The 52,493-nt window shown below is 49.8% G+C and carries 43 protein-coding genes and 2 rRNA genes (1 of these 45 only partly in view); 19 read left to right on the forward strand and 26 right to left on the reverse strand.

Annotated elements, in window-relative coordinates; all coding sequences use genetic code 11:
* The 6 genes in view from BLP64_RS03040 to BLP64_RS03065 are tightly spaced (at most 60 nt apart) and all read right to left on the reverse strand, a layout consistent with a single transcriptional unit that may run on beyond the window.
* A protein-coding gene (locus BLP64_RS03040; protein WP_092591613.1) for a 1-acylglycerol-3-phosphate O-acyltransferase crosses the window boundary here: on the reverse strand, nucleotides 1–343 show its 5' portion. The gene continues 392 nt to the left of window position 1, outside the view; only the first 343 of its 735 coding nucleotides appear in the window; the start codon lies at nucleotides 341–343; its stop codon lies off the left edge, out of view.
* Between the two features lie 60 nt (nucleotides 344–403).
* Nucleotides 404–2,644, reverse strand: coding sequence for a DNA topoisomerase IV subunit A (gene parC, locus BLP64_RS03045; protein ID WP_092591615.1), 2,241 nt, complete (start codon nucleotides 2,642–2,644; stop codon nucleotides 404–406).
* A 14-nt stretch (nucleotides 2,645–2,658) separates the two neighbouring features.
* A complete protein-coding gene (gene parE, locus BLP64_RS03050) occupies nucleotides 2,659–4,551 on the reverse strand; it encodes a DNA topoisomerase IV subunit B (RefSeq protein WP_092591617.1) in 1,893 nt (630 codons plus the stop codon).
* Nucleotides 4,552–4,607: 56 nt separating this feature from the next.
* Nucleotides 4,608–5,189 carry a YqiA/YcfP family alpha/beta fold hydrolase gene (locus tag BLP64_RS03055; RefSeq protein WP_092591619.1) on the reverse strand — a complete coding sequence of 194 codons (582 nt, stop codon included), beginning with the start codon at nucleotides 5,187–5,189 and terminating at the stop codon, nucleotides 4,608–4,610.
* Nucleotides 5,190–5,627, reverse strand: a complete 438-nt coding sequence (locus BLP64_RS03060) for a DUF1249 domain-containing protein (protein WP_092591621.1) — start codon at nucleotides 5,625–5,627, stop codon at nucleotides 5,190–5,192.
* Nucleotides 5,624–6,229, reverse strand: coding sequence for an NUDIX domain-containing protein (locus BLP64_RS03065; protein ID WP_092591623.1), 606 nt, complete (start codon nucleotides 6,227–6,229; stop codon nucleotides 5,624–5,626). The genes BLP64_RS03060 and BLP64_RS03065 overlap by 4 nt, the downstream gene beginning before the upstream one ends.
* Nucleotides 6,230–6,473: 244 nt before the next feature.
* Here BLP64_RS03065 and tolC point away from each other — a divergent pair, with 244 nt between their 5' ends.
* Nucleotides 6,474–7,835: an outer membrane channel protein TolC gene (tolC, locus tag BLP64_RS03070; RefSeq protein WP_092591625.1), complete on the forward strand. Its 1,362-nt coding sequence runs from the start codon at nucleotides 6,474–6,476 to the stop codon at nucleotides 7,833–7,835.
* Entirely contained in the window at nucleotides 7,828–8,760 is a 933-nt protein-coding gene (gene lpxL, locus BLP64_RS03075; RefSeq protein WP_092591722.1) for an LpxL/LpxP family Kdo(2)-lipid IV(A) lauroyl/palmitoleoyl acyltransferase, read from the forward strand. Before tolC ends, lpxL begins: the two co-directional genes overlap by 8 nt.
* Here lpxL and glnE read toward each other — a convergent pair.
* Nucleotides 8,748–12,479 (reverse strand): bifunctional [glutamate--ammonia ligase]-adenylyl-L-tyrosine phosphorylase/[glutamate--ammonia-ligase] adenylyltransferase, encoded by a 3,732-nt coding sequence (gene glnE, locus BLP64_RS03080; protein WP_092591627.1) that lies wholly within the window; start codon nucleotides 12,477–12,479, stop codon nucleotides 8,748–8,750. The genes lpxL and glnE overlap by 13 nt on opposite strands.
* Nucleotides 12,480–12,708: 229 nt before the next feature.
* Here glnE and putA point away from each other — a divergent pair, with 229 nt between their 5' ends.
* Nucleotides 12,709–15,876: a bifunctional proline dehydrogenase/L-glutamate gamma-semialdehyde dehydrogenase PutA gene (putA, locus tag BLP64_RS03085; protein WP_092591629.1), complete on the forward strand. Its 3,168-nt coding sequence runs from the start codon at nucleotides 12,709–12,711 to the stop codon at nucleotides 15,874–15,876.
* A 39-nt stretch (nucleotides 15,877–15,915) separates the two neighbouring features.
* Here the strand turns inward: putA and BLP64_RS03090 are convergent, their stop codons facing one another.
* The 3 genes from BLP64_RS03090 to BLP64_RS03100 form a co-directional block, all read right to left on the reverse strand.
* Nucleotides 15,916–17,691 (reverse strand): acyl-CoA dehydrogenase C-terminal domain-containing protein, encoded by a 1,776-nt coding sequence (locus tag BLP64_RS03090; RefSeq protein ID WP_092591631.1) that lies wholly within the window; start codon nucleotides 17,689–17,691, stop codon nucleotides 15,916–15,918.
* 80 nt (nucleotides 17,692–17,771) lie between these two features.
* Entirely contained in the window at nucleotides 17,772–18,467 is a 696-nt protein-coding gene (locus tag BLP64_RS03095; RefSeq protein WP_092591633.1) for a general secretion pathway protein GspB, read from the reverse strand.
* A complete protein-coding gene (locus tag BLP64_RS03100) occupies nucleotides 18,467–19,924 on the reverse strand; it encodes an ExeA family protein (RefSeq protein WP_092591634.1) in 1,458 nt (485 codons plus the stop codon). Before BLP64_RS03100 ends, BLP64_RS03095 begins: the two co-directional genes overlap by 1 nt.
* Nucleotides 19,925–20,026: 102 nt before the next feature.
* Here BLP64_RS03100 and BLP64_RS10970 point away from each other — a divergent pair, with 102 nt between their 5' ends.
* Nucleotides 20,027–21,166 carry a tRNA nucleotidyltransferase/poly(A) polymerase-related protein gene (locus tag BLP64_RS10970; protein ID WP_092591636.1) on the forward strand — a complete coding sequence of 380 codons (1,140 nt, stop codon included), beginning with the start codon at nucleotides 20,027–20,029 and terminating at the stop codon, nucleotides 21,164–21,166.
* Here the strand turns inward: BLP64_RS10970 and BLP64_RS03110 are convergent.
* The 3 genes from BLP64_RS03110 to folB are packed head-to-tail and all read right to left on the reverse strand — an operon-like array spanning nucleotide 21,128 to nucleotide 22,817.
* Nucleotides 21,128–21,922: an undecaprenyl-diphosphate phosphatase gene (locus BLP64_RS03110; RefSeq protein WP_092591638.1), complete on the reverse strand. Its 795-nt coding sequence runs from the start codon at nucleotides 21,920–21,922 to the stop codon at nucleotides 21,128–21,130. The genes BLP64_RS10970 and BLP64_RS03110 overlap by 39 nt on opposite strands.
* A gap of 14 nt (nucleotides 21,923–21,936) precedes the next feature.
* Complete coding sequence (gene folK, locus BLP64_RS03115; RefSeq protein ID WP_092591640.1) at nucleotides 21,937–22,467, reverse strand: 2-amino-4-hydroxy-6-hydroxymethyldihydropteridine diphosphokinase; 531 nt, start codon at nucleotides 22,465–22,467, stop codon at nucleotides 21,937–21,939.
* On the reverse strand, nucleotides 22,464–22,817 hold the full coding sequence (folB, locus tag BLP64_RS03120; protein WP_092591642.1) for a dihydroneopterin aldolase: 354 nt from the start codon (nucleotides 22,815–22,817) through the stop codon (nucleotides 22,464–22,466). The genes folK and folB overlap by 4 nt, the downstream gene beginning before the upstream one ends.
* A gap of 151 nt (nucleotides 22,818–22,968) precedes the next feature.
* On the opposite strand from folB, the gene plsY reads away from it, so the two are divergent.
* Nucleotides 22,969–23,580, forward strand: coding sequence for a glycerol-3-phosphate 1-O-acyltransferase PlsY (plsY, locus tag BLP64_RS03125; RefSeq protein WP_092591644.1), 612 nt, complete (start codon nucleotides 22,969–22,971; stop codon nucleotides 23,578–23,580).
* Here the strand turns inward: plsY and tsaD are convergent.
* Both tsaD and BLP64_RS03135 read right to left on the reverse strand, forming a co-directional pair.
* Nucleotides 23,561–24,592 (reverse strand): tRNA (adenosine(37)-N6)-threonylcarbamoyltransferase complex transferase subunit TsaD, encoded by a 1,032-nt coding sequence (tsaD, locus tag BLP64_RS03130; RefSeq protein ID WP_092591646.1) that lies wholly within the window; start codon nucleotides 24,590–24,592, stop codon nucleotides 23,561–23,563. The genes plsY and tsaD overlap by 20 nt on opposite strands.
* Before the next feature lie 79 nt (nucleotides 24,593–24,671).
* Nucleotides 24,672–25,712, reverse strand: a complete 1,041-nt coding sequence (locus BLP64_RS03135; RefSeq protein WP_092591648.1) for a type IV pilus twitching motility protein PilT — start codon at nucleotides 25,710–25,712, stop codon at nucleotides 24,672–24,674.
* Between the two features lie 44 nt (nucleotides 25,713–25,756).
* Here BLP64_RS03135 and BLP64_RS03140 point away from each other — a divergent pair, with 44 nt between their 5' ends.
* From BLP64_RS03140 to BLP64_RS03155, 4 genes are read left to right on the forward strand one after another with little or no spacing between them, the layout of a single operon-like run.
* A complete protein-coding gene (locus BLP64_RS03140) occupies nucleotides 25,757–26,470 on the forward strand; it encodes a YggS family pyridoxal phosphate-dependent enzyme (protein ID WP_092591650.1) in 714 nt (237 codons plus the stop codon).
* Nucleotides 26,467–27,294: a pyrroline-5-carboxylate reductase gene (gene proC / locus BLP64_RS03145; RefSeq protein ID WP_092591652.1), complete on the forward strand. Its 828-nt coding sequence runs from the start codon at nucleotides 26,467–26,469 to the stop codon at nucleotides 27,292–27,294. Before BLP64_RS03140 ends, proC begins: the two co-directional genes overlap by 4 nt.
* A gap of 25 nt (nucleotides 27,295–27,319) precedes the next feature.
* Nucleotides 27,320–27,865 carry a YggT family protein gene (locus BLP64_RS03150; RefSeq protein WP_092591654.1) on the forward strand — a complete coding sequence of 182 codons (546 nt, stop codon included), beginning with the start codon at nucleotides 27,320–27,322 and terminating at the stop codon, nucleotides 27,863–27,865.
* A 2-nt stretch (nucleotides 27,866–27,867) separates the two neighbouring features.
* Nucleotides 27,868–28,311 (forward strand): DUF4426 domain-containing protein, encoded by a 444-nt coding sequence (locus BLP64_RS03155; RefSeq protein ID WP_092591656.1) that lies wholly within the window; start codon nucleotides 27,868–27,870, stop codon nucleotides 28,309–28,311.
* Here the strand turns inward: BLP64_RS03155 and BLP64_RS03160 are convergent, their stop codons facing one another.
* Nucleotides 28,312–30,051, reverse strand: a complete 1,740-nt coding sequence (locus BLP64_RS03160) for a potassium/proton antiporter (protein ID WP_092591658.1) — start codon at nucleotides 30,049–30,051, stop codon at nucleotides 28,312–28,314.
* A 73-nt stretch (nucleotides 30,052–30,124) separates the two neighbouring features.
* On the opposite strand from BLP64_RS03160, the gene rdgB reads away from it, so the two are divergent.
* Nucleotides 30,125–30,715 carry an RdgB/HAM1 family non-canonical purine NTP pyrophosphatase gene (gene rdgB / locus BLP64_RS03165; protein ID WP_092591660.1) on the forward strand — a complete coding sequence of 197 codons (591 nt, stop codon included), beginning with the start codon at nucleotides 30,125–30,127 and terminating at the stop codon, nucleotides 30,713–30,715.
* A gap of 3 nt (nucleotides 30,716–30,718) precedes the next feature.
* A complete protein-coding gene (gene hemW, locus BLP64_RS03170) occupies nucleotides 30,719–31,870 on the forward strand; it encodes a radical SAM family heme chaperone HemW (RefSeq protein ID WP_092591662.1) in 1,152 nt (383 codons plus the stop codon).
* A 6-nt stretch (nucleotides 31,871–31,876) separates the two neighbouring features.
* On the opposite strand, the gene trmB is transcribed toward hemW, so the two are convergent.
* Complete coding sequence (gene trmB / locus BLP64_RS03175) at nucleotides 31,877–32,593, reverse strand: tRNA (guanosine(46)-N7)-methyltransferase TrmB (RefSeq protein WP_092591664.1); 717 nt, start codon at nucleotides 32,591–32,593, stop codon at nucleotides 31,877–31,879.
* 106 nt (nucleotides 32,594–32,699) lie between these two features.
* Complete coding sequence (locus tag BLP64_RS03180) at nucleotides 32,700–33,782, reverse strand: OmpA family protein (protein WP_092591666.1); 1,083 nt, start codon at nucleotides 33,780–33,782, stop codon at nucleotides 32,700–32,702.
* 152 nt (nucleotides 33,783–33,934) lie between these two features.
* Here BLP64_RS03180 and mutY point away from each other — a divergent pair, with 152 nt between their 5' ends.
* Together mutY and BLP64_RS03190 are read left to right on the forward strand one after the other, a co-directional pair.
* Nucleotides 33,935–34,942 (forward strand): A/G-specific adenine glycosylase, encoded by a 1,008-nt coding sequence (mutY, locus tag BLP64_RS03185; RefSeq protein WP_092591668.1) that lies wholly within the window; start codon nucleotides 33,935–33,937, stop codon nucleotides 34,940–34,942.
* Between the two features lie 95 nt (nucleotides 34,943–35,037).
* Entirely contained in the window at nucleotides 35,038–35,310 is a 273-nt protein-coding gene (locus BLP64_RS03190) for an oxidative damage protection protein (protein WP_092591670.1), read from the forward strand.
* Here BLP64_RS03190 and waaA read toward each other — a convergent pair whose 3' ends face one another.
* The 3 genes from waaA to BLP64_RS03205 form a co-directional block, all read right to left on the reverse strand.
* Nucleotides 35,311–37,332 (reverse strand): lipid IV(A) 3-deoxy-D-manno-octulosonic acid transferase, encoded by a 2,022-nt coding sequence (gene waaA, locus BLP64_RS03195; protein WP_092591672.1) that lies wholly within the window; start codon nucleotides 37,330–37,332, stop codon nucleotides 35,311–35,313.
* A gap of 6 nt (nucleotides 37,333–37,338) precedes the next feature.
* Complete coding sequence (locus tag BLP64_RS03200) at nucleotides 37,339–38,079, reverse strand: glycosyltransferase (protein ID WP_092591674.1); 741 nt, start codon at nucleotides 38,077–38,079, stop codon at nucleotides 37,339–37,341.
* Between the two features lie 189 nt (nucleotides 38,080–38,268).
* Nucleotides 38,269–40,074 (reverse strand): DEAD/DEAH box helicase, encoded by a 1,806-nt coding sequence (locus tag BLP64_RS03205; protein WP_092591676.1) that lies wholly within the window; start codon nucleotides 40,072–40,074, stop codon nucleotides 38,269–38,271.
* Between the two features lie 275 nt (nucleotides 40,075–40,349).
* On the opposite strand from BLP64_RS03205, the gene BLP64_RS03210 reads away from it, so the two are divergent.
* From BLP64_RS03210 to nspC, 6 genes are all read left to right on the forward strand, one after another.
* Nucleotides 40,350–41,807 carry an NAD-dependent succinate-semialdehyde dehydrogenase gene (locus BLP64_RS03210; RefSeq protein WP_233340087.1) on the forward strand — a complete coding sequence of 486 codons (1,458 nt, stop codon included), beginning with the start codon at nucleotides 40,350–40,352 and terminating at the stop codon, nucleotides 41,805–41,807.
* Nucleotides 41,804–43,174 carry an aldehyde dehydrogenase family protein gene (locus tag BLP64_RS03215; protein WP_092591678.1) on the forward strand — a complete coding sequence of 457 codons (1,371 nt, stop codon included), beginning with the start codon at nucleotides 41,804–41,806 and terminating at the stop codon, nucleotides 43,172–43,174. Before BLP64_RS03210 ends, BLP64_RS03215 begins: the two co-directional genes overlap by 4 nt.
* A 121-nt stretch (nucleotides 43,175–43,295) precedes the next feature.
* Nucleotides 43,296–44,714 carry a sodium-dependent transporter gene (locus tag BLP64_RS03220; RefSeq protein ID WP_092591680.1) on the forward strand — a complete coding sequence of 473 codons (1,419 nt, stop codon included), beginning with the start codon at nucleotides 43,296–43,298 and terminating at the stop codon, nucleotides 44,712–44,714.
* The gene (locus BLP64_RS03225) at nucleotides 44,715–46,637 is read left to right on the forward strand and encodes a tRNA(Met) cytidine acetyltransferase TmcA domain-containing protein (RefSeq protein ID WP_092591682.1); all 1,923 of its coding nucleotides are present in this window, start codon (nucleotides 44,715–44,717) and stop codon (nucleotides 46,635–46,637) included.
* A 93-nt stretch (nucleotides 46,638–46,730) separates the two neighbouring features.
* Entirely contained in the window at nucleotides 46,731–47,930 is a 1,200-nt protein-coding gene (locus BLP64_RS03230) for a saccharopine dehydrogenase family protein (protein WP_092591684.1), read from the forward strand.
* A gap of 4 nt (nucleotides 47,931–47,934) precedes the next feature.
* Nucleotides 47,935–49,071, forward strand: a complete 1,137-nt coding sequence (gene nspC / locus BLP64_RS03235; RefSeq protein WP_092591686.1) for a carboxynorspermidine decarboxylase — start codon at nucleotides 47,935–47,937, stop codon at nucleotides 49,069–49,071.
* A 59-nt stretch (nucleotides 49,072–49,130) separates the two neighbouring features.
* Here the strand turns inward: nspC and BLP64_RS03240 are convergent, their stop codons facing one another.
* From BLP64_RS03240 to BLP64_RS03260, 5 genes are all read right to left on the reverse strand, one after another.
* The gene (locus BLP64_RS03240) at nucleotides 49,131–49,877 is read right to left on the reverse strand and encodes a type III pantothenate kinase (RefSeq protein ID WP_092591688.1); all 747 of its coding nucleotides are present in this window, start codon (nucleotides 49,875–49,877) and stop codon (nucleotides 49,131–49,133) included.
* The gene (gene birA, locus BLP64_RS03245; protein WP_092591690.1) at nucleotides 49,867–50,856 is read right to left on the reverse strand and encodes a bifunctional biotin--[acetyl-CoA-carboxylase] ligase/biotin operon repressor BirA; all 990 of its coding nucleotides are present in this window, start codon (nucleotides 50,854–50,856) and stop codon (nucleotides 49,867–49,869) included. Before birA ends, BLP64_RS03240 begins: the two co-directional genes overlap by 11 nt.
* On the reverse strand, nucleotides 50,853–51,854 hold the full coding sequence (gene murB, locus BLP64_RS03250; RefSeq protein ID WP_092591692.1) for a UDP-N-acetylmuramate dehydrogenase: 1,002 nt from the start codon (nucleotides 51,852–51,854) through the stop codon (nucleotides 50,853–50,855). The genes birA and murB overlap by 4 nt, the downstream gene beginning before the upstream one ends.
* Before the next feature lie 99 nt (nucleotides 51,855–51,953).
* Nucleotides 51,954–52,068, reverse strand: a 5S ribosomal RNA gene (gene rrf, locus BLP64_RS03255).
* 118 nt (nucleotides 52,069–52,186) lie between these two features.
* Nucleotides 52,187–52,493: ribosomal RNA gene (locus BLP64_RS03260) — 23S ribosomal RNA — on the reverse strand; the annotation flags it as partial.

Here is a 52,493-nt window from a genome sequence, read left to right on the forward strand (position 1 = left end):
ATAAATTACCAGCTAACCAGTACAGTTGACCAAAAAATGGAATCCATTTGAGACTTTTTTTCCCAATACTCACCGCATTCTGCGGCATCGCGCGTGCCAAGGTAAACAAATCATAACTGTTTTGATGATTGGCAATGTACACATATGGGCCTTCTGCTTTCACTTCTGGGGCGATGCGAATGTCTAATTTCACCCCTAATAAGCGATGCATGCGTCCATACCAATGGGCGGCAAACGGCGTGTTATTTGGATGAAAAGGACGGAATAAACAGAACAGCAACAACAACGTACTGCCAACTACAATAAACAACCCAAGCAGTACGATTCGAATGACAGCGAGCATAGTCTCTCCTTCTAAACAATGCTCGCTATTATAACCCGATCGCTCCGAGAAAACGTCCGATTAGTTTTGATTTTCGACAATGATTGCGTCAACCCGCTGTAATCCTCGCGGTAACTTATTACCACGCCGTCCTCGCTCTCCACGATAATGCTCTAAATCCGTCGGTTTCAGCGTTAATTTCCGTTTGCCGGCCAGTAAGGTGACACTGGTTTCCGCAGGAATCACCGCCATGGCAACCACGTATTCCTCGCGACTGCGGGCGCGCAATGCAGGAATACTCATCATTTTGTTCCCTTTCCCTTTGGCTAGCTCTGGTAAGTCACTGACTGGGAATACCAGCATGCGTCCTTCGTTCGAAACCACCACAACCAAATCGGAACTCACCTCTTGCACCGGGCTTGGCGAAAGTATTTTGGCGCCCACCGGTAAATTCAGAATTGCTTTACCGTTTTTATTACGGCTCACAAGCTCGCCGAAGCGACAAATAAATCCGTAACCAGCATCCGAGGCCAACACATAGCGTTGCTCATCTTTTGCCATTAACACATGATCAATGCTTTCCCCTGCAACCACGTTAAAGCGGCCGGTCAGCGGTTCGCCATGGGTACGTGCAGAAGGCAAGCTATGAGCTTCACAGGCGTAACTGCGCCCCGAGCTATCCATAAACACCACTTGCTGATTACTGCGGCCAGCAGCTTGTGCTAAGAAGCTATCCCCCGACTTGTACGCCAAGGTTGCCCCATCAATATCGTGGCCTTTCGCTGCCCGCACCCAGCCTTTACTGGATAACACCACGGTGACCGGTTCGGCCGGTGTTAAGTCACGTTCGGTGAGCGCTCGTGCTTCTTCGCGTTGCACCAGAGGTGACCGACGGTCATCCCCATACTTTTCAGCATCCGCTAAGATTTCTTTGCGTAATAAGGTTTTCATGCGGCGGTCAGAGCTCAGTAATAGCTCCAATTGCTGCCGTTCTTTTTCGAGCTCGTCTTGCTCGCCTTTGAGCTTAAACTCTTCCAGCTTCGCTAAATGCCGTAACTTCAATTCTAGAATGGCTTCAGCTTGCGTATCGGTGAGGCCAAACCGCGCCATTAATACGGGCTTGGGCTCGTCCTCATGACGAATAATGGCAATGACTTCGTCGATATTCAAATAGGCAATCAAAAGACCTTCAAGAATATGCAAGCGCGCCAAAATTTTATCCAACCGATACTGAATCCGCCGGGTCACGGTATCTTGGCGGAAGGTTAACCATTCCTTCAAGATATCCAGCATGGGCTTCACTTGCGGACGACCATCGAGGCCCAACATATTCATGTTGACCCGATAGTTCTTTTCCAGATCCGTGGTGGCGAACAAATGTTGCATCATTTGCTCAATATCGACCCGGTTTGAGCGGGGGATAATAATGAGGCGCGTTGGGTTTTCGTGATCAGATTCATCGCGTAAATCGCTCACCATCGGAAGCTTCTTCGCCTGCATTTGCGCAGCAATTTGCTCCAACACTTTCGCGCCTGAGGCTTGGTGAGGTAAGGCGGTAATCACCACTTCGCCATCTTCGAGGTGGTACTTTGCCCGCATCCGAATACTGCCGCGGCCACTTTCATAGATTTTTACAATCTCTTCGTGGGGCGTAATAATTTCTGCATCGGTGGGGAAGTCAGGGCCGCGCAAATGCGCCATTACGTCAGCTAAGGTGGCTTGCGGCTGATCAAGTAGCAAAGCACAAGCTTGGGCCACTTCACGCGCATTATGCGGCGGAATATCAGTCGCCATCCCCACGGCAATGCCGGTTACGCCATTCAACAAAATGTGCGGTAAACGAGCCGGTAAAATACGAGGTTCTTTTAAGGTGCCATCAAAGTTCGGCGTCCAATCAACGGTCCCCTGCCCTAATTCACTCAGCAGCACCTCACTGAAACGCGATAACCGTGCTTCGGTATAACGCATGGCAGCGAAGGACTTAGGATCATCCGCCGAGCCCCAGTTCCCCTGCCCATCAACCAATGGATAGCGATAAGAAAATGGCTGGGCCATCAATACCATGGCTTCGTAACAGGCGATATCACCATGAGGGTGGAATTTACCGAGTACATCCCCCACGGTACGTGCAGATTTTTTATATTTTGCCAGCGCCGATAAACCAAGCTCCGACATGGCATAAATAATACGTCGTTGAACAGGCTTTAAGCCGTCGCCGATATGCGGTAACGCGCGGTCCATAATGACGTACATGGAGTAGTTCAGGTACGCCTCTTCGGTAAACTTACGTAACGGGAGTTGCTCTAGCGCATCCATTGTCATAAATCGGGTTCTCCTTACAGCTCAGCCAAATCGACGAGATTACCTTTACTTTCCAGCCAGTCACGACGATCGCTCGCTCGTTTCTTCGCTAGTAGCATATCCATCAGTTCTTCGGTTGCCACCACATCATCCACGGTTAATTGCACCAAACGGCGAGTGTTGGGGTCCATGGTCGTCTCGCGCAGTTGCAACGGGTTCATTTCACCTAACCCTTTGAAACGCTGTACGTTAATCTTGCCTTTTTTCTTTTCAGCTTCGATCCGATCGAGAATGCCTTGTTTCTCTTCTTCATCCAGGGCGTAATAAACTTCTTTACCCACATCAATGCGATACAAAGGTGGCATGGCAACAAACACATGCCCTTGTTCAACCAAAGCGCGGAAGTGACGAAGGAAAAGGGCACACAACAAAGTAGCGATATGCAACCCATCCGAGTCGGCGTCGGCCAAGATACAAACTTTGCCATAACGCAGTTGCTCAAGGTCCGTCGAATTCGGATCCACTCCAATGGCCACGGAAATGTCGTGAATTTCTTGTGATGCGAGAATCTGATCAGATTCCACTTCCCAGGTATTAAGGATTTTGCCTCGCAACGGCATCACCGCTTGGAAATCTCGATCACGTGCTTGTTTCGCCGAGCCTCCTGCAGAGTCCCCTTCCACCAAAAACAGTTCACTGCGGGCGGGGTCTTGGGTCGCGCAGTCGGTCAGCTTACCCGGTAGTGCTGGCCCCTGGGTCACTTTCTTACGAACGACTTTCTTGCTTGCTCGCATCCGCCGTTGCGCATGACTGATACATAGCTCTGCTAATTGTTCTGCTTGATCCGTGTGCTCGTTCAACCAAAGACTGAACGAATCTTTGACCACCCCAGCCACAAATGCTGCGCACTGCCGCGACGATAATCGTTCTTTGGTTTGGCCTGCAAACTGCGGATCCTGCATTTTTACCGACAGAATATAAACACAGCGTTCCCAAATATCTTCCGGGGTTAATCGCACGCCACGTGGTAACAAATTGCGGAATTCACAAAACTCGCGCATGGCATCGAGCAGCCCTTGCCGTAAGCCATTAACGTGCGTTCCACCTTGTGGGGTGGGAATTAAGTTCACATAACTTTCGGTGATCCCCTCGCCCCCTTCTGGAAGCCAAGTGACCGCCCATTCAGCCGCCTCGTTATGGCCACTGAATTTGCCGATAAAGGGTTCTTCAGGCAAGGTTGGATAGTCGGCAACGGCTTCTACCAAGTAGTCCCGTAAGCCGTCTTCATAGAACCACGTTTGCTCCTCACCATCCACTAAGTTGCGGAAAACAATTTTCAGCCCCGGGCATAAGACGGCTTTAGCGCGTAATAAATGGGTCAGTCTCAGCACCGAAAATTTGGCTGAATCAAAGTATTGAGCATCGGGCCAAAATCTTAAAATGGTTCCCGTATTACGTTTCCCGACGGTGCCTGTCACGGTTAAATCGGAGACTTTATCACCGTGTTCGAAGGCCATTTGATACACTTGGCCATCCCGTTTAACGGTCACCTCAACACGCTTGGATAAAGCATTAACAACGGATATCCCCACGCCATGTAAACCGCCAGAGAACTGGTAGTTTTTGGCGGAGAACTTCCCCCCTGCGTGCAATTTGGTCATGATTAATTCGACCCCAGGAATGCCTTCTTCGGGGTGAATATCAACCGGCATCCCCCGGCCGTCATCTTCCACTTCGAGGGATTGATCAGGGTGTAAGGTCACGATGAGTTGACGAGCGTGACCTGCAATGGCTTCATCGACACTGTTATCGATGACTTCTTGACCTAAGTGGTTGGGACGGGTGGTATCGGTGTACATTCCCGGTCTGCGACGGACCGGCTCAAGGCCATTCAAGACCTCTATCGCATCTGCTTTATATTCTGACATGCGTGTTATGATCTCGTGTTGCACGGAATTGTTATCATTCGAATACTCTTATACTCTTACAGGATATTTAGAAACTCAAGCGCCGCAGGTAGATAGCGCGGTAAATCAACAAAACTATGATCGCCGCCTTGTTCAATAATCATGCGTTGCTGGCGGTAATAATCACGCGCCTCGCGGTAATCCAGCTGCTCATCCCCAGCTTGTAATAACACCAGGAGTTCAACCTCGTTCGACAACTGTGCTTCCGCCTGTTGGAGTGCTTCCCGATCCTGCTGATTCAGCTGGTATGCTGCTTGAGTATGAGGATGAATGCGCGCGACTTCGCCCTGCTCTGGCATCAACCGCTGGGGCACTACGGCGGGATTAATCAACACTCCGCGCACCGGACGCTGTTGCGCCGCCAATTGACTCACCACATAGTGCGTCCAAAAGCCGCCCAATGAACTCCCCATCACCGCCGTGATAGGCTGCGTTGCAATGAGATCATCCAATAATTTTTTATTCGCGACCATTCGAGGAGGCTGCTGTGGCGCAAGGAGCAGCTCGGAAGCACCGGTTTGATGACTCAAGTAGTCGCGCAGTTGACTGATTTTCGGGCTTGCGGGTGAACTTTCAAATCCATGTAAATAAAGTAGCACCTATACCTCCTGGAGACCATGGGTACGAATTAATTGAATCCAATCTCGCAAAAACAGATTCACTTGATGCTTTTCATTGACATGAAACATCTGTGGATTCGGAATTTCGTAGCGCGCTTGCAATTGCGAGACGCCCTGACAAGCAACCACTTCAGCCAAACGAGCATCATGATACAAACGAACATCTAACTGCGCTTCTTTTAAGCCTGGCAATTGCTGAGAAAATCGATGTTGTTGAATTCGAATGGCCGTTGTAAATGGGGCTTGTTGCATGAGCCGCACAGTAAAACGCAGCTGCGGGCCTAAGCTCAGCTCCCAGGGTTGGTCCGCATCAAGCTCTTCCAACCATGGTTGCAAGGCAGCATAGTTCAGCGCCGCAATCCGTTGCATTGCGGCAAGGTCAAATTGATAACGTTTACGAACGACGTCGGTTGTCATGCTTGTTTAAATCGATGTTTATGCAGTTGCAGCCATTGTAACCCAATGACACTCGCTGCATTATTAATTTTTCCACGCTCAAGTAACTGGACTGCTTCTGTAAAGGGTACCACATGCACACGAATATCTTCATGTTCACTGGCTAACCCACCGTGGGTTGCAGCACTATCGCTGTCTACCAACGCAACAAAAATAGTCATGCGCTCGGTACATCCACCGGGCGTGGATAGATAATTCAAGGCATAATGGAGCTGTGTCGTGGTCAGGCCGGCTTCTTCAGCTAACTCGCGGTGGGCAACTTGTTCGGCTGATTCGTGCACACTATCGTACATCCCTGCCACGAACTCAAGCAACCAAGGGGATTCCTCCCCCTTCATCGCACCTATCCGAAACTGTTCCAGCACCACCAAGGTATCTTTCACAGGATCATAAGGCACCACCACCACCGCGTTGCCACGTTCCATGACTTCGCGTTGAAATACGGGCGACCACCCACCGGCAAATAGTCGGTGTTGTAGGGTTACCTGATGAATGGATAAAAAACCATCACGGACTGATTTTTCCGTAAGAATCCTGACATCTTTTTGACAATATTTTTGCACAGTAAACCTTTACTCGTTATTTAACGACTGAGGTATTCGTTTGAACGCGAATGCGGCCCAGAATGATTGTAATTCTACGTCGATTTAGCACATAATTAGTTACACTTGAAGCGATTCTGTTGCAACTATCCCCATGCATTTGGCGCAATAACAAAGTAAACTAGTAAACATTCACGAGTGTATGTAAAATAGCAGCCAATTTTTTGGCAAGATGATGCTTTCAAATAATTAGGACACCCAATCCATGAAAAAGCACGTACTATCCGTATTAGTAGGCCTGACTCTTAGCGCATCTGCAAGCGTGGCCTATGCCGATGATTTAGCGCAAGTGTTCCAACTTGCATTGCAGAATGACCCAACCTTACAACAAGTCGATGCACAACGCCGTGCAGCGCAAAAAGGCGTCGATATTTCCAAAGCAGCGTTTTGGCCTCAATTAAACTTATCTGCCGGGTATTCTCGCAGTGAATCTGAAAGTGCAACCTATGATTCTGTTGCCCAAAGCTTTATTGTCATTGATAGCGAAAACCGTGGCTGGAACGCCGGCGTCAACCTAAGCCAAACTATTTTTGATATGAACGTTTGGGACCGTGCTGAGCTGAGCGAAAAACAAGCGTATCAGGCTGAAGTTAACTATTTAAGCACCCGCCAACAACTCATGCTGCGCGTGGTAAACGCTTACTTCACCGTGTTAGAGCGGCAAGATGACTTAGCCTTTGCAACGGCTGAGAAAAATGCCATTGAGCGCCAGCTTGAGCAAACCAAACAACGTTTCTCCGTCGGGCTAACGGCCATCACTGACGTGCATGAAGCGCAAGCTCAGTACGACACCTCAGTCGCAGCTGAAATTCAAGCGCGTAACGCCGTAGAAATCGCCCAGGAATCACTGCGCGAAATTACCGGTCGCTACCATGAGAGTTTGGCGAGCTTGAACACCGACTCATTCTCACCAGAAGCTCCAACGCCAGCAGATGCCACTCAGTGGGTTAAAGTTGCCGAAGATAAAAACCTGCAATTGATTGTGCAGCGGGTTGCTGTTGAAATTGCCGAGCATCAAATCGATCTCGCTCGTAATGGTCACTTACCGACCGTTTCGTTATCAGGTTCTTACTCAACGCGTGATACCACAACCACAGCGCGCGGCAATAAAATTGATATGCCACGAATGGATTCAAACTCTATTGGGTTGAACTTGAACGTGCCAATTTTCTCTGGGTTCCGTACCTCAGCAGAAGTTGATCAAGCACGTGAATTCTACGTTGCATCAAGTCAAGAGCTGGAAGGTGTGCGTCGTAGCGTCGAGCGCCAAGTGCGTAACGCGTACTATGATGTGGTGGCGTCACAAGCCAGTATCCGTGCCTTTGAGCAAGCCGTTGTTTCTGCAGAAAGTGCGCTGAAAGCAACACAAACAGGTTTCGAAGTTGGTACCCGGACCATCGTTGACGTATTAGACAGCACCCGTAACCTTTACAACGCGCGTCGTAACTTATCGAAAGCTCGTTACGGTTACATCCGTCAGTACCTCACGCTGAAACAAGCTTCAGGTCAAATCAGTGAACAAGATCTTATTGCAATTAATGCCAGCTTAATTCATGAAAATAGTTGAAAAACCGCGCTTTGAGCCACGTTTCTTATTGCCGAAATACTGGCTGACGTGGCTTAGTGTCGGTGTTCTGTATACCATTTCTTGGTTGCCACATCGTTGGCAACTAGGAATGGGACGCGCCTTAGGTCGATTGTTTTACCGTTTCGTTCCCCGCCGCGCGCACATTGCTCGGCGCAATCTCGAATTGTGCTTTCCAGAGAAAGACGCCAATGAAATTGAATCATTGGTCAAAAAGAACCTTGAAAATACCGGCATCGCCTTCTTTGAAACAGGCATGGCCTGGTGGTGGCCTGATTGGCGTATCCGCCGCAAGCTTCATGTGCACGGAACTGAACATTTAGTTGCCGCGCAACGTGATGGCAAAGGGGTGCTGTTGCTGCTGTTTCACTTTTTAAGTCTCGAAGTGCATGCGCGGATGAATGGGTTTGTACAGCCAGCTGTAGGGCTTTATCGCCCTCACAACAATGCTGTCATGGAGTTTTTACAAACTCGTGGCCGTGGCCGCTCCAATAAATATCTGATTCCTCGTACCGACGTGCGCAGCATGTTAGAAGCACTGAATCGAGGTGACATCGCGGGCTATTTGCCTGACCAAGACTACGGCCGTAAACGGACGGTGTTCGCACCGTTGTTTGCTGTTGAGCAAGCCAGTACCACCACCGGTACTTTGCTGTTTGCGAACAATGCCAACTGTTCAGTCGTACCGGTCACTTGTTTCCGCCGTGACGATGGCCGTGGTTATGACATGACGTTTTACCCGGCTTTTGACAACTTCCCCACCGGGGATGATGTGGCCGATGTCACGCGGGTGAATCGCATGATCGAATTTGCAATTTTGCAAAAACCCGAACAATACATGTGGATTCACCGCCGCTTCAAAACCCGTCCGAATAAAGACGATCCTGATTTATATCAGGCAGAATGATCGCCCAACCAGACCCGCCAAGCTTGTTGCACGGCTTGGCGGTGCATCGCCAGATGGTCGTCCCCCACCTTGCCGGCATTTTCGAGCGCCAGCTGATGAGCGACTTCTCGCTCGGCTAAATACGCATCGATCAGTTGCTGAGCTTGAGCCTCGCTGAATAAACCATTGCCCGCACATTGCTCCAAAATCCGCACATTATCACTGTACTGGGTGAGACTTGGATACTCCTTGGCAAATCGCAACACCAAATACTGCACGAGAAACTCCAAATCCGTCATGCCCCCTTTCGCTTGCTTCACATGCTCGTCACTGGAAGGGTCATGGGAAGCTTGGTGGCTTCTCATTTTATCGCGCATCGTAATCACTTCTTGTTGCAATGTTTCCTCATCACGCCGCTGACATAACTGGTCAACCCGTAATGCTGCCAAGGCATTCACTAAATCGGGGTGGCCAAAAATAGCACGGGCCCGCACCAAGGCTTGCAACTCCCAAGTCCAAGCATCTTCTGTTAAGTAGCTGGCAAAGGTGGTTAGTCGCGTGACCAGCAGCCCGGCATTCCCCGAGGGGCGTAACCGCATATCCACATCATACAAACTGCCAATCATGGTACGCGCCGTAAATAAATGAAGAATGCGCTGGGCGAGACGTAAGTAAAACTGCTGAACTTCGATAGGTTTCACCCCATCGGTTTCACCTTGGTAGTCGGAATCTGTAATAAACACCAAATCGAGATCGGAGCTATAGCTCAGCTCTAATCCCCCTAACTTCCCGTAAGCGAATACCGCAAACCCCATATTATTTGCATCTCGGCCAGGTGGCTGGCCGTGCCGTTCGGTCAATTGATGCCAAGCTAAATGAACCACTTTGGCGATCATCGCCTCCGCCAGATAACTTAAATGATCACTGACTTTCATCAGCGGTAAGCCACCACTGATATCGGCGGCAGCGATTTTCAATTGCAGCACTTGGCGAGCTTGACGCAAGGCATCCATCTGCAGCTCCAACTCTTGTTCTGGCAATCGCATTAAATATTCATCAAGCTGTGCGGGGTAGTCGGTCAGTTGAGGTAAATCATACAGATGCTGAGGATCGATTAACTCATCCAATAACAGCGGATATTGAGCCAGTTGCTTGGTGAGCCACGCACTGGCCTGACATAATTTGATGAGCTGCTGCCGTGCTCCCTGATTTTCTACCAAAAGTTCCACATAAGCAGTCCGCGTCATAATTTTTTGCAACACATGCACCACTCGCATCACCACTTGCTCGGGTTGTTCCAATTGCATTAACTCTTCCAACAACAAAGGAACTAACCGAGCCATGGCCTGCCGCCCGCGTGGCCCCGAGCTACGCCGGCGTACTTCTGCCCGCAATTGCCGAATGGTTTGCCAAATTTGCTCCGCCTCAGGGGCAGCCACGTTACTTTCCATAAGCACCGCTAGCGCTGTTTCATCCTCCACCATATCCTGCCATAGCAGCTGATAAGCCCCCGCTTCTTCATCGCGTTCGTCGGGCTGACCAATCACTTGCATAAAATGTTGATGCACGGTGGCCATGGTTGCTTTGACCAAACGTTCCACTGCCGGCCAGGGCTGGTGAAGCGCCAAACTCACACGGCGCTGTAATTGAGGGTCCGTAGGCAGTTGCTGGGTTTGTTCATCGTTCAGTTGCTGTAACACATGTTCGATTTTTCGTAGTACCTGATAACAATCGAGTAGCTCCTGAACCGCCTCGGGTGCGAGCAGCCCCTGTTCCGCGAGTGCTTGGTACGCCTGATACAGGGAGTGGGTTTGCAACTGACGCTGCTGGCCACCGCGAATAAGCTGAAAGGCTTGCGCAATGAATTCAATTTCTCGGATGCCACCGGGGCCTAATTTGATATTCCATTCATACCCTTGGCGCCGAGTTTCTTGGGTGATTAAACTCTTCATTTTTCGCAAGGCATCAATGGCCGAAAAATCAATATAACGGCGGTATACAAAGGGGCGTAGCAACTGCTGTAAGGGTTGTTGCATGGCTCGGTCGGCCCCAATTAACCGGGCTTTCACCATGGCATAGCGCTCCCAGTCACGGCCCTGCTCTTGGTAATAGGATTCCAATGCCGATAAGCTCGCGACCAAGGGACCGGATTGCCCAAAAGGCCGCAGCCGTAAGTCGACTCGAAACACCCGGCCATCAGCGGTGATGGTGTCCAGTAGCCCAACCAACCCTTGCGCTAATCGTGTGAAAAAGACGGAATTCTCCAACGGGCGCCGTTCATGATCTGAAACCCCTTGCTCGGGATAGCAAAAGATCACATCAATATCCGACGAAAAGTTGAGCTCACGTCCCCCCAACTTCCCCATGCCAATCACCCATAACGGCATGGCCGAGCCACATTCTGTGCGGGGGGTGCCATACCGCTCACAATAACGAGGGTAAAGCCACGCCAGTGCTTCTTCAATCAAGGCGTCGGCTGTGGCCGTTAAGTGTTCCAGCATGTCGGTAAGCGATAATTGCTGTAATAAATCAGCAGCGGCTAAGGTGGCGTACCAACGCTGCCGCACGTGACGCAATAGCAGTTGCGCCTGCTGTTCATTCTGACACTGAGCCAATTGCTGTCGCAGTTCATTGCCATAGGTGGTGGACGCAGGGAGTTGCACGTTGCCATCACACCATTGCACCCCTGTGGTTTGTTGGGTCAGCACTCGCTCAACAAATTCACTAATTTGTACCACATAAGCCCGTTGCAGCCTTTCATCGGGTGGTTGCTGAAGCAGTGCGGCAACATCCAACAGAATCAGTTGATAATCAAGTGCGCCCCGTAGCTGTACCGCGCCGGCCACATCTTGCCTTGCCGCCAACTGTGCAAACTGGTGTTGATAATGAGCTAATCTTTGTCCCAACGGCAGGAGCTGAGTATCCAAGGAGCCCAATAACTGTACGCTATGAGCACACCACTCCAGCCCAGTCGCAACTCCTTGCAGTGCAACCTCACTGGGTGCTTCACGTAAACAGGTATCATGGTGCTGCCAATGGTTCAGCGCAGTCGCCACACCCTGATAAATTCCACTGGGTGGATGCCGTTGCATAAAATGCGTGGAGCAGCGCAACGGCGCGAGCGGTTGCAACTGTGATAATCCTGCCAATAGATAGCCGCGCGCCGCTTTACTCAAACTACCCAGCTGCGCTCCTACGGCTGTCATAAACACCCGTGCGGTACGCAACGCATCGGTTAATTCGCCGCCTTGCACCTCTAATTCGATTTCGCAAATTTGTTGCTGTCGAGCCCCAGCAATCACCCAACCTTCGTCAAACACTAACTCAATACAGCCTTGCCCACTTGGAAGTTGCCAGCGGTGACGCGTAAAGTTTGTTTGAAACAAACATTGTAACTGTGCTTGAATCGTCGCCAGCGGAAACTGTGTCGGCCAAATACTGTCATCGAACAAGGTTAAGTCGGGCGTATCTGCCGTGATATCGCAGTTGTATTCGGGGCGTGAATGAATTCCTGCGGTCACTTCGCCCGCCAGCTTCACGGTTTGTTCGCGCTGCTGTTCCCGTTGGCGAATCCGTAAACCGATATCAAAGTGGCGTAATTGTAGGTCGGGAGTGTCAAAATAACTGTTCGCTAACACCATCACCGTTGGGGCGTTTCCCGCCAGTTGTTGACACAGCGCTAAAACAGCCTCTTTTTGTGCCGGTTCCACCAGCAACTTCAGTTCAATTTCTCGACTCACAAATCACACTCTACTTATTGATTTTACTTGTTTCATACGGTACTCGCAGGAACCATGCTGGTCAACTGAAATGGCTTGACAGTTTCCCCTAAAAAATGCACCTTGGCGGCAATAAATTTTCTAGCAAAAAAACTGCTCTAGTATGCTTTACGCGCGGTTAAAATGGCATATACTTGCGCGCGAAAAGATTGTCACCCCCAGCCTTGGGCTGAGTCCAACAGGAGATGCTATGTTTAAAGCGAGTGAAGTACTTGCGGCTCAGTATACCGGCGCCGACCTTGGTCGACTCCAACAAGCAATTACTGCCAACTATTTAGTTGACGAAGACGCTTATTTACGCGAGCTTTTACCATTAGTTCCACAACTAAAGACGACCATTAATTCAGTCACTGACGCAACTGCTAAATTAGTGCAGAAAGTGCGCGATCGTGCTGATAACAGTGGGATTGATGCATTTTTACAAGAATATAGTTTGGATACCAAGGAAGGGATCATCTTAATGTGCTTGGCTGAAGCACTGCTGCGAATCCCTGATAAGGAAACAGCAGATGCCCTCATTCAAGACCGCTTGTCCGGTGGTGAATGGCAGAAGCACATGGGTCAAAGTAGCTCATGGCTGGTCAACAGTGGTACATGGAGCCTGGCTTTAACCAACTCGATTATTAACCCTCACGGCAAGCCGATGGAGACCCCACGCGGGACCTTCAAACGGTTAATTCGTCGTCTCAGTTTGCCAGTGGTTCGTAAAGCGACCTACGTTGCAATGCGCATCATGGGCACCCAGTTCGTCCTGGGGCGTACCATTGAAGAAGCACTTAAAAATAGTGTTGCAAACCGCGACAAAGGCTATACCCACTCTTATGACATGTTGGGTGAAGCCGCGTTAACCATGGCTGACGCGCGTCGCTATCATGCCGACTACGTCAATTCGATCAAGAAAATCAGTGCCACCACGTTCAATAACCCGGACGTTCCGCGGCCCACAATTTCGATCAAACTGTCCGCCATTCACCCTCGTTATGAAGTGGCTAACCGTGAGCGGGTTCTGACGGAACTTGCAGACAGCCTCACGGAATTGGTGAAGCTCGCAAAAGAAGCGGATGTCGGTGTCAGTATTGACGCGGAAGAAATGGATCGGTTGGAACTGTCCCTCGAGCTTTTCGAAAAAGTCTATCGCAGTGGTGTCTGCCAAGGCTGGCCACGCTTTGGTTTAGTGGTCCAAGCCTACTCCAAGCGTGCACTTCCAGTCCTTTGCTGGATTACCGCATTGGCCCGTGAGTGCGGCGACGAAATTCCAGTGCGATTAGTGAAAGGTGCCTATTGGGATAGCGAAATCAAATGGTGTCAGGTGAACGGTTTAGCAGGCTACCCAGTGTATACTCGGAAGGCCAATACGGACGTTTCCTACTTGGCTTGTGCGCATTACCTGATGAGCCCAGCGACTGATGGTGCTATTTATCCTCAGTTTGCAACGCACAACGCGCAAACCGTGGTCGCGATTCGTGACCTCAACCAAAAATACCAACGTCGGATCGAGTTCCAACGTCTCCATGGCATGGGCGAAGACCTCTACGATACCTTGCTGGAACAAGCACCGAACACCACGGTTCGTATTTATGCGCCGGTAGGAGCACACAAAGATCTGCTCCCGTACCTGGTTCGTCGTTTACTTGAGAATGGTGCCAACTCCTCGTTCGTGCATAAGCTGGTGGACCCTGAAACGCCCATCGCTGAGCTGACGGAGCATCCAATCACCACCATGCTGAAGCATGATAATTTTGCGAACCATAAAATTCCTTTACCGACCCAAATTTTTACCGATCGGAAGAACTCGTTAGGACTGAATATGAACATTCACTCACAAGCTGATGACTTTATTACTGCCGTTCAACAATACCGCCACAAGCAGTGGCAAGGCGGCCCAATTATTAATGGCGAAGTGATCGATGCCCATCATCAAGTGGCCATTCACAGTCCACAAAATAACACGCACCAAGTCGGTTCTATCGCCTGGGGTGATAAAGCCTTAGCAGAAAAAGCCTTAGGCATTGCCAATGCGGCTTTCCCTAAATGGCGTGATACCCCGGTTGAAGAGCGCGCTGTCGCACTTGAGAAGCTAGCTGATTTGTTACAAGAAAACCGTGAAGAACTGATTGCTTTATGTTCTCTTGAAGCCGGTAAGAGCTTGCAAGACGGTATTGATGAGCTGCGTGAAGCCATTGACTTCTGTCGTTATTACGCTCAGCAAGCGCGTCAGCTGATGGGAGCAGCAGTCCCGTTACCTGGCCCTACCGGTGAAACCAACGATCTGTTTACCGAAGGCCGCGGTACGTTCGTGTGCATTAGCCCATGGAACTTCCCTCTGGCCATTTTCTTAGGCCAAGTGGTTGCAGCATTGGTGGCTGGAAACTGTGTGATTGCCAAGCCAGCGGAGCAAACCGGTTTAATTGCTTTCCGTGCGGTGCAATTAGCACACGAAGCAGGCATTCCTGCAGATGTCTTGCACTTTATTCCTGGCAGTGGTGCTGAAGTTGGTAACTTCCTAGTTTCGCAAGAAGACATCGGTGGCGTTTGCTTTACCGGCTCTACTTATACTGCTAAAGCAATCAACCGCGCACTGGCTGCTCGGTCAGGGGCGATTGTCCCATTAGTGGCAGAAACCGGTGGCCAAAACGCGATGTTAGTCGATTCAACCGCCTTGCCTGAGCAAGCCGTGACTGACATTGTTGCGAGTGCTTTCAAGAGTGCAGGTCAACGTTGTTCAGCGTTACGGGTTCTTTTTGTACAAGAAGACATCGCCGAGCGTGTCATCGATTTGCTTAAAGGCGCCATGGCAGAGCTGAAAGTGGGTGACCCTATTTTGCACGAAACTGATGTGGGCCCTGTGATTGATGGTGCTGCGAAGAGTAACCTTGAGCAACATATCAATGATATCTTGCAAGTTGGTACCTTGATTGCACAAGCTCCCATGCCTGAATACACCAACAATGGGACGTTTGTACCACCAACAGCCATTGAAATTGACAATATTGCACAGTTGGTGAAAGAAAACTTTGGCCCGATTCTGCATATCATTCGCTACAAAACGAGCGAGCTGGATCAGATTATCGACAGCATCAACAGCACTGGCTTTGGCTTAACCTTCGGTATTCACAGCCGGAACGAAAGCTTTGCTGAAGATATTGCGCGTCGCGTTGAAGTTGGGAACGTGTACATTAACCGTAACCAAGTAGGCGCAGTGGTTGGCGTTCAACCATTCGGTGGCCGCGGGTTATCAGGAACCGGTCCAAAAGCGGGTGGTCCATTGTACCTCACACGCTTTGTGACGGAAAAGACACGAACCAATAACGTCACCGCTGTGGGCGGTAACGCAACCTTGTTATCGCTAGGCGACTAGGGATAACAAGGCACTGCCATCATGACATTGGGTGGGCGACTAAAAGTCGCCCACTTCATGTAAATACAGACTGGAACTGCCGTCTTTGATTACTGCCGCTAGGCTGTGAATCCGAGGCAAAATCCGCGCCATATAAAACTTCGCAGTCTTCGCTTTACTTGCCAAATACGGCTTCTCAGCCACCAACGGAGCTGCTGCTTTCGCCATCCGCAACCACAGATAACCAAAGGTCACATAGCCCACCAAGTGGAGATATTCCACCGCCACACTGCTGATGATATTTTCATCCTCTGCAACCCGAGTGAGTACTGATTTTGTCACCTCACCAACCAATTGTGTTGCTTCAGCAAGTTGTTGATATTCCTTTTCAAAGCCAGCCAATGGTTCAGCCAGTAAGGTTTGAATATCTTCCAATAATGGTTTTAATAACTCCCCACGAGAGCCGGCCACTTTACGCCCCAGTAAATCCAGTGCTTGGATACCATTGGTGCCTTCATAGATTTGCGCAATGCGCGTATCCCGCACCAGTTGCTCTTGGCCCCACTCGCGGATGAAACCATGCCCGCCGAATACTTGTTGCCCCAATACCGTCGCTTCAAACCCGGTATCGGTTAAAAAGGCTTTTGCAACCGGCGTCAGTAATTGTACTAACGCTGTGCCCCGCTCTCGCATGGCTGGGTCATTGGCAAACTTAGCGCGGTCAAGCTGTTGGCCAACATACGTTGAAAATGCTCTGCCCCCTTCAACAAAGGCTTTCATCGTCAGTAGCATCCGGCGCACGTCGCCATGAACAATAATAGGGTCCGCTTCTTTGCTCGTATCGCGAGTGGCTTTCGCGCCACGGCCTTGAATCCGTTCTTGAGCATATTCCAACGCATTTTGATACGACCGGGTTGCTGCTCCTAACCCTTGAATCCCCACTCCAAGCCGCTCATAGTTCATCATGGTAAACATGGCCGCTAACCCTTGGTTGGGTTCGCCGACCATCCAGCCTTTGGCAGCATCAAAGTTCATCACACAAGTGGCGGAGGCGTGAATGCCCATCTTGTGCTCGATGGAACCGCACACAACCCCATTGTGCTCTCCCAGTGAACCATCTTCATTGACTAAGAATTTGGGCACTAAAAACAGGCTAATCCCTCTACTTCCGGTAGGTGCATCGGGGAGCTTCGCAAGCACTAAATGGATAATATTCTCTGCCAAATCATGCTCACCCGCGGTAATAAATATTTTGGTGCCTGAAATGGCAAAACTGCCGTCATCCTGAGGGATTGCTTTGGTACGAATCATGCCCAGATCGGTTCCCGCATGGGGCTCGGTTAAGCACATTGACCCCGTCCATTGGCCGGTGATCATGTTTTCTAAATAGGTCGATTTCAGTGTGCTATCCGCATGCTCGTCAAGCGCCATGATGGCCCCTGCTGTTAAGCCCGGATAAAGAGAAAAGGAAATATCGGCAGCACAAAGCATTTCTTCGTATTGTGCAGAAACACTCTTGGGTAACCCCATGCCACCAAATTCAGGATTGGCGGTCACACCGACCCAACCGCCCGCAGCTAACTGTTGGAAGTTTTCTTTATAGCCTTTCGGGGTGGTTACTTGGCCATCGGTATACGAAACCCCTTCTTCGTCAGCAGCGCGCGCTAAAGGAGCAATCAAGGTTTCTGCTAACTTGGCACCTTCATCAATAATGGCAAACGCTGTTTCCAAATCAAGCTCGGCAAGCTCATCACTTTGTGACCAATCTTGATCCACTTGAAACACATCTTGCAGAACAAATTGCATATCTTCACGAGGGACACGATACTCTGCCATAACAACACCTCTTGTGCTTGGATTGATTTCACCATGAAATCAAACAAAAGATTTAAACAGGTGTTTTAATAACAGATTTGTTAGGGCCTTGTCCAGTCATCTAGGGCAGATTGCTGGAAGGCTTGAGCATCTTTTGCCAGCACGACATGGCTTGGCCCAATGGCTAACACCCGCAGCCCTTGCAGGGTTTCCCCTTCGTGCAACCGAATCCCATTCAGCACCACCCAACGGGCCTCTTCCCGCGAAGAATACTGGTGTCCATCATAACTAAAACTGGGAATAGTCCGTTGAAAGCTCAGGCTTAATTCAGCCAATTTGGGAATCACGCTTTGGCCACTTTGCTCACTCAATGCGGCGTCGAACGCATTTAATAATTCCGGTGATATTTGATTCAGATCAATCGCCTGATTGTCGCTCACGATGGATTCTGAGGCTTGCGTACGGGCTTGGCTCACAATCTCCACGCCTTCAACGGCCGGTGTTTCAGCAACGGGGTTCGGCCACATGGGTTGCCGAATGGGAACAATCGTACCTAATGAATAGTGGGCCGCCTGCGTTGCTGCAACCGGCTGCACAACCTCAGGCATCCTTTGCTGGGGTTCGCTTTGGCTTATCAACCGCCCTCCCAGCACCCCAATTATCAACGCACCGATCAGCACCAGCAACCACCAACGCCCACTGCCCCCTCGTGCTGGCGCCGATTCGAGTGCGACGGGATGAGGTGTTTGCAATAAGGGGGATGACTGTTTTTTTAATGCATTTAAGACCGATGACATTAGTTCATCTCCCCTTGCTGGGTAGTAAGCAACCGTGGGCCACCACTCTCTTCAGTGGCGGTTAACCAAGCGAGTGTGAGCCCATCTAACTGACCGGTTACAGGGAGCTTTGCCTGCTGCTGCACTCGGCGTAATTGCTCGGCGAGAGTCGACAAGTTGGGTGCCCCCTGTGGTTGTAATTGTTCCGCCAACCACCTTTGATAGACAGACCCTGCTTGCTCAGCCTCGGTGGCACTATACCCAGGCGGGAATGGAATCAACATGACAAACTCTCCGGTCCAAGCAGCATGAGGTTGCTGGTGAAGATGCGTTAGCAGTTGCAGCTCGTCATTCGCCAAGCGGAGCAATACCGGACGTTGGGGGCTGAGAATCTGATCCAGCCGTGCACGACCTTCAACACAGAGCAATTCAAACTGCGCTACCCACTCACAAAACCCTTCGTTGGTTGGTGGAGCAGGCAATCGCCAACTCGCCGCAAGGGCCTCAATAGGATGTGGCGTCGGCGCTGCCACCACTGCGGGGGGAGGCGCAACTGCTGCTGCCCGATAATGGGCCCAGCCCCATTGTCCCAAGCCCCCCAATAAAGCGACACTGAGTGCAACCAACACATACTGTGGCCAAGATTTGGATGAGGCCGCACGTTGCACTTCGCCCCCATCTAATTCCAACACAGCAATTTTCACATGACGCACCGCCACCACGGGTTGCTGCTCATTGAAAGCTGCCAACAATGCCCGATCGCACAACAAGTTCAACCGCCGTGGAATGCCTTCACTGGCACGATGCAACGCTCGAATTGCCGCGGTTTCAAATAACCCCCGCTGTGCTCCGGCCACTTGTAAGCGATAATTGATATAGCGTTCAGTATCCGCTAGCTGCAACGGCAAAAGGTGATATCGAGCGGTGATTCGTTGCGCGAGCTGGCGTAACTCACGCCGCCGTAATAAATCTTGTAACTCAGGCTGGCCAATCAAAATAACCCGTAGGAGTTTATGCTGATTGGTTTCTAGATTGGTTAATAAACGGAGCTGTTCCAGCACTTGCGGCTGCAAATGCTGCGCTTCATCAATCAGCACCACACATTGTTGCCCCTCGGCATGGGCGGCTAATAAAAACTGACTGAGTTTATCCGTCAATTGCTTGGCACTGGCTTGGCGACGGTTATAACGAATGCCAAATTCGTCACATAAGGTCGCTAATAGCTCATCTGAATTGAGCATGGGATTCAAAATAAATGCGGTGCGTGTTTGCTCAGACAATTGCTCCAAGAGCGCACGGGACACCGTGGTCTTCCCCGTTCCCACCTCACCGGTGAGCAAAATAAACCCGCCACTGCCTTGCAGTCCATAGCTCAAGTGGGCAAGGGCCTCTTGATGGCGCTCGCTTAAATACAAGAATTGTGGATCTGGCGCAATTGAAAACGGCTCAGTATGTAGTCCAAAATAGTTAAGATACATAGCAACGTGACTGCTTTAGTAGTGATAGTATGAGACAGTGTATCGAGTCACTGGCATTGCTGCTAGTCATTCGGCGTATCCCATAAAATAATAGGAGTGAGCATGAAAGTCTATCTGGTCGGTGGTGCCGTGCGTGATCAACTGCTGCATAAAGCAGTGCACGAACGTGACTATGTGGTCGTTGGTGCCACTCCCGAGCAGATGTTAGCCCTTGGGTATCGCCAAGTTGGGAAAGACTTTCCGGTATTTCTCCACCCACAAACCAATGAAGAGTATGCGTTGGCTCGGACCGAGCGCAAGTCAGGTGCAGGCTATACCGGGTTTACTGTGTTTGCAGACCCAAGTGTCACACTGGAAGAAGATTTGTTTCGACGCGATTTAACCGTCAATGCCATTGCCCAAGATGAATCGGGCGAACTGATTGACCCTTATGGCGGGCTTCATGATCTTCAGGAGCGGTGGTTACGACATATTTCCCCCGCTTTTACTGAAGACCCTTTGCGGATTTTGCGCGTGGCTCGATTTGCTGCACGCTTTGCCGGTGATGGCTTTAAAGTAGCTCCCGAAACCCTTGCGCTGATGCAACAGATAAGTCAAAACGGGGAACTGGCTCACCTTTCAGCAGAACGCGTTTGGCAAGAAACTGAAAAGGCCTTGGCCACGACCTCCCCCCAAGTCTACTGGAGTTTGCTCCATCAGGTTCAAGCCATGCAGCCGTGGTTTAGTGAACTCGAGCACAACATTGATGAACAAGGCTTGGAGCACATCGCTGAGGTCTGCGCTGAGGATCGTAGTCTCTATGCCTGGGCACTGAGTTGTTCCCGCATCACTGAAGAACAATTACACGCCTTGCACCAACGTTTGCGGGTGCCCAAACGCTATCAAGTGATCGCCCTAGATGCCCTGCAAGTGAGTTGGTCCCCCGCCCAGGTAATCGATGCCCAGTGGGTGTTTGACCTAATCAGCAAACTCGATGGCTGGCGCCAGCCAGAGCGCGTTTCACAACTCTTAAAATTATGGCGACTACTCGGTATGACAAGGGTTCTAACCCAGCAGATTGAGGCGGCCTATGATGCCGCTAAGGCGATTCAGGCTCGTGAGGTGATGCAGCGGGCGGCCCAAGCAGGCACCCCATTACAGGGTGCCGAAATCAATCAGGCCGTGCTGGCTGAGCGGCTGCAGTGCATTCAACAACACTGGTCCTTAGATAAACCAGATCAGCAGAACAATACCAAGCAATAAACGATAAAGAACAAATGGCAACATGCCCATGCGGCTAATGATTTTTAAGAACGCATGGATACATAGATAGGCCGCAATAAACGAAGCAAGCACGCCAACTCCAACCGGAAGCCAGGCAATGGGTTCCACCTGTTGAGTTGTTTTGAGCGACAAGTAGCCGCCGGCCATCAGAATAATCGGGATGGATAATAAAAAACTAAAGCGTGCTGCATCCGTTTTGGTCAACCCTAACATCATCCCTGCCGTCATGGTAATTCCTGAGCGTGAGGTTCCAGGAATCAGCGCCAATGCCTGCGCCACACCAATAATCAGGACCTGTCGTAAAGTTAACTTTTCAATGGTTTGTTGTTGCGTGGCACGGGCATCGGCGTACCACAATAACAAACCGAAAATAATGGTGGTGATTGCAATTACCAAGGCGGAACGAGCGTAATCCTCGATCAACCCACTGAGCAACAATCCAGCTAAAGCAGCAGGAAAGGTTCCCCAAATAATCAACCACGCCAAACGGCTATGGGCATTGTGTTGCCCTTTAAAACTGCCGAGCCAGCCCACTATCAACTGGCCAATTTCTTGTCGAAAATACAGCATCACCGCCAGCAATGTTCCCACATGAACCGCAACATCAAAAGCAAGCCCTTGATCGGTCCAACCCAGCAGTTGAGACGGTAAAATAAGATGCGCAGAGCTCGAAATGGGAAGAAATTCTGTCAATCCTTGAATTAATGCGAGAATAATTGCTTCAAAAATACTCACAAATTGGTTTCCTTCTAAACGTTCGATGGGAAGACTAAATAAGGTAACGACTCAAATTCTAAGGCAATCGGAGCTAACTGTTGCTGTCCGGTATAGCTCTGCCATAGTTCTGCAAAGGTTTTCTTCAATACCGGATGACATTGCTCCGCACTTAATTCAGCCAAAGGCCATAACACAAATGCATTGGTCAAAATCTCAGCGCGCGGTAACTGAATTGGCGTTGAACACACCTCATCATCATACAGCAAGATATCAATATCGAGGGTTCGTGGGCTAAAGCGAGGTGCCCGACTGTCATGTCCGTGCTGCCGCTCAATGGCTTTGCAACGAGCCAACACGTCCAAGAGCGGAACAGTTGTTTCAACCCAGGCAACAAGATTATAAAAGGAGTGGCCGACAAAGCCGACCGCTTCACTTTCAAAAACACGAGAAATATGGAGTGGGGTCTGTGGGCCTGCAAACGCGTCGTGTAAAGCTTTCACCCCGGCACGAACATTGTGCGCACGATCACGATTACTACCAATCCCAAACCAAACTTTGCTCACACCGCCGTCCTTACAATTTCGACAGCAGCTTGGCGTGCTGCGGTAATGGCTTGGGGTTTGGCCACTTTCACCCGAATTTGCTGGACGGCAAATTGTTGAATCGCTAGCTGAGCGACCTCTTCGGCAATGGTTTCAATCAGTGCGCGCGGTGTTGCTTGAATCAACGCAATCACGGCTTGACTCAACGCATCATAATCAAGCGCATACTCTAATTGATCGGAGGCTGCGGCGGGCCGGTTGTCCCATGCCATTTCAAGATCAAGAATTAACGGCTGCGTTCCTTGCTGCTCCCAGTCGTAAACCCCGATCACCGCATCGACCGTCAAACCTTCAATGAAAACTTTATCCATTCGTGGTCCGTATTAATAGAAATTCTAGGCCAAAGCACTTATGCTATGGGTTTGCATAGTAACGGAAAGCGAACCAGATGCAAATGTAAAACACGCAGTTTTACCCAATTTGCATGAGCCTATTTTATCTGCCATTGAGTAACCAACACCCATGGGCGCATTGATATTATTAGCAATCATTTCAGCGTATTTATTTGGCTCTATCAGCAGCGCCGTTTTGATCTGTCGGCTTTTTAAATTACCCGACCCTCGTACCACCGGTTCCAATAACCCCGGCGCCACCAACGTCTATCGAATAGGCGGTGCTGTGCCGGCGATTCTAACCTTATGGTGTGATGTGCTGAAAGGTATGATTCCCGTCTGGGGCAGTTACTTTCTTGGCATTGAGCCATTTTTCTTAGGGCTCATTGCGGTGGCGGCCTGTTTAGGTCACATTTTCCCACTATATTTTCATTTCCGGGGTGGCAAAGCAGTGGCAACAGCGCTGGGGGCGATGTTTCCGGTTGCTTGGGAAATGGCATTGTTACTGATTGCCACTTGGCTGGTGGTGTTTCGTATCAGCCGAGTATCGTCGATGGCAGCACTCATTACCGTTAGTTTAGCGCCGTTTTATGCATTTTGGATCAAGCCGCAATACACCGTATCGGTTATCATGATCTCGGTGCTGATTATTTGGCGCCATCAAGCGAATATTGCCCGACTCCGCACCGGGCAAGAACAACGAACCCGCTTTCAGCGGCGGTCTAACCCTCCTGAGGATTAGCCGGTGGTTGCAATTGATTCAACGGCCAGCGCGGAAAGGTTTTAATGGCAATATCAGTCGATTCCCCTGCCGCCAAACGCTGGGCGCCTGCGTAGGCAATCATTGCGCCATTATCCGTACAAAACTCCGGCCGTGGGAAAAACACTTCCCCACCAATATGCTGCATCAACCGCTGTAACTCTTCTCTGAGATGTTGGTTGGCACTCACTCCGCCGGCCACCACCAACCGCTTCAAACCGGTTTGCTGTAGCGCCCGACGGCATTTAATCAAGAGTGTATCGACCACCGCATCTTGAAACGCACGAGCGACGTTTGCTAACTGTTGAGGTGAACCATCAGTGGCCGCCAGCGTATTGGCAGCAAAGGTTTTTAATCCACTAAACGAAAAGTCGAGGCCCGGCCGATCAGTCATCGGCCGCGGGAATTTATAGTGGCCCGGTTCACCTGATTCGGCCATCCGCGCCAATCGTGGTCCACCAGGATAATCCAAGCCCATCAGCTTGGCGGTTTTATCAAAGGCCTCACCAGCGGCGTCATCAACGGATTCCCCCAGCAATTGATACTGCCCGATACCATCCACTTGCACGAGTTGCGTGTGTCCGCCTGACACTAGGAGTGCCACAAACGGAAATGCCGGTGGATTCTCTTCCAGCATGGGCGCCAGCAAATGACCTTCCATATGATGCACAGCAACGGCGGGGACTCCCCACCCAAATGCGAGGCTACGCCCGATGCAAGCGCCCACTAATAAGGCTCCAATCAAACCAGGCCCTGCGGTGTAGGCCACCCCATCAATCTCCTGCGCAGTCAATTGTGCTTCTTGCAAGGCTTGTTCGATTAACGGAAGGGTTTTACGCACGTGGTCACGTGAGGCAAGCTCGGGCACCACCCCACCGTAATCTGCATGTAATTTTACTTGCGAATAAAGCTGATGAGCCAACAACCCACGTTGGGTGTCGTAAATAGCAATGCCAGTTTCATCACAAGAAGTTTCAATGCCTAATACACGCATGCGCCGCCTCAAATTTCGGTGGAATTAAACGGCGCACAGTGTACCTGAGATCCCCGTAAAAGTCAGGATTCCGTGGCAATTAAACCACGAATGAATCCTTGTCTGCTGCTTTGAGCATGGCTTCACCGGGAGCAACAATTCCGGCTTGCACTAAGGCCGCCAAGCTTTGATCTAAGGTTTGCATCCCATGGATAGCGCCCGTTTGAATGGTGGAATACATCTGCGCCACTTTGTCCTCTCGAATCAGGTTCCGAATGGCCGGCGTTGCCACCATGATTTCATGAGCTGCGACTCGCCCACCGCCAATTTTTTTCAGCAATACCTGTGAAATCACTGCACGCAAGGATTCTGATAGCATGGAGCGAATCATTGATTTTTCATCGCCCGGAAACACATCAATGATTCGGTCAATGGTTTTTGGTGCTGAAGTGGTGTGCAAAGTTCCGAATACCAAGTGCCCTGTTTCTGCCGCTGTCATAGCCAAGCGTATGGTTTCTAAATCACGCATTTCGCCAACCAGAATCACATCAGGGTCTTCCCGCAATGCCGAACGCAATGCATTTTTAAAACTATGCGTATCACGATGAACTTCACGTTGGTTCACTAAACTCAGCTTATTTTCATGCACAAACTCAATCGGGTCTTCGATGGTTAAAATATGTTGATGCTTGGTTTCATTCAAATAATCCACCATGGCTGCCAAGGTGGTGGATTTCCCTGACCCTGTTGGCCCCGTTACAATCACAAGGCCCCGAGGGCTATCCGCAATGGTTTGAAATATTTCTGGAGCCGCCAACTGCGCAAGCGTCAAAACCTCACTTGGAATGGTACGGAACGCCGCACTCGCACCGCGTTTTTGATTAAACGCGTTAACCCGAAACCGAGCGAGCCCGGGAACTTCATAGGAAAAGTCACATTCCAGGTTTTCCTCATATTCCTTGCGTTGCTTTTCATTCATAATACTGTGCAGCATGTGTTGCACCTGCTCATGGCTCAGTGCCGGCTTATTCATTTTATGAATGTCACCATCAATTCGTATCATAGGTGGTGATTCTGCTGATAAATGCAAGTCAGATGACTTAGAATGCACTGCATGACTGAGTAATTCAGTAATATCCATAACGCTATCCGCACCCTTACTGTTGAGGAGGTTTTCTTTCACTGATGACTAGCATAGCTGAACGTTTGACAGAAGTCCGCATGCAAATTGTTGAGCAATGTCAACAACATAAGCGACTCCCAGATTCCGTACAACTGATCGCCGTCAGCAAGAGTAAGCCTATTTCGGCCATTGTTGAAGCATTCAATCACGGCCAACGGCAATTTGGCGAGAATTATGTGCAAGAAGCGGTTGCGAAAGTTCAGCAACTGCAGGAGCTGCCCATTGAATGGCACTTTCTAGGACCGATTCAATCAAATAAAACACGAGATATTGCCAACCACTTTCACTGGGTTCATAGCGTTGATCGCCTTAAAATCGCCCAGCGTCTTTCGGCCCAGCGGAGCGACTCACAAGCGGCGCTAAACCTACTGATTCAGGTCAACATTGATGATGATGCAGCGAAAGCAGGAATTGCTCCAGCGCAACTCCTAGACTTTGCCGCACAGATTGCCGCGTTACCGCGGGTTCAACTACGGGGGCTGATGACCATCCCTGCTGTAACAACGGACCCAAGCCAGACTGCAACAAGCTTTGCAGCCATGAACCGCTTGTTTTTACAGTTAAAATCCCAATATCCTCAGGTGGATACATTATCCATAGGAATGTCTGCCGACTGGCCGATCGCCATTGCACAAGGTGCAACCATGATTCGTATCGGCTCCGCATTGTTCGGCGCCCGTGAACATTCCCCTCAATCAACAGGAGATTCTCAATGACTCAGGCACCGCGCAAGATCGCATTCATTGGTGCAGGTAATATGACCCAAAGCATCGTTGGCGGCATGGTCAGCAACGGCTACCCCGGCCACGCCATTCATGTGAGTAACCCCTCCGCCGCTAAGTTAGAACAACTCCAAGCACGGTGGCAGGTACAAACCAGCCACGATAACGCTGAGGTAGCGAATGTGGCGGAGGTCATTGTGTTGGCGGTTAAACCACAACTGATGGCAGAGGTTTGCCAAGACTTACAAGCGCGCGTCCCTCACTTACAGGATAAAACCATTGTGACCATCGCTGCCGGAATTCGTCTCGAAAAATACGCGGACTATTTGGGGGACAGCGCTCGAGTTGTCCGTGTCATGCCCAATACCCCTTCTTTAGTAGGACAGGGCATGTCAGGGCTGCTTGCGAATGCCCATGTTTCATCTGCGGACCGAGATTTTATCACCAGCATCTTTCAGCAAGTTGGTGATACCATGTGGCTAACAGATGAAGACCAACTTGATATTTTTACTGCCATTGCCGGTAGCGGACCTGCTTATTTCTTTGAGTTTATGGCAGGATTACAGCAAGCTGCAGTGACATTAGGTTTTGATGCGGCCGAAGCGCGTCGCATGGTCGAACAAACGGCTCTGGGGGCCGCAACGATGGCCATTGATAGTGAACTCGAATTGTCTGAATTACGCCAACAAGTGACCAGCAAAGGCGGCTCCACGGCAAAAGCAATCGAAGTTTATCAACAGTCTCAACTTGAACAAATATCTGCAGAAGCAGTCTTAGCAGCAGTGCGCCGTAACCAAGAAATGGCTAAACTGTTTTAAGTGAAAAACCTATAAGAGAGCCACTATGAACGCGATTCACTTTTTAATTGACGTAGTCTTTGACTTGTTTCTTATCGTCGTCATTCTGCGTCTATGGATGCAAGCGGCACGCGTCGATTACTACAATCCAATGAGTCAATTTGTTGTTAAAGTTACCAACCCGTTGGTGGTACCGTTGCGAACTATTTTGCCCAGCAAAGGCAAATGGGATTTAGCCTGTCTCGCCCTCACGTTTCTCGTGGCAATAGCCAAAATATTGCTGCTGACGAAAGGACTCCTGGGGCTGGTTCCACCGGTTTCCGACCTTCTACTTATGTCGGTGGCACTGGTGATTTCACAGTTTTTATCGGTACTCTTCTGGCTCGTCCTGATCATGGCGCTAATGAGCTGGTTTACGCAAGGCTACCACCCCATCATGGCGATGTTGCAACAACTCACCCAGCCATTCTTAGCCCCCATTCGTCGCATTATCCCACCGATTGGAGGGCTCGATTTGTCCGTGCTCGTATTGGTGATTGCTATCCAGTTTGTCCGAATTTTATTGGGGAACCTGTTAGGAATAGGAATTTAATCATGAAGAAGTTACTCCCACTCCGTTGGATTTCAGCACTGGTGTTGCTCATGACATTCAGTGGCCCAGCAGCGGCGGAACAAAGCCGCCAACTGGGGCCATGGGAAGTCCATTACAACGCCTTTAACTCAACCCTACTGCGCCCTGAAATGGCACAGCAATATAGCCTTCAGCGCAGTGAAACCTTAGCAACGTTGAATCTTGCGGTACTTGATACCACCAAGCCCGGTAAGCCAGCGCAGCAAGTGACGGTGACCGGGTATGTCATGAACCCGTTAAGTCAGCAGCAACAGCTGACCTTCCAAGAGGTTCGGGAAGGGGATGCTATTTACTATTTAACGCAAACACGTTTTTCTCATCGAGAAACTTTGCGCTTTTTCATTACCATTAAACAAGGCGCGCAATCCCATGAATTACGCTTCCATCAAGAGTTTTGGGCCAACTAATTAGTTGGCCTTTTCCTCTAAAATTTTCACTCCGACTTGACGAATCACGCCTGAATCGTTGACGTCTCTCACGGTGAGCACAATATTTCCTAATCGAAGGTGATCGCCGATTACCGCTCGGCGATGGAATTTCATCCCAAAGTAATCGGTTAACGTTGTTTGAGCGGTGCTTTCATCCATCTCACCGATAGGATAAAACCCAGCAATATCTTGCAGCGCCAGGTCGCCATTGAGGGTAAAGTCCCCAAAAAACTCACTGCTCTGTAAATCTTTCGGTTGCCCATCTGTTGCTAGAACTTTACTGACTGCGTCGATATCTTCTAATTTCGCAATCACCACAAGAAGGTCTTTCTCTTGGATCACGGGGTCATTATTAGGATGGATCCATTCTCCTTGGCGAATAATCCCAATGAATTCGATATTCACATCCCATTTGAGCTCTTTCCACTTTTTATCACAGGCAACGCAACGGTCACTAATCTGAAAACCCCAGGCTTCCATTGGATCCTTGGCACCTAATTGATCCAAGGGCATTCGTCGATCCGGTTCCGCGGGTGGCGGAATTTCTAAGCCCAACCAGCGCGCCATAGGAGCAATGGTCCATCCTTGAACAATCAAGGACACCATCACCACCACAAAGGCCACGTCAAAATAGAGTTCTGGATTCGGCACGCCGGTGAGCCATGGATACAAAGCTAGGATAATCGGCACGGCACCGCGCAACCCAACCCAGCTAATAAAGACTTGCTCTCGCCATGGAAAGTTAAAGGGTAGCAACCCGACAATCACGGAAATGGGGCGTGAAATAAAAATCATTAATACCGCGACACCCAGCGACAAATGCCAATGTTCAATTAAGTGGGATGGAGTGACCAACAACCCTAAAATCAAGAACATCATAATTTGGCTTAGCCAAGCCATTCCATCTTGCACCTGCAAAATATGAGGCAGTTGAGGTAATCGCGAGTTCCCAATTTTATAGCCCATTAAATAAACGGCTAAATAGCCGCTGCCACCAACGCCTGCGGTTACTGCATACATGACGACTGCGGTTGCCAGCGCCAGCAACGGGAAAAATGAAAACTGTACGGTGATTTTTTGGGTCAGCCAAATAAACAAGCGGCCACCCAACCAGCCCCCAATGAAGCCAAGAATCACTTGCTTAATAATATCTAAGGAAATGGTGACCAATGAGAATGTTTCACTCGATGCAATAATCCCCGTAATGGCCATTGTTAGAATAATGGCCATTGGGTCGTTGGTCCCTGATTCAATTTCTAAGGTGGAGGCAACGCGTTGTTTAATTTTTAGGTTTTTCGATTGAAAGATACCGAACACTGCCGCGGCATCGGTGGAGCTCAAAATTGCGCCAATCAGAAATGCCGTCGGCCAAGGCAGATCGAAAAGTAATACAACGCCAACCGCTGTCAGGGCACAGGTCATGGCGACACCCAGTGTTGCAAGGGTGAGAGCGGGGCCTAACGCCACCCTAAACCGCTCTCGATTGGTTCTCATCCCGCCGTCAAAAATAATCACGATTAACGCCAGCGAGCCAATCACGAAGGCTAACTCAGGATTATCAAACGCAATACCGAGAACGCCTTCTTCTCCAGCCAGCATTCCAATAACGAGGAAGGTGAGTAGTAACGGTGCACCGAGTCGATTCGATACCGCGACAGCTAAGATACTAACCAACAGTAAGGTGCCCATGATGAGCATGAGCCCATTAACACTTATCAAAATAGTTCTCCTTGGTCACACTTAGAATGCCCCGTATAATACCAAGCAACCCTAAACAACTGGTGCATATTAAATGGAAAAAATTGTTTTAGCGAGCGGCAACCGTGGAAAAGTCCAAGAAATCCAACAATTGCTGAAGCCCTTGGGCTGGGATGTTGTCCCGCAAACAGATTGGGGATTTGTTGAGGCGGAAGAAACCGGTTTGACGTTTATTGAAAATGCCATTATCAAAGCTCGCCATGCCGCCCACCACACCGGCTTGCCAGCATTGGCCGATGATTCAGGATTGGCAGTGGCTGCTTTAAATGGTGCGCCAGGGATTTATTCTGCCCGTTATGCTGGAAGCCCATGCACAGACCAAGAGAATATTGATAAGTTATTGTTCCAGCTACGCGACGTTCCAACACATGAACGCCGAGCAAGTTTCCACTGTGTTTTAGCATTACTAAGACATTCTGACGATCCAACCCCGATTATTTGTCATGGGCGTTGGGATGGTTATATTACCACATCCCCTCAGGGAGATCAGGGTTTTGGTTATGATCCAGTGTTCTGGATTCCTGAATTAGAATGCACGGCAGCACAGCTCACACTGGCACAAAAACACCAGTATAGTCACCGTGGTGAGGCATTACGCTCCCTGTTAAATCAATTGCAGGCATAAGTCATGAATTTGCTCCGGCTCCCTCCCCTCTCCTTATACATTCATATTCCTTGGTGTGTCCAAAAGTGCCCCTACTGTGATTTTAACTCTCACAGTTTAAAGCATGACATTCCAGAGGCTGAATATATTGCACGGTTGCTCGATGATCTCAGAGCTGACCTTGACTGGGTGCAAGGGCGTCCATTACAAAGCATTTTTATTGGTGGCGGTACTCCCAGCCTGATCAGTGCAGCGGGAATTGCTCGTCTACTGCAAGGAGTCCAAGCCCTTATTCCATTCACGGAAGATTGTGAAATCACTCTAGAAGCAAATCCTGGAACCTTCGAAACCGAACGCTTTGCTGGGTTTGTGCAGGCAGGTGTGACGCGCCTATCGATTGGTGTGCAAAGCCTGAACCCGCATCATTTACAGACCTTGGGGCGCATTCATGATCCGCACCAAGCGCAAGCGGCCGCCCAGCATGCAAGACAGTTACCGCTGCACAGTTTCAATTTGGATTTGATGCATGGTCTGCCCCAACAAACGCTGGCTGAAGCCATGGCGGATGTACAATGCATTCTCGCACTCGCACCCCCGCATATCTCATGGTATCAACTCACCATTGAACCCAATACCGCCTTTGCGAGTCGTCCCCCCAAGCTGCCCGAAGACGACACCTTGTGGGATATTCAAGAACAAGGGCATGCGCAATTATTAGCGGCAGGGTACGAGCATTACGAGATTAGTGCGTATGCAAAACCTGGCCATCGCAGTCGTCATAATCTAAATTATTGGCGGTTTGGGGATTACCTTGGCATTGGTTGCGGTGCCCACAGCAAAATCACACTGCCAGACCAAAATGAGGTGATTCGCTGCGAAAAAATCAAACACCCCCAAGGCTATCTTGATTTAACGCGCCCATTACGCTACCGACAATGGTCGGTGACTCCAGATGAGCGGCCGTTTGAATTCTTTATGAATTATTTTCGCTTGCTCGAGCCTGTTCCGAAAGCTGACTTTGAGGCGTTTACTGGAATACCGGCGGAGGTTGCCGACCAACTGTTACAACGCGGGCAACAGCAAGGTCTCGTGGAGTCCTCCGCAGATGCCTGGTTAACCACTGAACGTGGGCGGCGCTATTTGAATACGCTGCTGGATTTATTATTGGAAGAATGAGCGGGGTTACTCAACCCGCTCAAATTTCAGATCCCAAACCCCGTGCCCTAACCGCTCACCGCGTTTTTCAAACTTGGTATAGGGCCGCTCTTCGGGACGTGGAATATAGGTATTGTCAGCAGACAAATTCCGCCAATGGGGCGCAGCCGACATCACTTCGAGCATATGCTCAGCGTAGTTTTCCCAATCGGTTGCCAAATGCAGCACACCGCCTACAGCCAATTTTTGCCGCAGCAACTCAACAAATTCGGGTTGAATTAAACGTCGTTTGTGGTGTCGTTTTTTATGCCAGGGGTCGGGGAAGAAAATTTGTACCCCCGCTAAACTCGCGTCGGCAATACAATCTTGAAGGATTTCGACAGCATCATGCTCATACACCCGCAAATTGGTGATTTGTGCCTGTTCCGCATCCATGAGACAAGCGCCAACGCCCGGCCGATGCACTTCAATGCCGATAAAGTTTTTTTCGGGTGCGGCCGCAGCCATTTGCACCAGTGACGCGCCCATCCCAAAGCCAATTTCTAAAACTGTCGGTGCTTGGCGCCCAAATACTTGCTCCAACGCCAACGGCCCTTGTGCATGGGTTAGTCCTAATTGAGGCCAAACCCGTTCAAGGGCTGCCGCCTGGCCTTTAGTAAGCCGCCCTTCGCGCTTCACGAAACTACGAATTTTCCGACGAAACGTGGTGTCACTGGACGCTTGCTCGATATGCTCTGAACTCATGGTGCCTCAATTTAATTTAAGATAAAAATGCGGGCAGTTATTATGCAAAAAGGCACACTAAACGCAAGTTTAGTGTGCCTTGGATTACAACCGAATCAGGTGACTATTATTCTTTAACAGGCACTTGTTTCGTTACTGACATGGCCGCTTCAATACGACGGTTTTTCTCGCGATTTTCACGGGTTTCATTCGAGTACTTCGGACGAGTTTCACCGTAACCTTTTGTGGTTACACGTGACGCTGCAATGCCATATTCGTTGACTAACAAGTCACCTACAGCCTTCGCACGACGCTCAGACAACAATTGGTTGTAGCTGGCTGGTCCGGTGTTATCGGTGTGACCTTCAATCACTACGTCCAGTTGTGGGTACTCTTTCAAGAACTCCGCAGTGTTGCGTACATCTTCACGTTGATCTGCTGATACTTCGGCAGACTCCAGTGCGAAAGTCACCACTAACTCACGGGTAATAGTTTCATTTTCATAAACCACACAACCGTCTGCATCGACTTTGTAGCCGGCACGAGTGTTCGGGCACTTGTCACGGTTATCTGGTACACCATCACCATCTGAATCGACCACCACTGGCGCTACTGTTGTTGGCGTTGGCGCTGGTGCTGGCTCTTGCTCAGGCTTGGTGTAGGTTGATGCCGTGGTGCCACCGAAGTAATAACGTAATGACGTCATCACCATAAATTCGGTCAAGTTTTTCTCACTTTGCTGAACTGCACCTTCAACGGTGAATGCCCAGTCATTGTTAATGAATTCACGGTAACCGGCACCGACACGTAAAAACGATGTTTTGATGTCGCTGAATTCCGTCGCGTTAATACCGACTGAGCCATAAAATTTTGGCGTGAAGTTATAAAGCACGTCCACACCGTAAGCTGAACCGGTTGAGGTGTCATTGGTGAACTCTAGCTTACTGCGCAGGTAATCGTAGTAAATCCGATATCCCCACTCAGGTGTGAACTGATAACCTGCTTCAATCCCTGCAAATGGCGTATCAAACCCACCATCGAAAGATTGCAACTGATTTTTTTCGATCACGCGGCGATCGGAATCCGTGCCAAATAAACCAATACGTGGACCGACATAGATACTGCCTGGTTCCGTTGCTTTATTTGCAAGTGCTGGTGCAGCAAGCACTGCGGCAGCGACCGCTACGGATACTAAAGTTAATCGTTTCATGAGATGCTCCTTGTGTTTTCTCATCGGTCGATGGATTGTAATAGGTAAATTATAATACAAATTGGCCCAAAAAACCTGTACATTCGTGGCTTTACTTAATATTTTCATCAAGGTTTACACCGCTTTAACATGAGCCCCTCAAAAAAACAGCCATGAATGACCCGATAATTCCCCCTTTAGCACCCGTTGCACTCCATCATGCGTTGATCACGTGGCAACAGCAAAACGGCCGTCATGACCTCCCATGGCAGCAACAACCAACGCCCTATTCGGTGTTAGTCAGCGAAATCATGTTGCAGCAAACCCAAGTCGCAACCGTCATTCCTTACTATCAACGTTGGCTGGAAAAATTCCCAAATTTTGAATCACTTGCAGCCGCATCTGAAGACGATGTGTTAGCCTTATGGCAAGGGCTTGGGTATTACTCACGAGCACGCAATTTACATCGCGCAGCGCAATTTGTGGTAGCCGAACGGGGCGGCATATTGCCGCCCTGCTCTGAGCAATTACGAGAAGTCCCTGGGGTAGGCCCTTACACCGCCGGCGCGATCTGTGCATTTGCCTTCGACCATCCGGCCCCCTTGGTGGATGGGAATGTCACCCGGTTTTTTAGTCGTTATTTCGGCATTACGGGGGACGTCACCTCTAGTCGTGTCAGTAAACACATTTGGCAACTGGCAGATGACTATACCCCGCCGCAGAACAATCGCGTGTATGCACAAGCTTTATTAGATATGGGGGCGACCGTTTGTACACCAAGCCAACCGCAGTGCCATGGATGCCCGGTGCAATCCAGCTGTAACGCCTGGCAAACCGACCGTGTTCTGCAACTTCCTGAAAAAAAGAAAAAAGCCCCCATTCCCACTCGTGCTGGCTGGTTTGGCCTCGATGTTGATCCGACTGGCGTGGTGTTGGTGCAACGTGATGCCGCCGCAGTATGGCCCCGCTTGTGGTGCCTTCCGGAATTCACCGAGCAACCCACCAAGCTCGAACTTCATGGCGAATTTCGGCATACCTTTTCTCACTACAAACTCAACGCCCAAGTGTTTACGTATCAGGCAGCAGCGGACAGTCGTCGTGTGCCATGGCAGGAGCTTACCGACTATGCGCTGCCGACCCCCATTCGGCGTTACCTCATGGCCTTGAAGAAAAAATTATAAGCGCGTCAATGGCGCTCGTGGTTTGCATTCGCTGTTTGCATTCACTGATGGCTCCAGCCTAAAATAGCACTACATTCCGCAAGACTGAGGTGATTATGAGTCGTATTGTCTACTGTGAGTTCTTGAAGAAAGAAGCTGAAGGGCTCGACTTTCAGCTTTATCCAGGTGAGTTAGGAGCTCGAATCTTCAACTCCATTTCAAAAGAAGCGTGGGGGCTCTGGCAAAAAAAGCAAACCATGCTCATCAATGAAAACCGCCTCAATATGATGGATGCGAATGCTCGCGCTTTTCTCGAAGAGCAAATGCAGGCATTTCTATTCGAAGGCAAAGAGATTACCGTGGAAGGTTATACCCCCCCGCAAGATTAATTAGCGCTGATAAGCAGCAATGAGTAGCGGCCAATCGCGGGCTTCATTAAAATGAAACTCCGACTCGCTATTGGTCGCTTTCGTCAGCTCTTTGTTAAAGGAGCGCAACAGCCGTTGCAAGTTTGCTTCTTTCCAACTGCCTGACTCTCGGATATCACACTTATCAAAGTCCACGATCCAACACTTCCCAGCACTGTCTAACATAATATTCCGACAGTTTAGATCGGAGTGATAAACATTGGCATTATGCAACTCTCGAATGGCCTGACCAATGGTGTCCCATTCAGCTGGCGTGAGTTCACGTTGTTGGAGCAACTTAAATAAATCTTGGGTGTGTGGAATCACTTCCACTAAAATATCAGCTCGGTAGCCCCAGCCAGGCGCTTGTGCGTAATAGGCCGCCACCGGACGTGGTACCGGTAACCCTAATTCGCGTAACTTCAGCAATAACGAAAACTCAGCCATGGCTCGGCTTTCGGCGATGGGCTCTCGTTTAAAACGATCGCGGTTGAATTTGCCGACCAGACCCCCACGATAATAATGGCGTAGCAACAGGTCATGGTCCCCTTGGTCAATGAAAAAAGCCGTACTCCGCCCTGTGGCTGAGCCTTTCACTTTGCCCTGTGCTTGCCAATAACTGGGCGAAAAGTACTCAACTGGACACTCTTTGAGAAGCTCTGGATCATACCAAATCATGGATTTTTTATGCGGTTGTACGGTTGTCATCATGGCCATGGTCCTGTGTTGTTCGGTCATCTCCACCGAAGGTAAAAAACGCTGAATATCAGCCAAGATCGCCTTGGTTGCACCTCGATCATCGGCAAATTCATGCTGCGCTCGCAGCGCCATTGCGCGTGCCGTATCGGGCTCTGTTAGCCATTGTGACCAAGTGGTTGCTAACGCCTCGGCTGAGTTCACCAACGCCACCCCATCAACGTGTTTAAGGCGGGTAAATAATTGTTCGAAATTAAAGACATGGGGCCCTGTGGCAATGGGGGTTTCAGTTGCAATCGGTTCCAACGGATTATGCCCACCACGTTCAATCAAGCTGCCACCAATGAAAGCACCATCAGCAATGGCATACCAAAGCATCAGTTCGCCCATGGTATCTGCTAAAAATACTTGATGGGTGGTGGTCACTGGCTTGTTATCGCTCCGTCGAATATAGCTTAGCTGTGCATTTTCAATGAGTTGGGCAACCGCTGTGAATCGTTCAGGGTGGCGCGGCACCAAAATCAGCAAGGCCTGGGGATGCACTTTTAGCACCGTCTGAAACGCGCTGAGTACCTGTTCATCTTCACCATCATGGGTACTGGCGGCCACGAGAACCGGGCGTTGCAGCGCTTGGCGCCAGTCATTGGCTTGCTGCGGCAAGGTCGCGGCAAGCTGAATGTCGTGCTTTAAATTACCGCGCACTGCGAGCTGTTGAGGAGCGACTCCTAACTGGCGAAAACGTTGTTCACTCTCCGCCGTTTGCGCGGCAACAAAACTGAGTTGCTGCCACACGGGTCCTAGCAGCCACGCATAGCGTTGATAGCCGTGCTGGGAGCGCTCCGACATCCGCGCGTTGACCACCAACAGAGGAATCCCCCGACGATTGGCCTCCGCCACAAAGCAAGGCCAAACCTCGGTTTCTAAGACCACCACCATACGTGGCGCCAACTTACGAAAAAACCGCTTCATGGCCCCCGGCGTATCAATGGGTAAATAACTATGGAAAACGCGTTCGCCAAAAAAGCGTTGGGCAATGGCAGCTGCCGTTGGGGTCATGGAAGTGAGGGTAACCGGTAACTTGGGATAAGCCGCCAGCACCGCTTCAATCAGAGCACGGCCCGCAATGGTTTCTCCCACGGACACGCAGTGAATCACAATGCCATCACGCGCTTGTGCCGGCAGCGCATGAAGTGCCAATCGTTCGCGCCAGCGCTGCCGATATTCAGCTGCTTTCGCACCGCGCAGCCACAGGTAAATGAATACCAGTGGCGTTGCGAGCCGAATCAAGAGTCGATAGCTAAACGTCATTAGCAATTATCGCCAGTATTCACTAATCCATGTGGTAGGAAGTACTTTTCTAAACCACTTTCCACTGCGTCCGGCAACCGCATCATCCGGGTGTGGGCGGCCATGGAAAATAATCACTTTAGCGCCTTCTGGGATGCGAGGTTCTTGGAAGAAACTCAACGGGAATGGACGCAAACAATGGCGTTTAAAACTGCGGCACCACTCGGCCGGCCAGTACTTTAAACGTCCTTGACGGGCCACAAACTGGGTAATAAATTCTTGCTCGTTGCGTACATCTTTGCGTGAGCCGACGGGATCTGCTTTTAGGTGCTCCAACGCATCGGCATGGGCACCAATGTTAAAGCGGAATACCGAAGTATTCCCTGTTGCATCGGATTTATCCCATTCTTTAATCACCAGGAAATCACCTTCAGGCTCAAAAAACTCATCCAAGCTGCCGACAATGACAATATCTAAGTCAAGGAATAGCGTTGGCCCTTGCAGGTCATAGAGGGTTTCCGCAAAACAGGTCAGCTTCAGCCAGCCATGCGCGAACGTCCATGGTTTGCGTTGGTCAAAATCCTCAAACCCGATGGCAGGAATTGGCTTTACTTCAACCTCATCACGAATCCCTTCAGCGTCATCGGTTAAACACACGAAACGATATGGAATTGAAATATTCCGACTCACCATTGAGTACAGTTTATTGACATAATCGGCGCCGTATTTCGTGCCCCATTTAATACAAATAATATTGACTGGCTGCATGGTATTCCTGCCTGCTGTTTACTAATGTGATAGGGCAACATAATGCCACTTTTTGACGGCGCTCGCCACGCTGACGCATGGCTTTCCGCCTAAATCCACTTAACTTAGCGTAGATTTAACAGAACACAAACAAAAACAGCTTGATAACACCGCAGTATCATCAAGCTGTTGAACATTACTTAGCGGGGTTTAGGCGCGGCGGCGACGCTCACCTTGTTGGCCTCGAGCTCCGCGCTCGTTACGACGAGGTGCGCCTTTAAACCCTGGGCGATCCCCCATCGGTGGCCGCGGACGACGCGTAATTTGTTCGTCGGCCAGTTCCAGCCCCATTTGTTGCTGACGGACACGAGCGCGTTGGAGCACACGTACCACTGCTGTTGGAATCCCTTTCGGTAACTCCACCAAGCTATGACCATCAAACAACTGAATTTGACCGATATAACGGCTATCAATGTCTGCTTCATTCGCAATCGCACCAACAATATCTTGTGGTCGAGCGCCATGATCGCGGCCGACTTGAATGCGGTAGGTATCAAATTCAATATTCGCTTCACGACGGTCACGGCCTGGACGTTTCTCACGCGTATCGCGGGCATCGCGCTTGCCACGACGGTCATTACGGTCGTTCCGATCATCAAACTTACGTGGGGCCGGATCATCCGCCAGAATTAATGGACGACGACTATGGTATTGAGCCAACAGTGCCGTTGCTAATTGTTCCGCCGATAGACCAGTTTCTGCTTGCATTTTTTCAATGATTTTAGCCATTTCATGCAACTGCGGCTGCGCCATCATTGCCACTAATTGCTGTTGCAATGCTTGCTGACGGAATGCACTCAATTCTTGCGCCGTTGGTACTTCAAAGTACTCAATCGTGCCGTTGGTTAAACGCTCATAGGTCCGTAATAAATGACGTTCTTTGCTGCGGTAAAACAAGATGGCTTCACCGCTACGGCCTGCACGACCGGTACGACCAATTCGGTGCACATAAGATTCGCTATCACTAGGCAAGTCGTAGTTAATCACGTGGGTGATTTCTGGAACGTCCAAGCCTCGTGCAACCACGTCGGTGGCGACTAGAATTTCAATATGACCACTGCGTAACTGAGCAACCGTTTGCTCCCGTTGCGCTTGGTTCAAGTCACCGCTTAATGGGGACGCTTTGAATCCAGACGCTTGCAGTTGCTCACTAACTTCTAAAGTATCCGTACGCGTCCGCACAAAAATTAGCACTCGCTGGTAATCCAAGGTTTCTAATAGGCGCGTCAATGCCTGCATTTTGGTCAACCCACGCACCATCCATGCGCGTTGACGAATTGTGGCTTTCGCTTTTTCAATGGCCGCCACTTGGATATTGAGCGGCTGTTCACCTGCTTCATTCACTAGGAAGGTCTTTGCCAACTTACGAATAGCAGGTGGCATGGTGGCTGAGAACAACGCACGTTGCGCTCCCGCAGGCACCGCGCCCATAATGGTTTCGATGTCTTCAATAAAGCCCATGTTTAACATTTCGTCGGCTTCATCTAACACCGCAAAACGCAATGCAGATAAATTCAACACACCTTTATTGAGTAAGTCGAGCAACCGTCCCGGTGTGCCAACGACCACTTGTGCGCCACCACGCAAGGCTTTAATTTGTGGGCCAAACGCTGCCCCGCCATAAACAGTCGCAACTTCCACGCTCGGCATTTTTTGAGCGAAGTTAGCAATGGCTTCAGCCACTTGCATGGCCAATTCACGAGTTGGTGCCACCACCAACATTTGCGTCGCACGTACCGATGCATCCAGCACCGAAATACCAGGCAAGCCAAAGGCCGCTGTTTTACCTGTTCCTGTCTGCGCTTCACCAAGCACGTTTTTACCTTCTAACAGAGCAGGAATCGCTTGCAATTGAATTGGTGTAGGTTGGGTGAAATTCATTTTTTCGAGCTGTTTAAGCACAACAGCAGGCAGGCCTAAATCGACAAACGATTGGCCAGTCTTAAGATCAGACATATTTTTCTCACATGTTTCTGTACTACAAAAATACGGGGAAAAGAGACGCCCGGCAACAGAACACGATGAACACTCTGGCAGGAAATAAGTAGGCGTGATGTACCCCAGCATATCAGGGGTAAGGCCGCTCCCATCAATAGCGGTATTGACCCTGAAGGGCGTAACTATACCCCAATGCACCATAAACCACAAGTAAAAGCGCACGCAAACAGAGTACTTTTTGCAAGTTTTCAGCTAAGATGAGGCCATGAGAAATCACCTCTATGGAAGCTAACATGTCGAGCCAAACAATGACATCGCTGCTGCGAACCCAAGCCTTTGTGAATGGTCAATGGATTTCAACCGATCAGCACTTTAATGTTTATAACCCTGCCACTAGCGCTGTTGTCGCTACCGTCACCCAAGCAGATAGTGCTCTCACCCTTGCTGCAATTGCAGCGGCGGAGCAAGCTTTAGGGCCGTGGCAGCAGTTATTACCGAAACAACGGGCCGAGCTATTACGGCAATGGCAGCACCTGATTTTAGCTCATCAACATGAGCTCGCCGCCTTGATGACCGCTGAGCAAGGCAAACCCCTCGCTGAAGCGCTGGGTGAAATTGAGTACGGCGCCAGCTATTTTGATTGGTTTACTGGGGAAGCGGAACGTAGTTATGGCACTCTGCTCGCACAGGGGCAAGAGGGTCAGAAAAGTTGGTATCAGGCGCAAGGCATTGGCGTGTGCGCGGCAATCACCCCGTGGAACTTTCCCCACGCCATGATTGCACGAAAAGTTGCCCCGGCCCTTGCGGCTGGCTGTACCATTGTCATTAAACCAGCTGAAGCAACCCCGTTGTCCGCCCTCGCCTTAGCGCAACTCGCCCAGGACGCTGGAATTCCAGCCGGCGTAGTGAATATTCTCCCAACGGCGGACCCGGCTCTGGTCGGTGACATTTTAACCACTCACCCTTCGGTAAAAAAGCTGACCTTTACAGGCTCCACCAAAGTGGGAAAACAGCTGATGGCCCAATGCGCCAGCACCCTCAAAAAAGTGTCCATGGAATTGGGCGGCAATGCTCCTTTTATAGTCTTCGACGATGCCGACCTTGAGCTTGCGGTGCAAGCCCTAATGCAATGTAAATTCCGCAATGCGGGTCAAACCTGCGTTAGCGCCAATCGAGTATTCGTTGATGCTAGCGTGCAACCGCAATTTATCGCGTTATTAAAAACAGAGCTCAGTAAACTCAACGTCGGTTCTGGACTCGACCCTTCGGTTGATTACGGGCCGCTGATCAATCAAGCCGCCATCGACAAAGTCTCCACCTTGGTCCGTGATGCCGTGCAACAAGGGGCAACCTTACTCATGGGGGGCCACTCCCTTGCTGAGCAAGGCCCGCTGTTTTATGCGCCCACCTTGTTAACTGGCGTAATGGCTTCCATGCGGATTGCCCAAGAAGAGATTTTTGGCCCGGTCATTGCAGTACAATCCTTTCAGGATGAGGCAGAAGCAATCCAAATCGCAAACGCCGTACCGGTCGGCTTGGCTGGCTATTTCTGTACTGAAAACTACCGCAGGATTGAACGTGTTAGCCAACAACTCGAGTGTGGTATGCTGGGCATCAATACTGGCGCGATTTCCCATGCCTACAACGCATTTGGCGGGGTCAAAGAGTCGGGGATTGGCCGTGAAGGCTCTCCGCTTGGACTGGCTGAGTATCAAGAAATTAAAAATATAACAATAGGTGACTTAGCATGAACCAGTTTGAGTTTCTAATGCAGCAAATGCGCTGTACCTTCCATAGTGAGGTCACTCATTCCCTTGACTGGCGTCGCGGGCAGTTAAATCAACTGGCCACTTTATTGAAAGCTCATGAAACGGAGTTACTCGAAGCCCTGCATGCCGATTTAGGGAAATCTCATGCGGAAGGCTGGCTCACAGAACTCAGCGTCTTAAACAAGGATATTCAGTATACCCTGCGCCATTTACCGCGGTGGATGCAACCTAAACGGGTGCGGCAACCTTTGCTAGCACTGCCAGGAAAAAGTTATTTACAGCCTGAGCCATTAGGCGTGGTGCTGATTATTGGTGCATGGAACTATCCGCTGCAATTACTCCTCAGCCCTCTCATCGCTGCCCTCGCAGCGGGTAATTGCGTCATTCTTAAACCTTCTGAGTTGGCCCCCCAGACGGCAACATTGTTGGCCACTTTAGTGCCGCAATACCTGTCCCACGAGGCCGTCAAGGTAGTCACCGGTGACGCTGCCGTCGTCACCGAACTTTTACAGCATCGTTTCGACCATATCATGTACACCGGCGGCAGTCGTGTCGGAAAAATTATTATGCGCGCGGCGGCTGACTATTTAACCCCAGTCACCCTCGAGCTAGGCGGCAAAAGCCCAGCGGTGGTGTTGGCCGATGCTAATATTAAAGTGACTGCACGCAGAATCGCATGGGGCAAGTGGCTCAATGCCGGGCAAACCTGTATCGCGCCAGACTATGTGCTGGTAGAAGAATCGGTACAAACAGCGCTGATTGATGCCCTGCGTGAGGCCTGCACTGAAATGTTCGGCGCCACACCGAACACAGCAAAAGATTACGGCCGGATCGTCAATGACCATCATTTTAATCGATTAATCGCTTATTTGAACGACGGCGAAATCGCCTTCGGGGGAGACTTCGATGCACAGCAGCGGTATCTCGCCCCCACGGTCTTACACCAAGTGCCACGCCATAGTCCGATCATGCAAGACGAAATTTTTGGCCCCATCTTGCCCATTATTCCAGTTGCCTCCTTGGACGAAGCCATTGAGTTTATCAAACAACATGAAAAACCATTGGCGTTATATGGGTTCAGCAGCTCCAAGCAGAAACTTCAGCAACTCACTCAATCCACCTCGGCAGGAAATCAATGCAGCAACGATACCTTAATGTTCATGCTTAACCCCGAGTTACCATTTGGTGGAGTCGGCAACAGCGGCATGGGGCGCTACCACGGTCGTTTTGGCTTCGAAACATTCAGCCATTTTAAGGCTGTGATGCAACGTCCATTTAGCCCGGATCCATTATTTCGCTACGCCCCGTACACGCAGTTCAAACAAAAGCTACTGCGTTGGCTATCGTAAGCAAAACCAGCCAACGCAGAATCCCAGCCTTTAATCTGGTCTGCTTGCTCGAGGTTTTCGCTTGCGTTAGCATTGGAGCGTTTGCAATCACTCATAACAACTATAAGCAAGGATTCTCAAGATGAGCGCACCACGGGAACAGTTTGGTTCTAAAATTGGATTTATTCTTGCTGCGGCAGGGTCAGCAGTTGGTATCGGTAATATCGTTGGGTTCCCAGTCGCAGCAGCAAAAAATGGCGGCGCGGCTTTCCTTCTGATTTATGCGTGTTTTGTCGCATTCATATGCTTACCGGTCATGCTTGCTGAAATGGGATTAGGCCGTCGCACTCAACATAGTCCGCAAAAAGCATACACCGAATTAGGAGAAGGGCTAACGCGATGGAAGATAGCGGGATTTCTTGCTACTTTCACCCCCTTTATGATCGCTGTGTTTTACATGGTGATCACGGTCTGGATATTTGGTTACCTCTTTCAATCAGTCATCGGTAACTTAGACCTCATCGCCAGTGACGGCTATTTCAGGACCTTTGTGAATGAGATGAGCTTTTTAGGTTACTTGGTTGCGGTGATTGCGATTACATACCTCATTTTACTTGGAGGGGTTCGTAATGGCATCGAGCGGGCCTCCAAAGTGTTAATGCCAGCATTATTTATTATGCTGATTTTATTGGTTATTTTTGTATTAACACTCGATGGTTCATCCGCCGGTATCAAGTTTTATCTCGTCCCTGATTTCAGTCGTATTGATGGTTCTGTCATTAACGGTGCATTATCGCAGGCGTTCTTTTCATTATCGCTTGGCATGGGGATTCTTATTACTTATGGGTCCTATTTCCGCCGTAATGATGACATCGTCACATCAGCCAAGTTAGTTGCAATCACGGATACCTCGGTTGCGTTTATTGCGGGGTTGATGACGTTACCTGCCATTTTTGCGATTTTCCCTAACACCAACGTTGATACCCTCAGCACTTCCTCCGTCAGCATGGTGTTTTCATTTTTCCCGAATATCTTTTTAGCTCTTTCTGAAACCATCGGATATGTACCAGCCAGTATCGCAGCTACCCTGTTTTTCCTGTTAGCCTTCGTGGCGGCAATTACATCGCTGGTTTCTATTATTGAAGTGCCAACCTCATCACTCATGGAAAAACGCAATATCTCGCGTAAGAAAGCGTTAATGATTATTGGCACATTGATCACCGTACTAACATTAATTGCAGCAACATCGTTTGGCATCGTTCCTTGGCTGACCCAATTTGCTCACTACGCAGGGGTCGATAAATCTGTTTTCGATATTATTAGTGACGTATTCTATGACACCATTCTCCCGTTAAATGGGCTCTTGATTTGTCTCTTTGTTCGGTTCCGCTGGAAACGTGCACAATTAACGGCAGAACTCAGTGAAGGGAACCCTGGCTACGGAAATAGCTGGTTTGGTAAGTATGTTAATGTTGCCATTGGCACCTTTATTCCGGTCATCTTGGCCGCCGTATTTATCAACACGGTACTCACTAAATTCTTTGGTATTTCAATTATCTAAATGATGACCTTGCAACCCGCTCTTCAACAATTAAAGACTGCTCATCGACGAGCAGTCTTTTTATTTGATGGGCCCCTCCAGTGGCAACAACAGCAGCTTGCAAGTATTCAGCAAGAGTTTCCGCACCCTCTCTATTTGTCCTCCAGCAATCCGCAAACCATTGCGGTTCATCGCTATCGTGATTATCTAGGGGCCACTAATGACACCGTCGTTCTCGACTTCCAAGACAACATCCATGCCGATGCATTGGCTGCTTTAGCTGGGACTGTTCGTGGTGGTGGCTTGTTATTCGTCATGCTGCCGGAACAGGAAACTCCTTTTAAGCAACGCTTGCTTAAAACAGCACAACAATTTAAGACCGTCCACCACATCACCTCAGCGACCGATTGGTTCAAGGTATTGACGCACACCGAAGCTGCCATAGTTCCTAGCCCATTCATTCCCACCTTTCCGACCTCAGCGCAACAGCAGATTGTTGACTCCATGCTGCAGTTGCCCGGCACCTGCCATATTTTGATGGCGGACCGGGGCCGCGGTAAAAGTGCTACCTTGGGGTTAGCGTGTGCAGGTTGGCGTGAACAATATCGTGGGTTAGAGCTCATTGTCACAGGCCCGCGCCCGGCAGCGGTCGAGCTATTACTCACCCATGCCAACCAAAGTGTTCGCTTCGTCCCCTGGGACAAACTACTGCGAGAATACAAGCCGCGAAGTATCCGGCTGGTAATCGACGAAGCAGCAGCAATCCCTATGCATATTTTGCAAGAATTGGTCCGCCGTTTTACCGTGTGGGCTGTTGCCAGTACCGTGGATGGCTATGAAGGTTGTGGGCGTGGCTTTGCGATTCGGTTTGTCGAATGGCTGACTGAACAGCGGTTAAGTAAAGTGCATCAGCTGGAAGAGCCGTTACGTTGGTCGACGTTGGACGAAGTCGAACCTTGGCTGAACCAAGCGTTATTAATGAAACCGTCTCAACCCCAAGAGGTCGCCTTACCGACAGCGGAATTTGACTTGGGTGACGTCACTTTTCGGGATTGCCACAGTCATCAATTAACCGAAGCGGAGCTACAAGCCGTCATCGCTCTATTACTTGAAGCGCACTACCAAAGTAGCCCCAACGACCTCCGCTTATTGCTGGATGACGCACAGCAGCGCTTACTCTTAGCACGAACCCAACACGAGCTCATTGGGGTGATTTGGTATAGCTGTGAAGGTGAATTGCCTGCGTCACTGCATCAGCCCATCGTCGATGGCCAACGTCGACTAAACGGCCAAGTTTTGCCACAAGCACTCGGCTTCTATTTACAGCAACCAAGCGTATTAAACTGGCAATGGTGGCGGGTGACACGCATTGCTGTTAGAGACAGCGCCCGGCGTCATGGCGTGGGGTTAAAGTTATTGCAGCAGTTACAAGTCCAAGCGCAAGAAGCGGGCATTGATGCACTCGGCTCAAGCTTTGGCGCCAACCCCAACGTATTGAAGTTTTGGCAACAAAGTCTGTACCAAATGATTCGTTTAGGGCGTAAATTGAATATGGCTAGCGGTTATCCCAATGCGCTTGTCGCACAAGGCCTGCAGGCTGAATCTAAGGCACTCTTAAAGCAGCTACACCAATTTTGCCAAGCCGAACTCGAATGGCGCAATCGACAACCACTGATTGTGACAGATTCCATGTATGCTATTGCGAAGAACATCCTGCGCGGCTTTGCCCATGCTAATTTACCCTTCACCGAAGCGCAGTTCGCATGGATTGTCTGCGATCTTAAATACCCTCTACGCGCCTCAGGCACCAGCTTACCTGGCCAAATTCTTAATATGAGCGATAACTTAGCAGCCATTACTCGGCAATATGGCTATAGCAGTCAGCAAAGCATGCAGCGACAGTTGCGCCAAGTTGCGCGGGAATATGTCGAATTGATTCGCTAATCCTTGTTACAATAAGTTTACTGCTGCTCTCACAGCAAAAACTATGCTATCTTTTAGCCTTTGTGTTCACCCACAACGGAAGGGTTTATAAACATGTCTCGAGTATTAATTATTGGTGCAGGCGGCGTAGCCAGCGTTGTTGTTAAAAAGTGCGCTATGTTACCAGAGTATTTTTCCGAAATTCATCTGGCCAGCCGCACGCTGTCAAAATGTGAGAAGCTCCAACAAGAAGCCGGCCAAGACCGGGTTGTTGGTGTCTACCAAGTTGACGCTGACCATGCGGATCAAGTTGCTGACCTTATCCGTAATGTGCAACCTGACTTAGTCATTAACGTTGCCTTACCTTATCAAGACTTACCTATTATGGACGCGTGTCTTGAAACCGGTGTGCATTACCTCGATACCGCAAACTACGAACCTAAAGATGTCGCGAAGTTCGAATACTCTTGGCAGTGGGCCTACCATGATCGGTTCAAAGAAAAAGGCATCATGGCGCTCCTCGGTGCGGGCTTTGACCCAGGTGTAACCAACGTGTTTACAGCCTACGCTGCGAAACATTATTTCGACGAAATTCACTACTTGGATATTGTTGACTGTAATGGCGGTGATCACGGTCAAGCCTTTGCTACCAACTTTAACCCTGAAATCAATATTCGCGAAATCACTCAGCGTGGCCGCTACTGGGAAAATGGTGAATGGCACGAGACAGACCCAATTAGCGTCCGTGAAGACCTCGACTATCCGGGTGTTGGTGTACGCGCGTCATACTTGCTGTTCCATGAAGAGCTCGAGTCATTAGTTAAACACTTTCCAACGCTTAAGCGGGCGCGTTTCTGGATGACCTTTGGCGAACAATACTTAACCCATTTACGGGTATTAGAAAACGTTGGCATGACGTCGATTGAGCCGATCGAATTCCAAGGGCAAAAAATTGTGCCATTAGAGTTCCTGAAAGCTGTGTTACCGAACCCCGGCTCACTGGCGGAAGGCTATACCGGCATGACCTGTATCGGTACCTATGTTACCGGTATTAAAGATGGCGTTGAAAAAACCATTTTCATCTACAACAACTGTGATCACGCAGCCTGTTACGAAGAAGTGGGTGCTCAGGCGGTTTCTTACACCACCGGTGTGCCTGCCATGATCGCTGCTTCCATGATGTTACAAGGTCATTGGATGAAAGCCGGCGTGTGGAACATGGAACAATTCGATCCTGATGAGTTCATGAATCGCCTCAACCATTACGGCTTACCGTGGCAGGTTGTTGAAACTGAATCACCATTTAAGCGTTAATACGATGAGCAATCCTTATTTAAATCCAGCCATTCCATCGCCTTGTTACGTTTGTGACGAGGCGTTATTGGAACGTAATTTAAAGTTGATGCAACGTGTTCAACAAGAGAGCGGGGCCGATATTATTTTGGCCTTGAAGGGATTCTCTATGTGGAGCACCTTCTCGCTGGTCGCGGAGTACCTCAAAGGCTGTACCGCCAGCTCGGTCTGGGAAGCTCGTCTTGCTGCCGAAGAATTTGGTGCTGAAGTCCATGCCTATGCCCCTGCGTATAAGCAACAAGATATCGATGAGCTATTACCTTTAGTGCATCACATTTCATTTAACAGCTTAACCCAGTGGCAGCGTTACCAAGACCAAGTTCTAGCGGCAGGCGTTTCTGCTGGATTACGGGTTAACCCAGAGCATCAGGAAGCAGAAACTGAGTTATATGACCCAAGCGCTCCAGGTTCCCGCTTAGGGATCCGAGCAGCTGAGCTCGAAGGGGCTGATTTAACCGGCATTGAAGGCCTCCACGTGCATAACCTCTGCGAATGTGACTCGTTCGCTTTGGAACGCACTTTGGCTGCAGTAGAAAGCAAGTTTGGGCATTTACTGCATCAAATGAAATGGTTGAATCTAGGGGGCGGTCATTTAATGACTCGCGAAGGTTATGATGTTGACCATTTGATTAAACAGCTCAAGCGGTTACAGGAAACCTATGGCATCCGCGTCATTCTAGAGCCTGGCTCAGCTGTCGCTTGGCAAACGGGTCCTCTGGTGGCAGAAGTTGTCGATATCGTCCATAACGAAGGCGCTATTGCCATTCTCGATATTTCGGCAACCGCACACATGCCGGATGTGTTAGAAATGCCTTATCGCCCGACCATCACCGGTGCCGATGAGGCTGGCGTATTACCCTACACCTACAAGTTGGGTGGGAACTCCTGTCTTGCTGGCGACGTCATTGGCGCCTACAGCTTTGCAGAGCCGCTACAACCGGGTGATAGAATCCTGTTTGAAGATATGATGCACTACACCATGGTCAAAACAACGTTCTTTAATGGTGTTGAGCATCCAAGCATTGGCATTATTCGCCGGGATGGCCGTTTTGATCTAGTTCGTAAGTTTGACTACAGTGATTTCCGCTCACGGTTGTCATAAAACGATAGCTATCTGAATCAAAGTAAAACGCAGTCTAACAGCCATTAGACTGCGTTTTTTTATTGCTTCCGCCCTTCTCTTGCGTAGCACGCTAACCCCTGTAGAACGAGCTCGCTGCGCACCTCACCCCGGCGCTTAAGATCGGCGGGTAACAAAGGAATCGAGCCTCCGCTGTATAAGATGCGGTAATCAAACCAATCGAGTTCGGTTTCTGAAACTGCAATCGCCTGTCGAACCAGCCCGACAAAGCTATTGACGCAGCCATTGAGCAAGCAATCAGTGGTGTTTTGCCCCAGTTGATGAGCCTTTCCCCACTGTTCTGCAGCGTTAGGAAAGACCTTAGGAGCACGATTCACCACGGACTCCCGCATCAAGTTCACTCCCGGTGCAATCCAACCACCTAAGTGTTCCCCTTGCTCGTTAAGCCAGTCAACCGTAATCGCTGTACCCGCATCCACAATAACCGTGGCTTTGGGCTGCTCATCAAACGCGCCAACGAGTGCCAACCAACGGTCCACTCCAAGGCGCTCAGCTTCACGATACGAGGTGGTGACGCCAAAAGCCGAAGCTTCACTATTAATTTCAATCACCGGCACTGCGACGCCTTGCAGCCAATCAATTAATGCCTGTTGCCTGTCTTTCCCACTGACGCAAGCGAGCCAAACACTGTCGAGAGGAGCTGGCAATGGCAGCTCTGCTAATTCGGTGTAGGTCACGTTTTGCCAAGGTTCAAGATAGCCATTCTCATCCATGAGCGCCATTTTGACTCGGGTATTTCCTGCGTCTAACAATAATTTATGCGTCATACCTTAAACTTACCTCTCCTGCATGGAAGCGCTCTAGTTTACCATTGCGGCTTAGTAACAACGCGCCGGTATCATCAATTCCTTCTGCAATTCCTTCAATCACGGTATCACCCATGATAACGCAAACTGGCTTTTTCGCTAATCGGTCAAGTCGGTTCCACCGCGCGGTAAATGCAGCTAATCCGTGTTGACCATACTCTCGCAATGCTGCCCGGGTTTTCATGATGAGCAGTGCAGCAAGGCGATTACGATCAATGGGCGTCGGCAATAACTGACTTAAATCAGTCCACGGCTGATCGATTTTATCACTAAGGTACGAGGGAATCGCAATATTCAATCCTACCCCAATCACCACATGTGCTGTATCTAAGGCCTGGCCTTCTAGCTCAATTAAAACACCGGCTATTTTTTTATCATGAATAATCACGTCATTCGGCCATTTCAATTGCACATCGTAGACCCCTAATTCACTCAGGAGCTCAGCAACCACGGTACCAATCACTAAGCTGAGCCCCATAGCAGCACTCATCCCTTGTTCCAAGCGCCAATACATACTCATGTATAAATTGCTCGCAAATGGTGATAGCCAGCGTTTACCGCGACGTCCTCGGCCTTGCGTTTGGGCTTCAGCCAAGAGCGCATGGCCAGAACTTATCCCATATTTAATGCCGTGTTTAACTCGGTCATTGGTCGAAGTCACGATTCGCTCTAACGCCACATTGGTTGAATCTTCTTGGTATTCTTCCAATAACTCCTGTAACTCTGGCAGGCTGAGTAATTGCAGTGGGCTCGATAACCGATACCCCTTGCCGGTGACACGGAACACATCAATACCAAGCTTTTGAACATCTTTAATATATTGGCTGATGGCAGTACGGCTTACGCCTAGAGCTGCTCCTAACTCTTCCCCGGAATGAAATTGTCCATCGCTGAGCGTTTCGATGACTCGGACAACACGTTCAATCCTCAACGGCTTCATAATATCACCAATCCTTTTTGAGCTAACAAACGCACTTCCGCTTCAAGTTCAACACCATACATTTTATGAACCTGCTGCTGAATATAACGCGCTAAACAGACCACATCGTCCCCGACGGCGTTATGACTGTTCACCAAAACCAGGGCTTGTCGATCATGAACAGCAGCTCCTCCAATACGATGCCCTTTAAGCTGTAACTGGTCGATCATCCAGCCTGCTGCTAACTTTACTTTACCACTCGGTAAATGATAGTGAGGCATTTGCGGATAATCCTGCTGGACTTGTTGCCATTGAGCTTGAGAGATTTCGGGATTTTTAAAAAAGCTCCCGGCATTTGGAATGACTGCTGGATCTGGCAATTTATTTTGCCGAATGCTGATCACCGCGTTCATGACCGTGGCTGCGGAAACATCCCCTCCCAGTGCCGCGAGTTCGCCGTAAGTTAACACTGGATTCCACGCTTTAGGGAACTCAAAGCGCACAGATAAAATCACCCACCGCATGGGATTCTGTTTAAACACGCTATCACGATAGCCAAATTGGCATTCAGCGGCGGGAAACACCTGATAAGTCGATCGCTCCCGATCCCACGTCTCAATCTCTCGAATAAATTGTGCGACTTCAACGCCATACGCGCCGATATTTTGCACGGGTGCAGCACCCACTGTACCTGGAATTAACGCTAAATTTTCAAGTCCATAAATTCCTTGGGCAGTTAAATTTATCACCAATTGATGCCAATTTTCGCCCGCTGCCACATCTACCAGCCAGTGATCTGCTGCTTCAGTGATCGTGATTCCCTGCATCCGCATTAAGGCAATCGGAAAGGAAATATCCGTTAGAAATAGGGTATTAGAGCCTTCACCTAACACATAGGCATTTCGCGGCAAGGATTCAACATCCTTCCGTTCACGTATCGTTAAAATGGAACGAGCTTTCGAAGGTAATCGAAAGGTGTGAAATTTTGATAAGTCTTCAAAAACTGAGAGTTTATTCATGCGCTTGATTATAAGGTCAAATAATCAAGAACGGTAGCAGATGATGAATCGCGGGCACAAAAAAACCCCGAGCGATGAAGCTCGGGGTTCGTATTTGAAGCCTGGCAGTGTCCTACTCTCGCATGGGGAGGCCCCACACTACCATCGGCGCTGAAGCGTTTCACTACTGAGTTCGGAAAGGATCAGGTGGTTCCACTTCGCTATGGCCGCCAGGCAAAAACTGGTAACAATATCAACGCACTGATTATAAAAACGATGCCACTCTCACCATCACGTCGGTAAAAGCTCGAACTTATGTCGCATTCACACAACCAAAACACTTTCGGTGTTGTATGGTTAAGCCTCACGGGCAATTAGTACGGGTTAGCTCAACGCATTACTACGCTTCCACATCCCGCCTATCAACGTCGTAGTCTTCAACAACCCTACAGGACAATTACATGTCAGTGAGAGCTTATCTTGAGGCTCGCTTCCCGCTTAGATGCTTTCAGCGGTTATCGATTCCGAACATAGCTACCGGGCAGTGCCACTGGCGTGACAACCCGAACACCAGAGGTTCGTTCACTCCGGTCCTCTCGTACTAGGAGCAACCCCTCTCAACTCTCAAACGCCCACGGCAGATAGGGACCGAACTGTCTC

It is taken from the genome of Pseudidiomarina indica (genome assembly GCF_900104245.1).
Taxonomy (GTDB): Bacteria; Pseudomonadota; Gammaproteobacteria; order Enterobacterales; family Alteromonadaceae; genus Pseudidiomarina; species Pseudidiomarina indica.

Coding starts and splice junctions, on each gene's coding strand:
- parC (WP_092591615.1), bottom strand. CDS start 2,644: ATGACAATGGATGCGCTAGAGCAACTCCCGTTACGTAAGTTTACCGAA.
- parE (WP_092591617.1), bottom strand. CDS start 4,551: ATGTCAGAATATAAAGCAGATGCGATAGAGGTCTTGAATGGCCTTGAG.
- BLP64_RS03060 (WP_092591621.1), bottom strand. CDS start 5,627: ATGACAACCGACGTCGTTCGTAAACGTTATCAATTTGACCTTGCCGCA.
- tolC (WP_092591625.1), top strand. CDS start 6,474: ATGAAAAAGCACGTACTATCCGTATTAGTAGGCCTGACTCTTAGCGCA.
- putA (WP_092591629.1), top strand. CDS start 12,709: ATGTTTAAAGCGAGTGAAGTACTTGCGGCTCAGTATACCGGCGCCGAC.
- BLP64_RS03090 (WP_092591631.1), bottom strand. CDS start 17,691: ATGGCAGAGTATCGTGTCCCTCGTGAAGATATGCAATTTGTTCTGCAA.
- BLP64_RS03095 (WP_092591633.1), bottom strand. CDS start 18,467: ATGTCATCGGTCTTAAATGCATTAAAAAAACAGTCATCCCCCTTATTG.
- BLP64_RS03100 (WP_092591634.1), bottom strand. CDS start 19,924: ATGTATCTTAACTATTTTGGACTACATACTGAGCCGTTTTCAATTGCG.
- BLP64_RS10970 (WP_092591636.1), top strand. CDS start 20,027: ATGAAAGTCTATCTGGTCGGTGGTGCCGTGCGTGATCAACTGCTGCAT.
- folB (WP_092591642.1), bottom strand. CDS start 22,817: ATGGATAAAGTTTTCATTGAAGGTTTGACGGTCGATGCGGTGATCGGG.
- plsY (WP_092591644.1), top strand. CDS start 22,969: ATGGGCGCATTGATATTATTAGCAATCATTTCAGCGTATTTATTTGGC.
- tsaD (WP_092591646.1), bottom strand. CDS start 24,592: ATGCGTGTATTAGGCATTGAAACTTCTTGTGATGAAACTGGCATTGCT.
- BLP64_RS03135 (WP_092591648.1), bottom strand. CDS start 25,712: ATGGATATTACTGAATTACTCAGTCATGCAGTGCATTCTAAGTCATCT.
- BLP64_RS03140 (WP_092591650.1), top strand. CDS start 25,757: ATGACTAGCATAGCTGAACGTTTGACAGAAGTCCGCATGCAAATTGTT.
- proC (WP_092591652.1), top strand. CDS start 26,467: ATGACTCAGGCACCGCGCAAGATCGCATTCATTGGTGCAGGTAATATG.
- BLP64_RS03150 (WP_092591654.1), top strand. CDS start 27,320: ATGAACGCGATTCACTTTTTAATTGACGTAGTCTTTGACTTGTTTCTT.
- BLP64_RS03155 (WP_092591656.1), top strand. CDS start 27,868: ATGAAGAAGTTACTCCCACTCCGTTGGATTTCAGCACTGGTGTTGCTC.
- rdgB (WP_092591660.1), top strand. CDS start 30,125: ATGGAAAAAATTGTTTTAGCGAGCGGCAACCGTGGAAAAGTCCAAGAA.
- hemW (WP_092591662.1), top strand. CDS start 30,719: ATGAATTTGCTCCGGCTCCCTCCCCTCTCCTTATACATTCATATTCCT.
- trmB (WP_092591664.1), bottom strand. CDS start 32,593: ATGAGTTCAGAGCATATCGAGCAAGCGTCCAGTGACACCACGTTTCGT.
- BLP64_RS03180 (WP_092591666.1), bottom strand. CDS start 33,782: ATGAAACGATTAACTTTAGTATCCGTAGCGGTCGCTGCCGCAGTGCTT.
- mutY (WP_092591668.1), top strand. CDS start 33,935: ATGAATGACCCGATAATTCCCCCTTTAGCACCCGTTGCACTCCATCAT.
- BLP64_RS03190 (WP_092591670.1), top strand. CDS start 35,038: ATGAGTCGTATTGTCTACTGTGAGTTCTTGAAGAAAGAAGCTGAAGGG.
- waaA (WP_092591672.1), bottom strand. CDS start 37,332: ATGACGTTTAGCTATCGACTCTTGATTCGGCTCGCAACGCCACTGGTA.
- BLP64_RS03200 (WP_092591674.1), bottom strand. CDS start 38,079: ATGCAGCCAGTCAATATTATTTGTATTAAATGGGGCACGAAATACGGC.
- BLP64_RS03205 (WP_092591676.1), bottom strand. CDS start 40,074: ATGTCTGATCTTAAGACTGGCCAATCGTTTGTCGATTTAGGCCTGCCT.
- BLP64_RS03210 (WP_233340087.1), top strand. CDS start 40,350: ATGTCGAGCCAAACAATGACATCGCTGCTGCGAACCCAAGCCTTTGTG.
- BLP64_RS03215 (WP_092591678.1), top strand. CDS start 41,804: ATGAACCAGTTTGAGTTTCTAATGCAGCAAATGCGCTGTACCTTCCAT.
- BLP64_RS03220 (WP_092591680.1), top strand. CDS start 43,296: ATGAGCGCACCACGGGAACAGTTTGGTTCTAAAATTGGATTTATTCTT.
- BLP64_RS03225 (WP_092591682.1), top strand. CDS start 44,715: ATGATGACCTTGCAACCCGCTCTTCAACAATTAAAGACTGCTCATCGA.
- BLP64_RS03230 (WP_092591684.1), top strand. CDS start 46,731: ATGTCTCGAGTATTAATTATTGGTGCAGGCGGCGTAGCCAGCGTTGTT.
- nspC (WP_092591686.1), top strand. CDS start 47,935: ATGAGCAATCCTTATTTAAATCCAGCCATTCCATCGCCTTGTTACGTT.
- BLP64_RS03240 (WP_092591688.1), bottom strand. CDS start 49,877: ATGACGCATAAATTATTGTTAGACGCAGGAAATACCCGAGTCAAAATG.
- birA (WP_092591690.1), bottom strand. CDS start 50,856: ATGAAGCCGTTGAGGATTGAACGTGTTGTCCGAGTCATCGAAACGCTC.
- murB (WP_092591692.1), bottom strand. CDS start 51,854: ATGAATAAACTCTCAGTTTTTGAAGACTTATCAAAATTTCACACCTTT.